The 57,229-nt window shown below is 61.7% G+C and carries 50 protein-coding genes and 3 pseudogenes; 18 read left to right on the top strand and 35 right to left on the bottom strand.

Going from position 1 to position 57,229, the window contains the following annotated elements; all coding sequences use genetic code 11:
* Window positions 1-122 precede the first annotated feature (122 nt).
* Both AC3WJM_RS13525 and AC3WJM_RS13530 read right to left on the bottom strand, forming a co-directional pair.
* Window positions 123-362, bottom strand: coding sequence for a helix-turn-helix domain-containing protein (locus AC3WJM_RS13525; RefSeq protein ID WP_492272115.1), 240 nt, complete (start codon window positions 360-362; stop codon window positions 123-125).
* Between the two features lie 193 nt (window positions 363-555).
* Window positions 556-1,323, bottom strand: coding sequence for a hypothetical protein (locus AC3WJM_RS13530; RefSeq protein ID WP_492272116.1), 768 nt, complete (start codon window positions 1,321-1,323; stop codon window positions 556-558).
* Window positions 1,324-1,434: 111 nt separating this feature from the next.
* Between AC3WJM_RS13530 and AC3WJM_RS13535 the strand changes: the two genes are divergently transcribed.
* Entirely contained in the window at window positions 1,435-4,467 is a 3,033-nt protein-coding gene (locus AC3WJM_RS13535) for a hypothetical protein (RefSeq protein WP_492272117.1), read from the top strand.
* A gap of 358 nt (window positions 4,468-4,825) precedes the next feature.
* Here AC3WJM_RS13535 and AC3WJM_RS13540 read toward each other — a convergent pair whose 3' ends face one another.
* Window positions 4,826-5,980 (bottom strand): ATP-binding protein, encoded by a 1,155-nt coding sequence (locus AC3WJM_RS13540; RefSeq protein ID WP_492272118.1) that lies wholly within the window; start codon window positions 5,978-5,980, stop codon window positions 4,826-4,828.
* Window positions 5,981-6,399: 419 nt separating this feature from the next.
* Window positions 6,400-6,717: a hypothetical protein gene (locus AC3WJM_RS13545; protein ID WP_492272119.1), complete on the bottom strand. Its 318-nt coding sequence runs from the start codon at window positions 6,715-6,717 to the stop codon at window positions 6,400-6,402.
* Between the two features lie 375 nt (window positions 6,718-7,092).
* Here AC3WJM_RS13545 and AC3WJM_RS13550 point away from each other — a divergent pair.
* Window positions 7,093-7,884 (top strand): annotated as a pseudogene (locus AC3WJM_RS13550) (recombinase family protein); the annotation flags it as partial.
* 725 nt (window positions 7,885-8,609) lie between these two features.
* Here the strand turns inward: AC3WJM_RS13550 and AC3WJM_RS13555 are convergent.
* Window positions 8,610-9,641, bottom strand: coding sequence for a hypothetical protein (locus AC3WJM_RS13555; RefSeq protein WP_492272120.1), 1,032 nt, complete (start codon window positions 9,639-9,641; stop codon window positions 8,610-8,612).
* Between the two features lie 155 nt (window positions 9,642-9,796).
* Here AC3WJM_RS13555 and AC3WJM_RS13560 point away from each other — a divergent pair, with 155 nt between their 5' ends.
* Together AC3WJM_RS13560 and AC3WJM_RS13565 are read left to right on the top strand one after the other, a co-directional pair.
* Window positions 9,797-10,948: a GmrSD restriction endonuclease domain-containing protein gene (locus AC3WJM_RS13560; RefSeq protein WP_492272121.1), complete on the top strand. Its 1,152-nt coding sequence runs from the start codon at window positions 9,797-9,799 to the stop codon at window positions 10,946-10,948.
* 53 nt (window positions 10,949-11,001) lie between these two features.
* The gene (locus AC3WJM_RS13565; RefSeq protein ID WP_492272122.1) at window positions 11,002-11,565 is read left to right on the top strand and encodes a hypothetical protein; all 564 of its coding nucleotides are present in this window, start codon (window positions 11,002-11,004) and stop codon (window positions 11,563-11,565) included.
* Between the two features lie 100 nt (window positions 11,566-11,665).
* Here the strand turns inward: AC3WJM_RS13565 and AC3WJM_RS13570 are convergent, their stop codons facing one another.
* The 6 genes from AC3WJM_RS13570 to AC3WJM_RS13595 all read right to left on the bottom strand — a co-directional run bounded on the left by AC3WJM_RS13570 (window position 11,666) and on the right by AC3WJM_RS13595 (window position 17,037).
* Window positions 11,666-11,941 carry a ParB family protein gene (locus AC3WJM_RS13570; RefSeq protein WP_492272123.1) on the bottom strand — a complete coding sequence of 92 codons (276 nt, stop codon included), beginning with the start codon at window positions 11,939-11,941 and terminating at the stop codon, window positions 11,666-11,668.
* Window positions 11,938-12,543 carry a DNA-binding protein gene (locus tag AC3WJM_RS13575; RefSeq protein ID WP_492272124.1) on the bottom strand — a complete coding sequence of 202 codons (606 nt, stop codon included), beginning with the start codon at window positions 12,541-12,543 and terminating at the stop codon, window positions 11,938-11,940. Before AC3WJM_RS13575 ends, AC3WJM_RS13570 begins: the two co-directional genes overlap by 4 nt.
* Window positions 12,544-12,624: 81 nt before the next feature.
* Window positions 12,625-13,158 (bottom strand): single-stranded DNA-binding protein, encoded by a 534-nt coding sequence (locus AC3WJM_RS13580; RefSeq protein WP_492272185.1) that lies wholly within the window; start codon window positions 13,156-13,158, stop codon window positions 12,625-12,627.
* Between the two features lie 221 nt (window positions 13,159-13,379).
* Window positions 13,380-13,649 (bottom strand): glutaredoxin family protein, encoded by a 270-nt coding sequence (locus AC3WJM_RS13585; protein WP_492272125.1) that lies wholly within the window; start codon window positions 13,647-13,649, stop codon window positions 13,380-13,382.
* A 784-nt stretch (window positions 13,650-14,433) separates the two neighbouring features.
* The gene (locus AC3WJM_RS13590; RefSeq protein WP_492272126.1) at window positions 14,434-15,600 is read right to left on the bottom strand and encodes a M24 family metallopeptidase; all 1,167 of its coding nucleotides are present in this window, start codon (window positions 15,598-15,600) and stop codon (window positions 14,434-14,436) included.
* Window positions 15,601-15,717: 117 nt separating this feature from the next.
* Window positions 15,718-17,037, bottom strand: coding sequence for an MFS transporter (locus AC3WJM_RS13595; protein ID WP_492272127.1), 1,320 nt, complete (start codon window positions 17,035-17,037; stop codon window positions 15,718-15,720).
* 371 nt (window positions 17,038-17,408) lie between these two features.
* Here AC3WJM_RS13595 and AC3WJM_RS13600 point away from each other — a divergent pair, with 371 nt between their 5' ends.
* Entirely contained in the window at window positions 17,409-18,128 is a 720-nt protein-coding gene (locus tag AC3WJM_RS13600) for a GntR family transcriptional regulator (RefSeq protein ID WP_492272128.1), read from the top strand.
* A gap of 323 nt (window positions 18,129-18,451) precedes the next feature.
* Here AC3WJM_RS13600 and AC3WJM_RS13605 read toward each other — a convergent pair whose 3' ends face one another.
* From AC3WJM_RS13605 to AC3WJM_RS13615, 3 genes are all read right to left on the bottom strand, one after another.
* The gene (locus tag AC3WJM_RS13605) at window positions 18,452-19,468 is read right to left on the bottom strand and encodes a C45 family autoproteolytic acyltransferase/hydrolase (RefSeq protein WP_492272129.1); all 1,017 of its coding nucleotides are present in this window, start codon (window positions 19,466-19,468) and stop codon (window positions 18,452-18,454) included.
* An 81-nt stretch (window positions 19,469-19,549) separates the two neighbouring features.
* Window positions 19,550-20,803, bottom strand: coding sequence for an NAD(P)/FAD-dependent oxidoreductase (locus AC3WJM_RS13610; RefSeq protein WP_492272130.1), 1,254 nt, complete (start codon window positions 20,801-20,803; stop codon window positions 19,550-19,552).
* 29 nt (window positions 20,804-20,832) lie between these two features.
* Entirely contained in the window at window positions 20,833-21,234 is a 402-nt protein-coding gene (locus AC3WJM_RS13615) for a RidA family protein (RefSeq protein WP_492272131.1), read from the bottom strand.
* A 160-nt stretch (window positions 21,235-21,394) separates the two neighbouring features.
* On the opposite strand from AC3WJM_RS13615, the gene AC3WJM_RS13620 reads away from it, so the two are divergent.
* The 5 genes from AC3WJM_RS13620 (at window position 21,395) to AC3WJM_RS13640 (ending at window position 26,982) form a co-directional block, all read left to right on the top strand.
* Window positions 21,395-22,750, top strand: coding sequence for a type III PLP-dependent enzyme domain-containing protein (locus AC3WJM_RS13620; RefSeq protein ID WP_492272132.1), 1,356 nt, complete (start codon window positions 21,395-21,397; stop codon window positions 22,748-22,750).
* Between the two features lie 34 nt (window positions 22,751-22,784).
* Window positions 22,785-23,663, top strand: a complete 879-nt coding sequence (locus AC3WJM_RS13625; RefSeq protein ID WP_492272133.1) for an aminotransferase class IV — start codon at window positions 22,785-22,787, stop codon at window positions 23,661-23,663.
* Window positions 23,664-24,307: 644 nt separating this feature from the next.
* Window positions 24,308-24,436 carry a hypothetical protein gene (locus tag AC3WJM_RS13630; protein ID WP_492272134.1) on the top strand — a complete coding sequence of 43 codons (129 nt, stop codon included), beginning with the start codon at window positions 24,308-24,310 and terminating at the stop codon, window positions 24,434-24,436.
* Window positions 24,437-24,445: 9 nt separating this feature from the next.
* A complete protein-coding gene (locus tag AC3WJM_RS13635; protein ID WP_492272135.1) occupies window positions 24,446-24,790 on the top strand; it encodes a hypothetical protein in 345 nt (114 codons plus the stop codon).
* A 44-nt stretch (window positions 24,791-24,834) separates the two neighbouring features.
* Window positions 24,835-26,982: a hypothetical protein gene (locus tag AC3WJM_RS13640; protein ID WP_492272136.1), complete on the top strand. Its 2,148-nt coding sequence runs from the start codon at window positions 24,835-24,837 to the stop codon at window positions 26,980-26,982.
* 203 nt (window positions 26,983-27,185) lie between these two features.
* On the opposite strand, the gene AC3WJM_RS13645 is transcribed toward AC3WJM_RS13640, so the two are convergent.
* Window positions 27,186-27,944 carry a DNA-binding protein gene (locus AC3WJM_RS13645; RefSeq protein WP_492272137.1) on the bottom strand — a complete coding sequence of 253 codons (759 nt, stop codon included), beginning with the start codon at window positions 27,942-27,944 and terminating at the stop codon, window positions 27,186-27,188.
* A gap of 859 nt (window positions 27,945-28,803) precedes the next feature.
* Window positions 28,804-29,565 (bottom strand): GntR family transcriptional regulator, encoded by a 762-nt coding sequence (locus tag AC3WJM_RS13650; protein ID WP_492272138.1) that lies wholly within the window; start codon window positions 29,563-29,565, stop codon window positions 28,804-28,806.
* Window positions 29,566-29,813: 248 nt separating this feature from the next.
* Between AC3WJM_RS13650 and AC3WJM_RS13655 the strand changes: the two genes are divergently transcribed.
* Genes AC3WJM_RS13655 through AC3WJM_RS13680 form a run of 6 tightly spaced genes read left to right on the top strand, consistent with a single transcriptional unit; the run spans window position 29,814 to window position 36,947 of the window.
* Complete coding sequence (locus tag AC3WJM_RS13655) at window positions 29,814-30,758, top strand: carbohydrate ABC transporter permease (RefSeq protein WP_492272139.1); 945 nt, start codon at window positions 29,814-29,816, stop codon at window positions 30,756-30,758.
* The gene (locus tag AC3WJM_RS13660; RefSeq protein ID WP_492272140.1) at window positions 30,755-31,582 is read left to right on the top strand and encodes a carbohydrate ABC transporter permease; all 828 of its coding nucleotides are present in this window, start codon (window positions 30,755-30,757) and stop codon (window positions 31,580-31,582) included. Before AC3WJM_RS13655 ends, AC3WJM_RS13660 begins: the two co-directional genes overlap by 4 nt.
* Before the next feature lie 47 nt (window positions 31,583-31,629).
* Window positions 31,630-32,934, top strand: a complete 1,305-nt coding sequence (locus AC3WJM_RS13665) for a type 2 periplasmic-binding domain-containing protein (RefSeq protein WP_492272141.1) — start codon at window positions 31,630-31,632, stop codon at window positions 32,932-32,934.
* Entirely contained in the window at window positions 32,934-34,049 is a 1,116-nt protein-coding gene (locus tag AC3WJM_RS13670; protein WP_492272186.1) for an ABC transporter ATP-binding protein, read from the top strand. The genes AC3WJM_RS13665 and AC3WJM_RS13670 overlap by 1 nt, the downstream gene beginning before the upstream one ends.
* Window positions 34,042-36,234: an outer membrane protein assembly factor BamB family protein gene (locus AC3WJM_RS13675; protein ID WP_492272142.1), complete on the top strand. Its 2,193-nt coding sequence runs from the start codon at window positions 34,042-34,044 to the stop codon at window positions 36,232-36,234. Before AC3WJM_RS13670 ends, AC3WJM_RS13675 begins: the two co-directional genes overlap by 8 nt.
* 35 nt (window positions 36,235-36,269) lie before the next feature.
* On the top strand, window positions 36,270-36,947 hold the full coding sequence (locus AC3WJM_RS13680; RefSeq protein ID WP_492272143.1) for an HAD family hydrolase: 678 nt from the start codon (window positions 36,270-36,272) through the stop codon (window positions 36,945-36,947).
* A gap of 214 nt (window positions 36,948-37,161) precedes the next feature.
* Here AC3WJM_RS13680 and AC3WJM_RS13685 read toward each other — a convergent pair.
* The 16 genes and pseudogenes from AC3WJM_RS13685 to AC3WJM_RS13760 all read right to left on the bottom strand — a co-directional run.
* Window positions 37,162-37,638: pseudogene (locus AC3WJM_RS13685) on the bottom strand (recombinase family protein); the annotation flags it as partial.
* Between the two features lie 30 nt (window positions 37,639-37,668).
* Window positions 37,669-38,286: a PIN domain-containing protein gene (locus tag AC3WJM_RS13690; RefSeq protein WP_492272144.1), complete on the bottom strand. Its 618-nt coding sequence runs from the start codon at window positions 38,284-38,286 to the stop codon at window positions 37,669-37,671.
* A 38-nt stretch (window positions 38,287-38,324) separates the two neighbouring features.
* Window positions 38,325-38,786, bottom strand: a complete 462-nt coding sequence (locus AC3WJM_RS13695) for a helix-turn-helix domain-containing protein (RefSeq protein ID WP_492272145.1) — start codon at window positions 38,784-38,786, stop codon at window positions 38,325-38,327.
* A 1,817-nt stretch (window positions 38,787-40,603) separates the two neighbouring features.
* A complete protein-coding gene (locus tag AC3WJM_RS13700) occupies window positions 40,604-41,398 on the bottom strand; it encodes an inositol monophosphatase family protein (protein WP_492272146.1) in 795 nt (264 codons plus the stop codon).
* Between the two features lie 174 nt (window positions 41,399-41,572).
* Window positions 41,573-42,715 carry an alpha-D-ribose 1-methylphosphonate 5-triphosphate diphosphatase gene (locus AC3WJM_RS13705; protein WP_492272147.1) on the bottom strand — a complete coding sequence of 381 codons (1,143 nt, stop codon included), beginning with the start codon at window positions 42,713-42,715 and terminating at the stop codon, window positions 41,573-41,575.
* Window positions 42,712-43,437: a phosphonate C-P lyase system protein PhnL gene (locus AC3WJM_RS13710; RefSeq protein ID WP_492272148.1), complete on the bottom strand. Its 726-nt coding sequence runs from the start codon at window positions 43,435-43,437 to the stop codon at window positions 42,712-42,714. The genes AC3WJM_RS13705 and AC3WJM_RS13710 overlap by 4 nt, the downstream gene beginning before the upstream one ends.
* A 1-nt stretch (window position 43,438) precedes the next feature.
* On the bottom strand, window positions 43,439-45,217 hold the full coding sequence (locus AC3WJM_RS13715; protein WP_492272149.1) for an alpha-D-ribose 1-methylphosphonate 5-phosphate C-P-lyase PhnJ: 1,779 nt from the start codon (window positions 45,215-45,217) through the stop codon (window positions 43,439-43,441).
* Window positions 45,214-46,347: a carbon-phosphorus lyase complex subunit PhnI gene (locus tag AC3WJM_RS13720; protein ID WP_492272150.1), complete on the bottom strand. Its 1,134-nt coding sequence runs from the start codon at window positions 46,345-46,347 to the stop codon at window positions 45,214-45,216. Before AC3WJM_RS13720 ends, AC3WJM_RS13715 begins: the two co-directional genes overlap by 4 nt.
* Window positions 46,347-46,985 carry a phosphonate C-P lyase system protein PhnH gene (locus tag AC3WJM_RS13725; RefSeq protein WP_492272151.1) on the bottom strand — a complete coding sequence of 213 codons (639 nt, stop codon included), beginning with the start codon at window positions 46,983-46,985 and terminating at the stop codon, window positions 46,347-46,349. The genes AC3WJM_RS13720 and AC3WJM_RS13725 overlap by 1 nt, the downstream gene beginning before the upstream one ends.
* Window positions 46,982-47,470: a phosphonate C-P lyase system protein PhnG gene (gene phnG / locus AC3WJM_RS13730; protein ID WP_492272152.1), complete on the bottom strand. Its 489-nt coding sequence runs from the start codon at window positions 47,468-47,470 to the stop codon at window positions 46,982-46,984. The genes AC3WJM_RS13725 and phnG overlap by 4 nt, the downstream gene beginning before the upstream one ends.
* Window positions 47,467-48,234, bottom strand: coding sequence for a GntR family transcriptional regulator (locus tag AC3WJM_RS13735; RefSeq protein ID WP_492272153.1), 768 nt, complete (start codon window positions 48,232-48,234; stop codon window positions 47,467-47,469). Before AC3WJM_RS13735 ends, phnG begins: the two co-directional genes overlap by 4 nt.
* Window positions 48,224-49,042, bottom strand: coding sequence for a glycerophosphodiester phosphodiesterase (locus AC3WJM_RS13740; RefSeq protein WP_492272154.1), 819 nt, complete (start codon window positions 49,040-49,042; stop codon window positions 48,224-48,226). The genes AC3WJM_RS13735 and AC3WJM_RS13740 overlap by 11 nt, the downstream gene beginning before the upstream one ends.
* Window positions 49,043-49,045: 3 nt before the next feature.
* Window positions 49,046-50,131: an ABC transporter ATP-binding protein gene (locus AC3WJM_RS13745; RefSeq protein ID WP_492272155.1), complete on the bottom strand. Its 1,086-nt coding sequence runs from the start codon at window positions 50,129-50,131 to the stop codon at window positions 49,046-49,048.
* Window positions 50,128-51,411, bottom strand: coding sequence for an ABC transporter substrate-binding protein (locus tag AC3WJM_RS13750; protein ID WP_492272156.1), 1,284 nt, complete (start codon window positions 51,409-51,411; stop codon window positions 50,128-50,130). The genes AC3WJM_RS13745 and AC3WJM_RS13750 overlap by 4 nt, the downstream gene beginning before the upstream one ends.
* Window positions 51,412-51,455: 44 nt before the next feature.
* Entirely contained in the window at window positions 51,456-52,181 is a 726-nt protein-coding gene (locus AC3WJM_RS13755; protein WP_492272157.1) for a carbohydrate ABC transporter permease, read from the bottom strand.
* Window positions 52,182-52,273: 92 nt separating this feature from the next.
* Window positions 52,274-53,083: a carbohydrate ABC transporter permease gene (locus AC3WJM_RS13760; protein WP_492272158.1), complete on the bottom strand. Its 810-nt coding sequence runs from the start codon at window positions 53,081-53,083 to the stop codon at window positions 52,274-52,276.
* Between the two features lie 763 nt (window positions 53,084-53,846).
* Here AC3WJM_RS13760 and AC3WJM_RS13765 point away from each other — a divergent pair.
* A pseudogene (locus AC3WJM_RS13765) lies at window positions 53,847-53,951 on the top strand (DUF4113 domain-containing protein); the annotation flags it as partial.
* A gap of 251 nt (window positions 53,952-54,202) precedes the next feature.
* Here AC3WJM_RS13765 and AC3WJM_RS13770 read toward each other — a convergent pair.
* On the bottom strand, window positions 54,203-54,712 hold the full coding sequence (locus AC3WJM_RS13770) for a hypothetical protein (protein ID WP_492272159.1): 510 nt from the start codon (window positions 54,710-54,712) through the stop codon (window positions 54,203-54,205).
* Window positions 54,713-54,927: 215 nt separating this feature from the next.
* Between AC3WJM_RS13770 and AC3WJM_RS13775 the strand changes: the two genes are divergently transcribed.
* Window positions 54,928-55,194: a three-helix bundle dimerization domain-containing protein gene (locus AC3WJM_RS13775; protein WP_492272160.1), complete on the top strand. Its 267-nt coding sequence runs from the start codon at window positions 54,928-54,930 to the stop codon at window positions 55,192-55,194.
* Between the two features lie 236 nt (window positions 55,195-55,430).
* Here the strand turns inward: AC3WJM_RS13775 and AC3WJM_RS13780 are convergent, their stop codons facing one another.
* Window positions 55,431-56,042: a ParB family protein gene (locus AC3WJM_RS13780; RefSeq protein WP_492272161.1), complete on the bottom strand. Its 612-nt coding sequence runs from the start codon at window positions 56,040-56,042 to the stop codon at window positions 55,431-55,433.
* A gap of 119 nt (window positions 56,043-56,161) precedes the next feature.
* Window positions 56,162-56,992: a ParA family protein gene (locus AC3WJM_RS13785; RefSeq protein WP_492272162.1), complete on the bottom strand. Its 831-nt coding sequence runs from the start codon at window positions 56,990-56,992 to the stop codon at window positions 56,162-56,164.
* Between the last annotated feature and the right edge of the window lie 237 nt (window positions 56,993-57,229).

Raw genomic sequence — 57,229 nt, forward strand, 5'->3', positions numbered from 1 at the left:
GCCGTCGGCATGGTCAACATCCTTCCACGAGCACCAGCTCGCTAGGTCAAGGAGTCAACAAAACCGGGGGCAGTCCCGATGGCGAACCGAAGCCAGCGGCCGTTCGAGTACAGAGCTTGGGGTCAAGCCGCTGTGTCCTCCGTTGCCTGATGCTTCTTCAACGCACGAGCGACACTTGATGCCCCGACGCCAAGCACCCGGGCAATACGAGTCGCGGGCACGCCTTCCTTGAACATCTTCACGGCCTGCTCGGCGCGCTCTGGAGTCATTACCGTGGGCCGGTTTACGACTCGAGCCGCACTATGTGGTTGTACTACACCGTCCAAGATTGCGAAACGCCCTGAGCCTAATGCACGACTCATCCCTTCGGCTGCACGCCAGTGTGGACAGCTTTGAGCTCAACCTGCGGGGCTCCACCTGACCCACAATGGGCACACCCTCCTAGTGGTGTACCGCCAGAGTCTTAGAGCGGGACGTCGAGACCCGCGGCTTTCATCCGGCCTCGGATCTTGTCCGCCTCGACAAGACTGACTTTCCCTTGGGAAGTCCTTCTGGTTATGGGAACCTCAACCGCTTGGTCCTTGATTGCCAGTAGGTTCGCTGTACCGGGTCAACTCCGGAATTCAATGTGATGGGTTGGCTAAGCCGCCATGTTCCTTGTGCATCGTGAACGCGCTCCAATACCGTGCCGCCAGTTCGTACGGTGATGTTCTCAACGGCTTCGGCATCGCGCGGGCCGGTATGCGTCACCGTGAAGATGTCCTCTAACCCGCTCCCGTGGTTCTCGAAGGCTTCAGCAATAGTGATCCACTCATGAACTGGTCGGTCAATCGCGTAGGTCCCTTGGACTCCCTCATCGGCCAACAAGGCAAAACCCGTATGAGTGGGGTTGTTGTCCAAAGTGGGAACACCTAGAGGTTGGTTGAATTGAACGAGGGCACTCCCCGGGCCCTCATTGAGGATATGAACCGTCCGGTGGACAAAGATTCTTCTGTTCGCGTCCCGCGGGAGGACGAAGGTGTCTGCTGACCGAATCGGTTCGTTTCCTCTGTCGGTCCGTTCCCGCGCGGTGATATCCGCATCGTGAAGGAGTTTGACGATTATCCGTGGAACTCCAGCATCAATTCGCGCCTTCTGGCTTTCCTGGAGGATCTGTTCAGATACGGCGACCGCATCACGCGCCGCCTTGGCACTAATTTCTGCTTGCTCAACACTCTTGCGAGCCTGATTTGCCGCCCTGCGCGTCTCAATCGCCTGCCACGCAATGACCACTGCCGATACCGTCGTGGCTAGCGCTGCGAGAATCGCCCATCCGTCAGTCATAGGCCAATATTTGCATACAGGGGCCGCTGTCCCACTTCCTTGAAGCTGGGAGGCCCGGCTGCTCTGAATGAAACTCCGGCCGCCGGCTGTCCGGTAGGGCACTATAGACAAATGGTCACCCCTGTAGAAACCGAGGCGTACATTCGCTTCCAGTTGGAACAACTTGGCGCGCGGAATCAACACCACGAGTTCGAGGACATTTGCTTCCGCATCGCCCAACGGAGAATTAGCAGCAATATCCTCCCGGCAACTGGACCCGTCAGTAGCGGTGGAGATCAAGGCCGGGACGGGGAAACCTTCTTTTCGGCACTGCCAGAAGAGCTTCCAAGAGCTGGTGGATTCGTCGGAAGGTCCACCACGACACCTCTCGTTCTTGCCTGCACCATTCAGCGGGCTGACCTAACTTCCAAAGTCAAGGGTGACCTTGAAAAAATCACCTCGCAAGGACAACATGTCGACCGGGTTGCCTATTTTTTGGCGCAAAATATGCCTGTGGGCACGCGTCATGACCTTCAAGACTATGCGCGCCGAAAGCATGAAGTTGATCTTGAAATCTTTGATGCTATGGCAATCTCATCTTTTCTGGCCGAGCCTGACCTAGTTTGGGTAGCCGAAAAGATGCTCGACCTACCGTCAAACCTTGTTCCGACAGACGACATGCCTCGACCCAGGTGGTACCAGGATCTACAGCGGCGCATCAGGGCCTCAGACGGTCCACTCACCAACTTCGGGGATCTTGCCGCTGTGAGAGCCGGGCTCCGCCATGCGACCCACGACCCCGATTCAAAGAACGATCTGGCTGAGTGGCTTCAGTGCGCGCGGGCTTTCATCGCCTCGAACGCTGTCCCTGAAGACGTGCAGATGAAGGCACGGTACGAAATCGTTGTTGCAACTTTGCGCGGCATGGATACCTTGGCGAACGTGGAAGGGTACATCGACGAGTTTGTTGCATATGCGGCCACTAGCTCCGTACCGGGTGACATCCTCGATGCCAGCGCTCTCATCTCCTATTGGCAGGGGGCCTGGGCAGCTGGAATCAGCACCGCCACCTCAGATCATTTGATGGCCCAGCTACAGCTCATCTTGAAACGTGTCGATGAACTGATTGCTGGAACCGACCGCGACCTATACCCGAATGCAACCGCACATCTTCTTTCAGCTCGGGCGCACATTCTGTTTCATCCTGACGTCACCGGAATGGTGCGTACGCCTGGAACCCCCGTTAGAAAAACAGACGAATCGGATATGAGCTTTGCCGAGCTTCTAAGCAGTGTCAGCTCCGCTGAAGATCTGAATCTTCGGCTGGAGCCGTTGATGACCACACTCTCGGCCCTCGCTGAACTCTTGCCCATCGCGCGCACTTTCCCAGTGCAGACACTCTGTGATTTGTTTGAGGCTTTCAGTCCCGTTCTTGCCGCACATACGCACTACGAGATGGTCAGGAACGCCCTTGATGATGCAATCGGTTCGGTCGAGGGTGACAATGCGGTCGCAGAACGCTGTAGAAGCCGCGCTCTAACTCTCATGAAGTCCGAGAAGCCGCTTCTGGCTCTCCGGGAATTCCATAAAGCCAAGATCAACTGGTTTCATGGCGACACGCTTCGCGGCTCAGTTCTCGCCATGCTTACTATCTCTAGCGTCTACTCCCAGCTACGGCTCCCTCACGCTGCCAAGAAATACGCGCTTACCGCTGCCTCCGTTGCCGTGTCCTCCCAGGATTCAGACGTCATCGATTTGGTCAGCAACGGCTTGATCCAAGCATTTTCCTCCTGCTATGCGGCCGGCGCCTGGGTGGATGCCACGGCCTTTGGCCAACTGGCAATCCGAGCACATGGAATATACGCAGAAAACGCCTTCGATCATGACGAACATCCGGAACTCGTGGGCTTGGACTTTCACCAGACCATGATCTGCATGGCGGCCAGAAAGTTCAGACCGGAATTGGTGAAGGCTCTCACTGACCTCTTGTCCGGAACGGACTACGACAAGCTGATCTGGCCGTGGGTTGACCAGACAGAAAGTGAATTCGCGTACGACGAGAAGGGCTTTGTGGAAACTTCCCTTCAGCAGCTTGGTGCTCTCCCGTTCAGCGACACCGGGCCAATCCGTTCCTTGACCTTCTCTGCTCTCGGCACGCATTGGACCATAACGTGTCCAAATGACAGAACTACGGTGCTTGCCGCAGAAAGATTTGCGGCCGCTGCCCAGATTCTTCTGTGTGAACTTGCAACCGAGGATCCGGTTCTCCTTGATGAAAGCGTCTTGGTGGAGATCTGTTTGGCCGGTTCTCAGGATAAGGAGAGAGTGGAGTTCAGGCACGACAACGACCGGCTAGGTGCGCGCGTAACCCTCCTGCCCTACGTAGAACATGCCGATGCGGAAGAACTGGAACAAGAAATCCTAGGCGCAGTAGGAGTGCTACTAATACAGCTGAGCGTCCTGTCTCAACAGCAGATCCTGGACATGCTCGGCGACACCTTCTCAAGGGGTTTTCTCAATCAGCTATCGTTCGGGCGACCATACGACGAGACAGCAGGACTCCTTGACGAGGCCCACTACCTACAGACATCCCTGGTCGGTCATCAGGTCCTCGGCACCGGAATTACCACCGCACAGCCCGCCAACGCCTTGGAACAGCCCTCGTCCTACGGCCCAGGCTTCTCTCAGGCCGAGTGGCATCACATGATTAAAGAGCGCTACGAAGTTTCGACGGTAATAAGCTTCACCCTGGCGCGGATTCTGCGAAACGTAACATGCCGTGGGATGCTCGCTGAACTTCGAGATGAAGGCTGGCCGGATTGGCACCTGCTGCTGGCGATCTTCAATGTAGCTACCAATTACCGCCTAATGCAGGAGCTCGGCGATAACAGTCCAACACCTCAGCGGCTCCGACAACTTTCGCAGCAACTCCCGAAGAGAGCTGAAACATCAGATACCCCAAACATTCCCCTCCACCACTTTTCGAAGGAAAACTTACGACAAGCATTTGACCTCGCCACCCTCTCCGTCGCCCAGCGCCTGGGACTTCACATAGATCGTGAGACTCCGAATATCGGCGGAGTGCGTCGCCTATTGGATCGCAGATACGGATTCATGGAAGACATCCCCCACCCCGATCTTTTAGCGGATCAACAGAAGCGCTGAGGCGCGGCCGAAACGGAATCCAGCGACGGCTGTACCAGAGTGTCCCACTTCCTTCTTGGAAGCGGACGCTCTACCGCCGGCACTCCCACAGCCCGGATGTGGGGGTTCCAAGTAATCTGGACGTCCCAAAAGCTATTCCAAAAGACTTGTCGCCTCCCCGCGTACGGAACCGATTTTCGAGCCGGTCCGGCGCCGCCAGAGTATCCGGCTTGCGGATCCCCAAGCGGACGCCAAGGAACAGCTGACCGCTTGGGCATGGGTGTCGAAAGTGTCATCCCAGGGAGACGGGGCAGGTTTCCGCTGGATCTTCGGGCAGGACTAACGGCTGCCGGGCCTTGGCCAAAGGGGCCGACAGCCGTTAGTCCTGCCCGAGGTCGCGGACAAACTGTGCGAATCCGGGAATGGTGAATTCTAGGGTGCCGCGTCGGCTGGCCTGGAGGAATCCCTTGTCGATCAGCCTCGCGCGGGGCACGGAGAGGCTTTCGCTGCTCACCCCAAGGATCCTGGCAACATCGGTGCGGCGGACCGCGTCGTCAGCGATCGAGGCCATCGCAGCCATGAAGTCGCGTTCCCCAGCGGAGGCGTTAGCCCACCTCGCCCGGAAGAGAGCCTCCAAATCTGCCTCCATGGCGTCGCGTCCGATGCGCACGTGGGCAGCGGTGATAGTCACGCCCGGGTCCGGGCGTCCGGCCGCGGCCCAAGCGGCGTCTCCGATGAGCTGGACCATGTAGGGATAGCCGCTCGCGACCGCAACGGCTTCCTCAAGCGCGTCCCGTTCCCACTGCACCCCGAGCTCTTGCGCCGGGACAGCGAGAGCAAGCTCTTCAGCAGCAGGCTCGAGCGGTGGGAGCGGTCGGTAGGCGAACCGTTCACTGAACGTGACCGCGGCAGCGACGGCGTCCGAAACATTCGGAAGCCCGGCGGTGAGGACCGCCGCGGGCACATCCGCCCCCTCGGCCTGCAGATGCTGCCATGTGTACGCGAGCGTGCGAAGCCCCTCGGGGTCTGCTGACTGGATCTCGTCGATGAGAATCACCAGTCCGCTGTGACCGTCACCGGCGGCCGCGGCTCGCACCAGCGCTTCCAAGGCTCGGCTGTCCGCCGGAGCCGACGCGTCCTCTGCGGCGCGAAGGGTCGCGTCCGCTCCGGCAATACCAGGCAGGCCGATGCGCACAGTGAGGCTCTCGAGTCGCGAATGGACGGCCTTGCGGGCCTCCTCGCGCCATCCTGCCGTTGCCCGCGAGATCTCGGCGGCGACCTGTGGAACGAGGCCGCCACTTTCCCCTGCCGTGACCCAGATTGTGAGTACGCCGCGCTCCTGCGCGCGGCGCTGGTATTGGCGCAGCAAGGACGTCTTCCCGAAGCCGCGGGGAGCATGATCGACGCGGATCCTGCCTACAAGGCGCCGCAGGTCCACCAGATAGGAAAGCCGTTCATCGAAGTCGGCCAGCTGCTGGACCCGGCCAGGTATCGTGCGCGCGATCTCACCGGGCGTGTATGGACTGGGCTGCATAAGCACCTCTCTTTATCGTTTGTTATAGAACACTATCTCTATAACAAACGATAAAGCCTCAAACCTCTTCTACGGAAACGAACACGCAGCCGTCCGTGCTACAACTTGGCCGAGGCTCGCAGATTGGGTGTCAGTTGCCGATTCAGCGGGAAGTATCCCGAAGAGCGGGACGGTCGGCCCACACCGCCTCAGAAAAGTACAGATTTCCGAGACACCGCACGGCCCTAGCCGGCGTGCACGACGAAACTCCTGTGAGTCGCAGACTTATCTGGCTCGATTTTCGCAGGGCTATTTGGCATGCCCGTCCATCCTCGCGTTGACGGACCCTGGACGAGCTACGGATTTCCTGAACGTCACTGCTTCAGCTTGAGAGCTTCTCGCCGTTGGGACGGAGCTCGTCCCTGATTGCGGGTTTGGCCTCAGCTTTCGGATTCTGGTCCGTTCGGGGGCCACCATAGGGCTTCTTTGCCCTCCGCATCTTCCGGATCAAAAACGAATACCGCGCGCGGCGTGCCGAATCTCTTCTGAGCACCGCCTCGTGTCATGCCGAGGATGTTTCCGATGACAGCCCAGGATGCCCCAATCTTCCGAAGTTGAGTCACGGCGTTGTAGATGCGCAGTTCGGCGGCGTAAAGGTCGGAGTTTGCTTCCTGGGCTTTGTCGATGAGCGCCCGCAGCTCGGTGTCGTCAAAGCCGGCAGCGGTCACCAGCACTCCCTGTTTTATCTCGATCGTCATGCGTGATCCCACCGTGCACCCCTTCGCGGACTGTCTCCTAATGGATACAGTCTAGCTTGGGCGAAAGGAGCTAATCACTCCACCTCAAATACCACCGATTGTGTGACTGTCGACGACTGTGTTTTCAATTGCGGCGTGTCTTGTCTCATGATCCGTGTCCGCGATCTATGTATTGGGAGCAAGGATTCCGAGAAAACATCGAATCGAGAATCCCGGGGTCGATCGCTCATCGAAGTGTCGCACCGTCCTGCCGCGGAAAATTGGCTCGACGAAGCAGAAGCGGCAGACCGCGCCCCTGTTCTCACAAATAGTTCTCGAATCGGTACAGTCGAACCAAGACCCCGAACCGAGTTTTGAGAAGAGAACACCCCCACGGTCTCTGGACGCTTCTTTTTCAACGTCATGGCTTCCCTGGCCCAGATGGAACGGGAACTCATGGTCGAACGTACGCAGGCCGGACTGCAGGCCGCACGCGAACAAGGACGGGTCGGCGGCCGCAAACGCATCATGACGGATGCCAAGATCCGCTCCGCCCGAAAGCTCCTCAACCAGGGAACACCGCCCCGGGAAGTAGCCGACACCCTAGGAGCGGGCTCGGTCGTCTGGTGGCTGTTCGAGCCGGGCCTTAGCGCGCGGCAGCGAACGTGCCGCACGCTCCTTCAGTCCCGAAACAGCGCGAAGGAACTTGAGCGGGCCACCCGGGCGGTCGATGGCGACCCCTCTGTAAACGCTCATGAATCAGTCTCAGCGGTCGAGACATATGCCCGGGAGCTCGGGCTCCAGGCTTTCGGGCAGAAAGGCGACGAGCTGGAGGCGGAAATTCGCCCGAAGTACACCAAAAGGGTGGAGAGCTTTATTGACGAGATCGGATACAAGGGCGCATACAACATCTATTCGGGCGTTGCCCATGCTGAACTCGTGGGCCTGTGGCGGCTGTTAAAACAGACCAGCACGGATCCCGTCACACAGGCACCCATATACGACACCGCACCTGACCCCGTTGCAACGCGTGTAGCGGTTCACGGAGCTTTGAAGGCGATGCAAGGGTCTATGTGGCGGATCAGCGGCCTCTTCGGTTGGACGGCGCCCGGCCGCGCGCAAGAGGTTGAGGCTTGGATAAGCCACGTCGATGCCGAGATGGCACGCATCTCGGGAAGGGACAGTTAGACCCCGGAAGGTGTCCCAAATTCGAGGGAATTGGGACACGATGTCAGCACGTAGGGTCGGATGAATGCAACGCCAGAGCACAGTCGCGCAGCCTTCTTCGGATGTTCAAGGGCCGGTTCTGAGAGCTTCCTCGTAAAAGGCGAGTCGCGTAGCGGCACGTGCCATGTCACGTTGTTCCTTGATGTAGGAGTACGCGATCCAGCAGCCGGCGACGAGGACTATCAGACCGATGGAAAGAGGCGGGGCGAACGGACTTGCCCATGGTGCGGTTGCTTGCCCTATTAGGGGGAAGGCCACCAAGATAACTCCGACATACAGGGCGGTAAAAGCGCCAAGGCTGCCTCCGCTAAGGTGACCTGCGCGGTTGCGGAGACTGCGCAAGTCTTCGAACTGTTTATCCTCGCTAAGAGCGAGGAAGACGGCGATTTCAGGACGTGTCACTTCCGGGAAGCTTCGCGACCGCAGTCCGCGACGGGTGAAAGAGTGCATGAGGAGAGCCTATGCGAGAGGGCCGGCTTTCTCTCCGGTGGATGAAACGTATTCAATCGGCCTACGCCACGTGCACGGTTGCGCTGGTTGTCTCCTGCACGGAAGAGCGTGGCGCGCTTCTTCCATGCAGCCATGCTAGAAACCGCAGGCGGGGACAACAAGGAGACGGGCCCAGGACTATCGCGTGCTTGCGGTGGTTTCCACCACCGTCTGCAAGGCGTTGGAAATCATGTTCCTCAAGCGGGGTTCGCTTGCGGTGGGCGGTGCGTGTCTTGGACGGCCATTCCGGGTTTCGCTCGGGGAGTGTGGTCTCTGGCTGCTGGAAGAGTTCGACGAGCTGCATTCGCGTTGAGTGCCAGGCCCGGCTGGCTGTTGAGGAGACGCAGGAGCGCTACTACGTGCATGAGAGCGATGATGGCGTTGATCCGGTTGTACTGGTTGCGTGACACGCCATGGGCGGTGCCATGCCTGGTAAAGCCGCGAGGAACAGGAGCTCCTAGCTGGCCGTCGTAGACACTATGTGCTCCTGAGATACCGGCCCACACGAAGTACTCACGTAAGGAGTACAGGTCCATGTCCAGCTGGATCTTCTTATAGCCGGTGATTTGGTTGCGAAAGGTGTTCCCGACGTAGCGCCGGATCAACGTGTCCAAAAGGTTGGCGCTTAGTGCTTGCGAGGATCCAGGGAAGCCGCAAAGGAGGGCACCGGCAGACTCCCGGGCAAAGTCGCGATAGGCAAGCAACTCATTGTCGTCGATCTCCTCCAGCTCAGTGAGACATGAGTTGACGATCCCCTTCCAAGAAGATCCGATCACCTGTCTCCGTGCCTGCTTACCGGGGGCCGCTATGAGTCGTTTGAGAACGGCAGTCGCAGGAACCCAAGCCAACGCAATCCCCTCATCCTCAAGAATCGTCCTAATCAATTCCGGATCCGGCAGCTCGACAAGCCTCCAGTTTGGCAATACCGATCGATGGAGGATTGGGCCAACATTCTCAGCAAATGCCGCGAAAACAGGTGCCAAACGGTTGGCAAGCCTGCGAGTGCTCTCCAAGATCGGTGCAACAGCATCGTAGATGCGGGAGACCTTGGTCTTCACGCTTTTCCCCATCGCCTCTATGGCTGCCTGGAACTCAGGTGTCTGTACCATGAGCGCGAACTGCTCCATCGCGCGTTTTTGTGCCTCGGTTTGCCCGGGAAACCCGTCATTGCGGATAAGTCCCTCCCTCGCGGGTTCGGAGGTGTCTCCAGCGAGAAGTTCGTCCATCATGCTCCTTACCTACAACGACTCTCAGTGCTCGGGAAACCGGGGGTGTTAGTCAGGCATCTGCCAGCCAGCAGGCAGCCCGTCCGAATGTAGGCGATAGCCCACGCAAAGTCACTCTTGGCCTGCGGGACCATCTGTGATGACGCGGATAGAGTTACTTGGAGATCGGGACGACGTATGCTCCGATCCAGTTCCTGTATGTACACAGGAACCCCGCAGAATGGCTCGACCTTTGGAGCGTTGTGAAGAGTTTCGATTCTCGCGTGTATAGCGTGAATGACTACAAGGAGTGGGAGGCCAACGGCCAACTTATCCTTTCGCCGAGATTTCAAAGACGCGAAGTCTGGTCTGACACCGCAAGGTCATACCTTATGGACACCATTGTCCGAGGAAAACCAGTTCCGAAAATCTTCTTACGTCAGCAGATCGACCCCAAGACGGGCAGAAGCACCAGAGAAGTAGTGGACGGCCAGCAACGGCTGCGTACCATCCTGTCGTATCTGAGGGACGGCTTAACCATACGGTCCAGCCATAATAAGGATTATGGAGGGTTGTATTTCAGTCAGCTTGAGGAGGACCAGAGAATCGCGCTTCTTAGCTACGAACTCTCGACGGATCTCCTCATCAACGTCTCTGACTCTGAGGTGTTGGATATCTTCGGTCGGCTAAATTCCCATGCAGTCGTTCTAAACGAGCAGGAAAAGATAAATGCCAACCACTTCGGTCCCTTCAAGAGACTCGCGGACGACCTCGCCCACGATTATTTCCAGTACTGGGTGGAGAACCGCATACTAACGGAAACGTCCGTAATGCGCATGGCTGATGTATCCCTGACTGCAGACCTTATAATTGCCATGTGCGAGGGAATCCGTTCTAAGAAACAGATACGGGCCTTCTATGCTGAGTATGAAAAGGATTTTAAACACGACGTCGACGACCTTAGAAAGCACTTCGACTCGACACTACAGACAATACAAGCTCTGTACCCGGAAGGAATCCGCAGAAGCGAGTTCCGGCGTGTGCACCTCTTCTATACGCTATTTACCTCTATTTACGCAGTGACATTTGGATTACCTGAATCCCGGCCGGGCCCCACCGGGGGGATTGACCCACACTTAGAGCGGGTCCGATACAGGCTCGACCGCGTCGATGAGATCTTTGCTGCTAAGGACCCCGCGGAACTGCAGAAGTCCGAAAGGCAGTTTCTTGCCGACAGTCGGCGCGCAACCACGGACGCGTCCGTTCGCGAGCGGCGGACAGCATACCTAGTGGACTTAATACTCGACAGACTACCTGCCACCGATAGCTAGCGATGCTAGCAATTCGGTCTACACTTGCCAGCTCGCTCTTGAGCATTCGAACTATGGTCAGAGACGTTCACGCAGTGGACTTGAAGGGCAGCTATATCCGTTCCCAGGATGAGCGGGAGCTTATGACCCAGGCATCATTCTTGAGGGCTTTCGTTGCCCACGAATGCTTCCTGGAAGAGGCTTTTGTTCACTACATGATGAGAGGGAAAAGCACGAGAGGATGGGCCCCTGCATGTTATTCAATGGCCCCCTCCGAGGAGCATGCAAGGAACATGCTTGCCGGTAACGCTCGATTCGTAGACTGGTCCACGCCTGACACAGTCAGGAAGTTTGCCAAGCTCTATTTCTATCAAGGCGAGCCGTTCGAGACGGCCCTTAGCTCTGCCCATTCAAACCTGCTTGATATGAAAACTTTGCGTAATGCGTGCGCCCATCTTTCCTCGAATACGAGCGATCAGCTGAACGCTCTCTACAGCAGACACGTGGGACTCGCAAAGCCTCGGGTTACCCCGTATGAGCTGGCGATGGCTCCGGGACCTGGATCGGTCGAAAGTTTCATGACTTCAAGTCTTCGCATCATCGAACAAATAGCGGATCAAATTGCGGATTTCAATTAGGGAAGGCTGCGCTGGCGCTCGTGCGGATTTGAACAGGCGCGGGCGCTGAGGTCACCCGCAGGGCAGGACCGCGTTGACGTGGCAGCCGGCCACGGCAAGTTCACGCACGACGCTCGTTCTGCCGGTGGCGGGCTTCTTCTTCTTCTTTGGAGCGGCGCCCGGTAGGGAGCTGCCCTGCGGGGATCCCGGGCCACGGCTTGCCCTTGTTGTATTTGCGCTGGAGCCGGCGGACTTCCTTCAGCGTGCCGGCCTCGATCAGCTCCGAGATGGACGCGTATCCCTCGAGGTGCCCAACGGCACCATATGCGGCCCTAACCTGCTCTGCGTCCACCTTTGTGAAGTACGGGGAAAAGCTCTCGGGTTTGGCCTTACTCACTCCCCCGAGCCCTTTGTCTCCGGGGAGACGCGCTGGAGCAGGGCGTTGTGGACCTGTTCCAAGGTGGTGGCGCGGACCTCGGCCGTTGCCAGTCGCCGTGCCGCGTCCGCGGCTTCCTTGGCGGCGGCCCGCTCGGCTTCCCGGGACTCCTCAAGCTGCTTGCCGATCACGGCAAGCTGGCGCTCCAAGGCGCTGCGTTGGGCCTCGAGCCGGGTGCTCTCCTCGGCGTGGGCGGCCGCGGCGGCGTCCTGCTCGGCGGCTGCCTGGTCCAGGTCGGCGACGAGTTCGGCGATTTCCTGGTCTTTGTCTTTGCGTTCCTGTGACCAGAGGGCTTCGACGGCGGCGTGGCGTTCAGCGGCCAGGGCGGATGCTTCGGCCCAGCAGGCTCCGGCGAGGCGGGCTGCCTGTTCCAGCAGGGTTGCGGGGGTGGAGGCGACCTGTCCGCCGGCGGCTTGTTTTTCCTCGGTCCATTCCTTCAGGTACCGGGTGGCGTCGGCGTTACTCACGCCGGCGGCCGCGCGGACCGTGGACACGGTGGGCCGGCGCTCGGCGCTGATCTGTTCGGCCGCGGCGTAGACGCGGTCCTTCACGCTCGACGTCATCAAAGCACCTCTTCGATTGTTGATCATGGATAGTAGTAGGAGTAGTAACGATGCTACTCCTACTACTACGGGTTTGAAAGGTTAGAACGGCGGTTCGGCGTCGGGGCCACTGCCCCATCCGCCGGCATTGCTGGTGGACTGGGTGGCCCATGGGTCATCCTGCGGGAGGGACTGTCCGGTGCTGCCAGGCTGTCCAGTGGCGCCCTGGCCGCCGAAACCGTTGCCTCCGGGGCCGCCGGGGCCGGCACCGCGTTGGGTGCGGTTGACTTTGGCGTTGGCGTAGCGGAGGCTGGGGCCGACCTCCTCGACCTCGAGCTCGATCACGGTGCGCTTCTCGCCCTCCTTGGTCTCGTACGAGCGGGACTTCAGCCGGCCTGAGACGATGACGCGCATGCCTTTGGTGAGGGATTCGGCGACGTTCTCGGCCGCTTCACGCCAGACGGATGCCCGGAGGAACAGGGTCTCCCCGTCCTTCCACTCATTGGACTGCCGGTCGAAGGTCCGTGGCGTTGACGCGACGGTGAAGTTGGCGACGGCGGATCCCGAGGGGGTGAACCGCAGTTCCGGGTCGGTGGTGAGGTTGCCTATGACGGTGATGGTGGTTTCGCCGGCCATGATGTGGACCTTTCGTAGGATGCGGTTGAGGGTGGTGTCTTCGGTATCGGGGCTGTCGTACTCGGTGTCGTACCAGGGGGCCGCGGGGTCCGGTTCCACAAGGTAGGGGTCGATGAGGGGGATGTTGATGGTGCTGGAAGGGTTGGCTTCGAGACCGAACCAATCCTCGTCCGGGTCGTACCGGCGCGGGGTGAGGGCGAACCGGTCCTGCGGGATATTCATCAGGCCGCCTTGTGGTGCATGGCTGCCTGGACCAGCTTGTCGCGGCGCAGGCCTGCCCAGTGGTCTTCGTCATCGGCGTTGTTCACAACGACGGGGGCCTGGGAGTAGCCGAGTTCCTGGGTGATGTATTCCAGCGCTGCGGGCACTTCGGTGATGTCCACCGCCTGGTAGGTGATGCCTTTGCGGTCGAAGTAGGCCTTCGTTTCATCGCATTGGCTGCAGGCCGGCTTGGTATAGATGGTGTACTCGGCTGTAGTTGAGGAAGTCATTTTCAGTACCTGGTTTCGTATCAAATGAGTTGCGTTCGTCTGGCTGACTTTCTACCTCAAGACTAACCGTTTTTCATATGAAAAACAATAGCTTTTGAGCTTATTTTACCGGCTTTTTGACTGTTCTTTTTGGATGAAAATTGGCAGGTCAACGTTGGTGGGCCCGTCTGTCATTTTCAGAAGTCGTCTGCACAGAATGTCAGAAGTCCTCTTCACTAAGCCGTTGGGCGGCGCCTGGTTGCAATAGTTCAGAGGAGTACCGAGCAACCAGTGTTCACAAATCATCTGCACTAACCCCGCGAACCCACGGGAAGGTCAGGGCAGTCAGCTTCTGAAAATGACACTGCGAACGGGCTTGCTGGACTCTTGGGTAAAAACGCGAAGTAGCCCGCTGGAAATCCCCCTGCGTTTGAAAAGCCGCCCGCCTGTCCCCGACGAGCGTCAGAGCCTGGCCACATCAACATTCCGTCAATTGCGTTGCCCCGGCCGAAAAGAACCGGCCACGATATAAGGCGCGCCGGCAGCGGTTGTCCCGACCCATGGGGAACTCTCCCGGCGGTGAAACATATGTCCTACCCGGAACCCTGTCAGGGCTGTCCGCCACTGACAGTATGTGTGCCCTGCACTCACTCAGTAATGGCTGGATGCTCTGCTGCCACGCGCCTGGATTGAACCTGCTGTTCGCCTATAAGATGCATCCTCCGTCGCGACCCCTACAACGGAAAGTGGTGCCGGCTCCTGAGTGAGGAACCGGCACCACCACCTTTGCAGGGTTTCCAAGGGGCTATCGCTGGAACAGTTCCCTTGGGAACTGAGTGAGCACTTCGTGACCGCTTTCGGTGACAAGGACAGTTTCGCTGAATCCGATACCGTGGGCCTGGGTAAGCATGTGGAAGACCATGCCGGCTTCGAGCTTCCAGGTGACACCGGGGATCATTTCGCGGTTGAAGTCTCCGGCCATGGGGCGAAAGTAAACGCCCAGACCGTATCCGATCCGGTTTTGGTAGTCCTGAAGAATACCCGCCTTGATCACGGGGAGCCTGCAGGCGTCGTCAATCTCGCTGGCGGCGACACCGGGGGCCATCCGTGCGATTCCATCATCCTGGGCGGTCATGAGGACCTCGGCGGTACGCTTCTGCTCATCGGTGGCTGCGCCTGCGACTGCAGTGCGCATCAGTCTTGCCCAGTAGTGGCGCTTTACGCCATGGATCTCGAATTTGATCGGGTCGCCGTGGCTCATGCGGTGGTCGGTCCAGGACGGGTGTAGCCACGCCGCGCGCTCCCCGGAAGCGATTACGCCGGCCAACTGGTCTTCGCTGCCGCCCTTCGCTTGTCCGGCTGCAACGGCTGCGGCGATGTCGAGCTCGTTCGCGCCGTCAGCAACCGCGTCGATCCCCGCGTGCATGCCCGCTTCGACAGAGCGGGCGGCAGCACGGATGTACTCGATTTCCAGCGGAGATTTGATCAGGCGAACGTGGTCGGTGATCAGTGGTTCCTTGACCAGGGTCGCGTTGGGAAGCAGCCGCTGCAGGATTTGGTAGCGGTCAACGGTGAGGGTCCAGGCATGCTGGTCGATTCCGATTCTTCCGCCAGCAAGTCCGAGGCCTTCGAGCACCTTCTTGGTTGCTGCGATGGGCTCGGGGTCGATATCCGAGTAGGAGACCCTGTTTGGGACCCAGCAGGTGCTCTCGACTGCCGGAGTTTCCATCCCGCGATGTACGAGCACAGGTTCACCGGATGCCGGCACAATAAGTGCGTGGTAGGCGAAGTAACCGCTGTGGCCGAGGTCCAGTCCCGACAAGTAGCAGAGATTGTCGGGCAGGTGAAGGACGAGCGCGTCTAGGTTCTCTCGTTGGATCCCTTCCTGAACGTTGTCGAGCCGTTGCCGGTACTCTTCCCGGGGGAATGCCAGAACAGGCAAGGAAGTTGCGGTGGTTGCGGCAGTGCTCATGGGAGATTCCTTTGTCAGTGCATTCACCGTGGCCCGACGGGCGTTACTCGGACCACGGTGACGATTTTGTTGGTAGGACAGCTGTCGAGTTCCTGGGTGATTTCCGGGCTACGGCTGTCAGGCTTTAGCGGATACTGCGGGTCCGGTGGCGCCCGCCAAGTCCTCTTCGGTGACCAGGGCGATGCCCTTCGTTTCGCGCATTTTGAGAACGAACACGGTGGATACCACGGCTACAGCGATGACGTAGAAGGCAGGGGCGAGGTTCTGTCCTGTGCTAGCGACGAGCCAGGTGGCGACGAAGGGCGCGGTGCCGCCGAAGACCATGTAGGCGAGGTTGTAGCTGATCGAAGCGCAGCTGTACCGCACCCGGGTCGGGAACATTTCCACCAGCAGAAGGCTGGTGACCGCGCCGGTTCCGCCCTGGGCCAGTGCAAGGAGAACCTGTGCGGTGAGGAGCGCAGCGACGCCGCCCTGCTGGGCAATCAAGAAAGCCGGCAACGTGAGGACTACGAAGCCGATGCAGGCACCCAGGGCAACAGGCTTCCTGCCGTACCGGTCCGCTACCAGGGCGAAGATCACGGTGAAGATGATCAGGGCTACGAGGGCGAGCATGTTGGTGACCAGGGCTTCGGTCTTGCCGAGCCCCACGGTCGTTTGGAAATACGTAGGAAGATAGGTGGCCAGCAGGTAGTACCCGACGCTGTTGGTCATCAGGAACCCGAACAGGATGAAAATCGGCTTGCGCTGTGTCCGCAGGGTTTCTTTCAGCGGAGCTTTGGCAACAGTTCCAGCGCTCTTTACGGCGTGGAACGCCGGGGTGTCTTCCAGCCGCAGCCGCAAGTACAGGCCGAGCAAGCCAAGGGGCGCTGCCAGGAGGAACGGGATGCGCCACCCCCAAACTGCAAATTCTGCCGCGGGAATGGCTGCAGAGAGGAGAGCCGAAAGACCGGCTGCGAGGACAAATGCGAAGGTTGTGCTGGCTGGGAGTGCACTGGCGAAGAACGCTCGCCTGTTGGCTGGCGCATATTCGATAACGAATGACGACGCGCCCGCATATTCGCCTCCAGCTGAGAAGCCCTGAATGCATCGCACCAGCACCAGCAGTACCGGTGCCAGGACGCCGACCTGTTGGTGGGTAGGCAGAACACCGATCGCGAAAGTCGAGGCGGACATGAGGACGATCACCATAGAAAGGGTGTTCCGCCTCCCAAATTTATCCCCGATAGCCCCGAAGAACACGCCTCCCAAGGGACGCAACAGGAACGACACACCGAACGTTGCGAAGGTGGCAAGCAGTGAGACTGTGGGGTCTTTGGAGGGGAAGAACAAGGTAGCGATCGTGCTGGCGAGGTAGCCGTACACCGCGAAGTCGAACCACTCCACCAGGTTGCCTATGCCACCGCCCAGGATGACTTTCCTCAAGGTAGATCGGGTCACCTTATCCTGAATTTTCGACGGGGGTATGGGCGGTACGTTGTTCGATACTGATGCTTTGCCGTTCATGGTGGATGGATCTCCTTACGAGGTTGAATGCAACCTTAAAAACGATTGTTCCTGGGCGACAGGGGTCGCACCACGGGGATGGTCAGTGCGTACCTATGGGGGTGAAGATTCGATTGCGGGTTGCGGCTCCTTGTGTGTGCCGCGTCCTGTTGGTGGCCACAAAGCCCTGATCTTCACTACCGGTCACTTCTCAGCCAACTGCGAGTTTTGTGGTGTAAACCACATTAGATGTTATAACAAATAACGTCAACACATCAGGCTAGTTTTTTATAGCAAGACTTTCTCTTGTGCGGTATTCTCTACTCATGACGATCCACGAAGAGGTAGCCTCCATTGCGCCGGCGGAAGTGCGCACGCCCTCCGCAGTTATGGCGGGGCCTCTGGCCGATCAGGTCTTCGCGACCCTGCGCGGCTGGATTATCGAAGGGCGCTTACCCCCCGGTTACCGCCTGCGGGTCCGTGAACTTGCTGCATCCGTTGGTACCAGTGTTCAGCCCGTGCGCGACGCCATCATGAGGCTCGTGGAGACCGGGCTGGTCGTCCAGGAGCCCTACAAGGGTGCGCGGGTGCGGGGCCTTGAGGTCTCGGAACTTCAGCAGGCCTATGACGTGCGGATCCTCGTTGAGGGCGAATGTGCGCGCCTTGGCGCGTTGGCCGCCTCCCCGGCAGTAGCCGAGCGGATGCAGGGACACTGGGAAGAGCTTCAGAAGGCGGTGGCCGCGCGAGATATCATCGCTGCGCTGCAGCAGGATGAGTTGCTTCTTGGCGCGCTTTACGCCGCCGCCGACAACGAAGTAATGGTGGACGTCATCAACAGCTTGTGGGACAAATGCCGTCCGTACAAGCTCATCTGGGCAGGCGGAACCACCGGCGAAGGCGACCTCAGCATGTGGCATTACAAGCCGGAACTGATCGCCGCTGTTCGGCGCAACGACGGCGTTGAAGCGGAACGCATCATGCGGACTTCCTACAATGTGGCCAAGGCTGCAATCCGTGCGACGCTGGCTCGAAACCAGGCCAAGTAAGTTCTTCGCTGGAAGCCGTTCGGCGCAATGGACCAGGAGCGGCTGGGCGGGACAAGGGTTCAGCAGATCTTAGGTGTCGTGCATCTGGAGAATCTACTGACGACATGAAGGGTGACCCCGCCCTGGGGCCTTACGATGTCAGTCGCCGTTGTCCGGCTTCCCCTACTTCTGTGAGTTGTGTATCAGCCTGCGCCTGGGTCGGTGGGTTGCGTGCCGAGAGCCAGGGGGTCACCCTAAATTCGACTGTTTGAAAAAGCGGCAGCACTCGAACATATGTGTTCGGGTGCTGCCGCTTTTGGGTGTCTGCTCCGACGCAGCTGCGGTTACAGCTGGTAGTCGCGGAACGGTGCGGTGCAGGGATTGCCGAGAGCTATTGATGCGCTTCGTTCCTCGGTATCGAAGATCGCAGCAGCAGCGGTGATCGTTGGTTGGTGTTCTGTTTCGTGGGCACAGATCGAGTACGGGGCATCCCCGTGATCGACCAGGATTTCCTTGATTTCTTCCGCGGTGGCAGGCTTCCGGTCGTTCATGAGGCTGCACGCGCGTGGGTAGCGGTGATGGGACGAAGGAGACGGCGCTTTGCTTTCGTCTTCGAACCTTGCAATCGTGCTGATCGCATGGTTGGCGTGGGACCAGCCATACCCAGTCTGGGGCAGGAAGACTGGGCCATCTTCCCCTGGATGCACCTCGACAAGGTCGGCGCCGTCGAGATCGCCAACCAGATAGGTCCGGCCACCGACCGCCCCGTACTGCTTCAAGGGGCTCAACGCCTCCGCCCGGTTGTGGCCTGCGAGCATGAGCCGGCGCATTACGGTGCTGGGAACACCAACCTTCAAGCCGTTTGTGTAAAGGTCGGCATTCACAAGAGCAACACCTGCTTCATTGATGCCGATCCATCCGACACCTCCCGGGGATGCCAGTACCAGCGTCTTCAGGGTGTCGGGTCCTTGATGCATGTGGGGGCGCAGGAGCGCAAATCCGGCCGAGGGCTTGGCATCCCAGTTCTGGGCAAGGATGGGGCCGCGGCCCGAACGGGGAATTCCGAACACGGTACATCCACCAGCACCCAATTCCGCCTGTTTCGCGAGGCTGAATACTTCAAAAACATTCAGGAGCACGACGTCTTCGATGCGGCAGTTCGCACCTTCTGCAATGCCGGTCATTTCTTCGGCGATCGCCGGCGCAGCCGACTCAATGAAGCTCCACCAGGGAGCAGAATCGGGGCCAGGGGACCCTTGGCGGGTGGCGGTTATGCGATCTTGAATTTCCTGTCGGAGAGCTTCGCCGTGCGCTTGGCCGCGCTGGCGGGCCGTCCCGGTAAGTTCCAGTAAGTCGTTCACGGGGTCCTCCATGTATTGCCGTGCTTGTTTTTAGGTTATCGACGCTCAGAGTCTTTTGGGCCGCACTGCCGAAGCATTTGCTCAGGCAGCGGAACCGAATCGTTCGAGGCGGAATGGCTTGAGGAGCGGTTGTTCTTGTCCCTGACTGATTTCTTGGGCCACGAGGGCCCCGGTCAACGGCCCGAGGGTCACGCCCAATGTCCCATGACCAGTTGCCAGGTAGAGGCCGGGGCGGCCAGATACGGGTCCGATGATGGGCAGGTCGTCCACCGTGGTGGAGCGGTGTCCAACCCATTCGGTCTCGACTTCCGTGGGACGCCAGTCCTCCAGGTAGCTGAGGCCGTGCCGTATGACCATGTCCAGCCGTTTACGGTTCAAAGTGAAGTCCCGCCGGCCCAGATCGTAGGTTCCGGAAAGGCGCACGGCTTGACCGAAGGGGGAACATGCAACCATGTTTTCGTACAGTTTCAGCGGTTTTGACGGGGCGGTGCCTTCCCCGTAGGCTGTCAGGCTTGTGCCCTTGGCAGCTTCCAGAGGAACTTTCACGCCTACCTGCTGCAGCAGCGCCCGTGATGGGTAGCCTGCTGCCACGACCACGTGGTCTGCGTTGAGCGACTGGCCGTCATTCGCGATGACTGTCCACTTGTCCAGCCCCCTCGGCACGATGCGGTCCACTTTCTGATTCTCAATGATTTCGCCGCCGGCGTCGATAACCGCTTTTGCCAGTCCGTCGGTCAGCGTCTCCGGACGGACATGCCGCTCATCCTCAAGGTGCAGCACACCGGCGACGCCACGCCGGATAGCAGGGTCGAAGTCGACAACGTCTCCACCCCGATGAACGGTGATCTTGCCCGCGTAGCCCAGTGAACGCATGTTCCCTGCCAGCTGCTCGTAGTGCACAAGATTCTCTTCTTCCTTGAACACCACCCCCAGCCCGTCCTTGTGCTGTTCAAAGCGCACTCCCCTGTCGGCGAGCGAATCAAAGTATCCAAAGGCGTGCTTGGACAGGCTCTGCAGGGAAGCCATCCCTCGGGCATGGTGGGCTTTGGTGCTGGCCAGCAGGAACTGGGTAACCCATGATGCGAATCCGAATTCAAAACGCGGCTGCATCCTGGCGGGACCGTCCGGACTGGTGAAACTCCTCAGCGCATCACCGACGACTCCGGGAGCGGCCCTGGGGCTTGAAAGAAAGGGAGTGACCCATCCAGCGTTTCCCGCTGAAGCTCCGGCGCCGACGGCACCAGAGTCGACAACCGTCACCTGGTGGCCAAGCTCGGACAGCTCGTAGGCGCAAGACAGCCCAATAACGCCGGCGCCAATAATCGTTACCTTCATCGCGTTACTCCCGCCTGGTGCTTTCGCGTTCACCGCTGCCGCTTAAAAGCGACCGCGTCGAACTCGACCTGAGTTGCTCCGCGGAATCGGGAGACTTCAACAGTTGTCCGGGCCGGAGCTCCATCCACGCAGACCACCGCGGTGTATACCTCGTTCATGGCCGGTAGTTGCTCAATGTCGGATACGTACCCGTTGACCTTCAGCACGGTTGACCAGTCAGCCCCGGCCGCATGCAGTGACGATTCCAGGTTCCTCAGAGCAGTGCGCACCTGCGTCGCAAAATCAGCTGAAACGCTTCCATCGGATTCAACCGGGAGGGCTCCACTCGTCCAGACCAGACCACCGAAGGCAACCGCCGAAGAGTAGGGAGAGCCTTCCGGGACGTGCTCCAGCCGGACTATTTCCCGTTCAATTACGCCCTCTGACGCCATCACGCACTTCCTAACTAGCTCTATTGTGTCCTAATCCACAGTAGATGTTATAACAAATAACGTCAATACAACTTTTGCCGTTTTAATAACATCTGCTCCTGAGTGGTCCTTGCCACCTGCTTCCGGCAGGAACTGATCAGCGACGAAAGGCCGTGATTACATGAACGAATCCCCCACCCTTGTCCTCCCGACAGCCGAGACGCTACGGCTTCGCCGTCAAGAAGTCGTCGGTGAAATAGCCCTCCGGGGTCTCATGACAGATGAAGAGCCGCTTTGCGGCGTCATCGACCTCGACACTGCGGACGAACTGATCGAGGCACTCAAATCCGTCTATCCGGAATCCCTCCCGGCCCTGCACACCGTGGCAGCGAAGGCCATCACCCTGCGTCCGGTCTTGGCCCACTACGCCCAGGCCGGGCTGGGATGCGAAGTAGCCAGCCCTGGCGAACTACAGCTCGCTCTCACCTCGGGGTTCTCCCCCGACCGGATCATTTTTGACTCCCCGGCCAAGACCCGTTCCGAAATCGCGACCGCCCTTCGCCTCGGCGTGTCCTTCAACGTGGACAGCTTCGAGGAGCTCGCGCGAGTGGACGATCTCATTGCCGAAATCGACGGCCCTCTTCCGCACATAGGCGTGCGGATCAACCCCCAAACGGGAGCAGGGACCATCGACGCCATGAGCACGGCCACCGACACCTCCAAATTCGGGATCGGACTCAATGACCACCGGGAAGCACTTATCGAAGCCTTCGCTACCAGGCCATGGCTCAACCAGCTGCATGTCCACAGCGGATCCCAAGGCCTCAATCTGGAACACAACGCCCAAGGCATCCGCCTCATTGTGGACCTTGCCGACGCTATCGCCCACAGGGTCGGCCATGACCAGGTCCGACGCATTGACGTCGGCGGCGGGCTCTCCGTGAACTTTGAATCAGATGAGATCACTCCCACCTTTCAGGATCACCGCTCAGTCCTTGAAACCCATGTCCCCGAGCTGTTCAACGGACGGTTCACCCTGATAACAGAATTCGGGCGCGCATTGACCGCCAAAGCCGGCACCCTGGTCAGCCGGGTCGAATACGCCAAGTCAACGGGTGGGCGACCCATCGCGATCACCCATGCAGGAGTTCAAGTAGCAACCCGCACCGTGTTCATGCCACAACACTGGCCATTGCGGATTGAAGTTTTCGACTCAGCAGGGGTGCAGCGCACCGGCCACCCCATAGTCCAGGACATCGCCGGCCCGGCCTGCTTCTCCGGTGACATGCTCGCAGTGGGCAGGGAGCTGCCGGCAGTCGCATCATCGGACCTGATTGCTCTGCCCGAGACCGGTGGCTACTACTTCTCCAGCCACTTCTCCTATAACGCTTTGGCGCGCCCGGCCATCTATGCCGTCTTCACCGATGATGCCGGTCAGCGCCAATGGTGGCTGGCCCGCCGTGCGCAAACCCTGGAACAGATCGTTGCCGAAGCCGGAGAACCGGTCCTCACTCCGCTCTCGCACATCCCCGCCTGAGCAGACCCCCACCAACCAACCGACAGGACACACCGTGCAAGCCCAAACCTTATTTTTCGCCTACCCCATACAGGGCGAGGTCACCAGATCCTCAGCAATCTCACGACGGCCAGTTGCCGCTCCAACCATTTCCGTACTTGACTCCGCCGCGGAGCGAGGCGACGGCGTCTTCGAAACCTTCGGCGTCATCGGACAAACCGCCCAAGCGCTCGACCCTCACCTGAACCGACTCAAAACGAGCGCCCGCCTGTTGGATCTGCCCGATCCCGACAAAGACGAGCTCCGGCGAATAGTCATGAACACCGCCGGTCTGACCGATCCAAACGGCGAGCATTCCCTGAAGCTCGTACTGACTCGCGGAGGGCCGGGAACAAACGGTCGTCCGGCAGCCTGGATCATCCTTTCTGACATGCCCGACTACAAGACAGTCCGCAAAGAGGGGCTGCGCGTTATCACCCTGAACAAGGGCTATCACAGCTCACTCGTCGCGGAGGAACCCTGGCTTCTTTTCGGGGCAAAGCACCTGTCATACGCGCAGCACATGGCGGCACTGCGCGAAGCACGGCGCCGCGACGCTGAAGAGGTCATCTTCACAACGGCCGACCGCCTGCTGCTTGAAGGCCCGACTTCGACCCTCATTGTGCGGCAGGGCGACCAGCTCCTAACCCCCGATCCCGAACTGGGAATCCTTCACGGCACCACCCAACGCGACATCTTCGCGCACGTCAAACAGCTCGGGCTGCAAGGAAAGTACGAGCGGCTCACGAAGGACGCGCTGCTCGATGCCGACGCCGCCTGGCTTGTTTCAAGCGTACGCATGAGCGTTCCGGTGACCCATGTAGATGGAGTGGAAATCAAACGCGACCGTGGGCTCACCGACCAACTCAACGAGTTCCTGCTGAACCGACGCTGAGGCAACAACCGAACTCCATCCGCGAACCAAATACTGGTAAAAGAAGGGTCAAGATATGGACGTTCACGCTCAGACAGACTGGCAGCGCACCTTGGGACAGTGTGTCGAAATCCGACGGAATGCCGAAGTCCTCCGAAGTGGAGTAGTCGAAGCTGTCATGCCGGATAGCTCAATACTGTGGATCGCAGCTTCGGGTGCGCTCCCCCGCAGCATGTTTGAACGCCGCGAAGGCCACGAGGTCTTGTTCGCTCCTCCTGGCATGAGAACCCGGGGCAAGCAAGCTAAGCAACCACACCGGCATATAGCAGACCAAAAAAGCACCGCCGACGAGAAGTCCCGTCCCCAACGGGCCCTTCGGCTTCCTGCCCTAAGCCCGCCGTCATCGGCAAGGTGCCGAAACCTATCGAAAGGCTTGCGCAGTCCGACGTGACACATTTGGATATGCCCAATCTCAGCCATGGATCTCGAAACCCTAGGGAGGCGAGACGTCTCACCGACCCGGTGACCCTGCAAGGTTAGTGCCTCCAATTTTCGCGGGATCGTGCGGGTTCGTCCGCGACCGGCGATTCTTGCAACTATGTCTCATAACCTTCTGGTTGAATCGGCGTATTCACCGTTAGCTACGAGACACACCGGAGCAGCCCATGACGAAAGTGATCGGCTATGGGCGCGTTTCCACGCGCCAGGAGTCCACCGACCGGCAGCAGGCAGACCTCCTGGCCGCCGGCGACTCGAAACGCGGCCTGCAGAGCAATACGGTGCTCGCCCATTAGGCTCGATGCATGACAGACGCCCTTGGTGAACTAGTCCTGCTTGACGACGACGAACTCTTCGGAATGCTCGGCAAAGCCACCGGGCCGAAGGACTTCGGCCTCAACGACATTCAGGCTTACGCGCGGTTGGGCCGTGCCTGGTTTCAGCAGAACGCCCGGCAGCTGCAGGAGAGGATTTGCTTGAACGAGGGGGTGCAGGTCTTCCTCGATGGCGGCACCGAGTACAACGCCGTCATGGAGGCTGCTACGGTGGTCGACGCGGTAGCCGGGGTGCTCGACCAGAAGACGCTCTTTCTGTTCGCGGTGCTGGTGGCGAAGCTAGGCCTAACGTCCTACTGCAATCGCAAGTCGTGACCGGGCCGCCCAAGCCTTCGCCTGCACAACTCCTGGCTGAGGAGATGACGCTGCTGGGGCGCCGCGACGTGCCTGACGATCAACGGGAGCGCCTGCTGGCGCATGTGAAGGAGGCGATCGACCAGGGGTTCACCGCGCGTAGCGAGGAGGTAGTCGAGGCCTTGATGAGCATGGAATTCGACGACTGGCCCGCGCAGCTCTCGAGGTCGCTGTTCGGCGAAGTGTTGGCCGACGTCGACCTCCTGCCGGCGAGTCTCTTCACGGAGAACCTGAACCGACTCCGCCGTACGCATCTAGCGTTCCTGCCGTCGCAGTCGTGGAGCGCGATGACCGTTCCGGCTGGGGACTCCTACCTCATCGCCATCGACCAAGAGGTGCCCTCCGCGCTCTACTTCCTCGCCAAGCTCATGATCATTCGCTGGACGGTCCAATTCGGCGAGGACGTTGTCGATGCGGAACTCGACCGCGTCGGCGCCGAGATCCCCACTGAGGTTCTTGCCCGCCTCGTAAGGTGCTACTTCGGTGCGGCCCAGCTTGACGGCTCGTTCCTGCTGCCCACAGTGATTCGGAACACCGAGTCGCAACTCACGGTGGCGCTGAGTGCGACGCTCCACGCGGAGAGGTTCCTGATCCACCACGAGGCCCAGCACATCACCCTGGGTCACTTGGATCCTGACGCGGAACCCATGGCACCGACCACGATGGATGCCGGCGTCCGGCAGGAGTTGGAGGCCGACGCCGGGGCCGTAGCTGCGACGTTCGCTCGGTTCGTCAACCACGAGCTCGACGACGACGAGCAGTTTGAGCTGCTTATGGCGCTCTGCGGGATGCGGTTACTGTTCGAGGCTCAGGACATGGTGGAGCGATCGTACTTCCTGCTCCGCCCGCCGTCCCATCCTTCGCCGCAGGTTCGCTACGAGGCGTTAAAGGAGGCGGCTCTGAAAGCGTGGATACCAGCCGAGGTGCTGAAGACGGCCGACGAACTAACAAGCACGCTAGCCGAGATCTGCGACCAGAGCCGCAGCTTGGAGCCTCGGCCACGGCATCAGGAGTCGTTGCGCGATGTGCTTCAAAGGTATCCCCACTTCCCACCCAGAGCCGATGCGGCGCACTGGCAGGTCGTGGATAACACCGAGGAGACACTACGGGTACTTGCGCTCTCGATCCCCCAGCATCTGGCGGAGCTGACCCGCGGGGTGGGCGCCCCAACCTTCGCAGATCAGCTCCGGATCATCCAGTTGTCGGTTGAGTTACATACGCGTGAAATGTACGAAGAGGTCTTCGACGATCCCGAGACCATGGCGACCATGTACCGTTTCGGGGACCTGGACCTCAACAATCCGGAGGAACGGTGGCGGCGGACCGCAGCGCTTTTCTTCGACTCGACATGGGGCGCCCGGATACTCCCACGCGTGCTTGGCCCTGCCATCAAGAAGATGCGGGAGGCAGTGGACAACGGCAGCGGTCTCTCCTCTGATCAGCTCACAAGTTGGGTTGGATCCTGCGTGCCGGGGGAGGCAGTTCTGCCAGGTGTGGCGTTGCTTCAGCGGATGCTACGCGATCCCAGCGCCGAGAGGATCATCCACTTAATCGCAGCGGAGGATCTCACCGGAATGGAACACCGGCTCATGATGGCCACTGACGGGGAGAGCCCTGCGTCGTTCGTTCCCGAATGGGCCTATCACCCCGGCCCGTTAGGGCGCCGGACGCACCTTCTCGTGGAAGATCTCGTGCCCTCCGCTGCCGATCTGCTTGGGACCTGGCTACTCGAGGCTGACGAAGCGATCTGGCGCTTCTCGATGGACGGCGGGTCGGCCTTCTCCGAGCTCTACAGACGAGCGCGAGCGGGCGCTGCCAACGGGATCGAGCAGGGTGACGAGGCGGGTTCCGACACCGTCACGGCGTACCTGCGAATGATCGCGCTAGCAAAGCCCAGGCACGCGCGCCTCTGCGAGGCAAGAAGCCAGGACCAGGAGGCTTTTCGCCAAATGCATGATTTGCTTCCGGCACTAGGCATCCTGGCTGGTCCGGATCGCACCTTGGAGCTGGCCCTACACCTCGGGACGAAGGCCGCGGAACGCGGTTGGTTTCCCGAGGTTAGCCAGGTGGTCGAATTCCTTGAGGCGTCGTCAGCCCCGTTCCACGGGGCAGCTGCTAAGTTGAGGGCGCTGTCGGTTCCCGAACATCTATAGGGTAGGAACGGAGGACCCGTCGATTGGCACTACGACGTCACCTTTGAAATGCTCCCGGGCGGGCCCATGTAGCTACGGAGCCGAAGGACAGTCATACTCGGATCCGAGTGTTGTCTCTTGATATCAGGTCCCCTGTTCTCGGCATGAGCGGATGAACATGCCACACTGCCGACCACGCCATGTGGTGCAGCTGAAGGAATGGCTCACGGGACACGGAAACCGCCAAAGTGAGACGTGATGACCTCGGTGGAAACATGCCCGACGAGCCTCATGACCCACGGACGGCGGGTGATACTCCACCAGGTCTGCGGCAGGGCAGGAACTTTACCTGGCCGGCGTCCGCGGTCGTGAAGTACGGGGGAAAGCTCTCGGGTTTGGCCTTGCTCACTCCCCCGCGCCCTTTGTCTCCGGTGCGACCCGCTGCAGTAAGGCGTTGTGGACTGTTCAAGGGTGGTGGCGCGGACCTCGGCCGTTGCCAGTCTGCGTGCCGCGTCCGCGGCTTCCTTGGCGGCGGCCCGCTCGGCCTCGCGGGAATCCTCCAGCTGTTTGCCGATCACGGCGAGCTGGCGCTCCAGTGCGCTGCGTTGGGCTTCGAGCCGGGTGATTTCCCCGGCGTGGGCGGCCGCGGCGGCGTCCTGCTCAGTGGCTGCCTGGTCCAGGTCGGCGACGAGTTCGGCGATTTCCTGGTCTTTGTCTTTGCGTTCCTGTGACCAGAGGGCTTCGACGGCGGCGTGGCGTTCAGCGGCCAGGGCGGATGCTTCGGCCCAGCAGGCTCCGGCGAGGCGGGCTGCCTGTTCCAGCAGGGTTGCGGGGGTGGAGGCGACCTGTCCGCCGGCGGCCTGTTTTTCCTCGGTCCATTCCTTCAGGTACCGGGTGGCGTCGGCGTTACTCACGCCGGCGGCCGCGCGGACCGTGGACACGGTGGGCCGGCGCTCGGCACTGATCTGCTCGGGCCGCGGCATAGACGCGGTCCTTCACGCTCGACGTCATCAAAGCACCTCTTCGATTCCGAGTAGTAGGAGTAGTATCAGTACTACTCCTACTACTGTTTGGTATGAAACCCTTGGCTGAGCGCGACACCGGGGCCCTGGCAGATCGCCAGGCGGGGACTGGATCGCAGTTGCGGCAGCTGCTGACCGCTGGCGCGGACGGGGACTGGATCTGTGGCGGCTAGCCGGACATTGACCGGGCTGGCGGCGGAGCGTTCGCCGGGGGGGCGGCCGGGATACGCTTACGGATGCCCAGCCCGGCGAGCACGCTCCTGATCCCTGGAACGCCAGGTCCTGATAGAGGGGGCACCGCGTGAAGCAACTGGATGACTGCCTCCACAACATCTCCCACTAACCGCGATGAGCCAGATAGCCAGGCGTGGTGACGTGCCGCTGTGGTCAGCCGGTTGGGTGATGGTTCCTGCCGTCCAGGTAAGTGCGGGGAAATCCGCTTACGGAGCTTTTGCCGTGCCCGGGTGGGCAAAGGCCGGATACGGGCCCCAGTCGTCCGCGGTCGTCGACGCCGGCATCCGCGAGATGAAGGGCGGCGTTTCGGATACGCTGGCTCCTCCTGGGGCTGTGGGTGACTGCCCCTGTGCACACCCTGGATCGGGCCTGGCTGTGCTCTTGGTTTCAGGCTGGGTGGTGTCGTCGGCGTCAGGCCGACTGGCGCGTTTCTGCGCGGTGGGATTCCGGCCATTCAGTGAGCGCCCGGCGCACAAGCTGCCTCTCGGGTGGAGGTCGCGTCTATTTGGGGCCGTGCTTCAATGACGATCGACCGTGCCATCCCCCACGGCAGCCTGCGACCGTGAGCGCGCAGGCCGCAGGAGGTTCATTTGCTGAGTTCGAGCGTCATCTGGACCACGTCGGGTCGCATCCACGAATCACCCGTGACCAGCGGGAGCCCTGTGAGCGCATCTTCTACGGTCGAGGTGGTGTGCATGACCACTGGCTGCCCCTCGAACTCCAGATTGCGCCCGACGTCTTCGGGCACAATCGTCAGGTCCGCGCGGATCCATCGGCGTTGTGGATGGTATCCCAGTGACTCGAGAAGGAGGACCTGAGAGCCGCCTCGTCCCAGCAGGTGGTCGATGTGCGGCGCCAGACCAGGCCGGAACCACACGCGCGACTCTTCTGCGATCAGACCGTCCACATAACAGAGCCGGTCGACCATGAGGGCGGGTTCGCCGACCTCGAGCTTGAGTTCCGTGCGCACGGACTCCGTCGGCGCCTCCTCGACGACCCGGAGGACGCGGTTCTCCGGCACGCCCCCGGCCTCACGAACGGCTTGGGACCAGCTCGGGGACGACCCGACGCGGGTCACGATCTCGAGCCGGCGGGCAACGAACGAACCGCGTGCGCGCATCCGGGTGATGAGAAAACGCCGCTCCAACTCCTGAAACGCCGCGCGCGCGGTGAGCCGGCTCACGCCGTGCATCCGGGCGAGCTCGTTCTCCGACGGCAGCTGATGTCCCGGGGGCAGGGTGGCGATCTGCGAGGCGAGCTCGTTTGCTACGCGCAAGTAGGTGGAGACGCGCGTGACCGCACCTGACTGTACCGACGTGTCGATGGGATTCTCCCGTCTCAGGTCCAAGGTCGCGGGCCCGCCGGGTGCGGGTCGATGACTCAGAACACCCGAAAGTCTAGTGCAGATTCCCGACTTGCGACCCATCCGAACGACCGGGCGAGACCAGATAGAAACCTATATATACAAGATGTCTACTGGTCTTTACCGAATCGGGAGGATTTGTTCATTTTCCGTTCGCGCGGTCCCCGGATGCTGTTCACGTCATCATCAGGTCAGCCCCGCGATCCAATGCGGAGCCGAGAGTTCGGAGAAGCATGATCGAAGAGTTCCCAGGTACGGTCCAGCAGGCCCCCGCGCGGGCCGCTCGGCCTGAGCATCGATATGGACGCGGCATGGGCCGGCTCGCGCCCGGTGCTCTGGTCATGCCGGTGATGGCGTTCCTCCTTGCCTTCGTGCTCCTCCCCGCGTTGCTTGCGCTGGTGAGCTCGCTGTTCCGGATCCGCCTCGGTTCCCAGAACCAGGCAGTCTGGACTGGTATCGGAAATTATCAGCGGATCTTCACCGATCCGACGGTGCTGCAGGCGATGGCGAATACCGTGTTCTACTGCGCAATGACCATCCTGCCGAGCATCGCCCTCGGTCTCGGTCTGGCGCTAATGACCAATTCCCTGCGACGGGGGCGTGCGGTCGTCGAGGCCCTGTTGTTCCTTCCGTTCACCGCGAACCTCGTCGCGATGGCCGTGGTGTTTCAGTACGTTTTCACCCTCCGCGGCGGGTTCCTCAATCAGCTCACTGCAATGGTCGGTCTCGCGCCGCTGAATTATCTCGGTGACGTGCATCTCGCGCTGCCGACGATCGCGGCGATCGGGGTGTGGCGGGCAACATCGCTGGCGATGCTCATGTACCTCGCCGGGCTGACCACGATCTCCACCGCTGTGCGTGAAGCAGCGGTAGTCGATGGCGTCGTTGGCTGGCGACGGCTGCGCTGGATCACGCTGCCGCTGTTGCGACCGGTGACGCTCTTTGTGCTGGTCCTCACCACGCTGCAGTCCGTGCAGGTTTTCGACACGATCAATGTGCTCACGCGGGGTGGACCGCTCAACGCGACCCAGACCGTGCTCACCGAGACCTGGCAGCTCGGATTCATCAACTACGACCTCGGGCAGGCCGCGGCGCTCTCAGCGGTGCTGCTGTTCATCCTCATCACCTTGGGGACGCTGCTGCGCCGTCGCGCATTCGAGGAAGGTGCATCCGCATGAGCTGGGCACTCGTCGGCCGTTTCCTTCGCATCGCGGCGATCGTGATTGCCTGCGCGTTCGCGATCTTCCCATTCGTCTGGATGCTCCGTACCTCCGTCGCATCGGCGGACGCGATCGTCGTTGACGGGATCTCACCGCTCCCGGGTTCGTTTGACTTGTCGAACTTCGTACGCGCCTGGACCCAAGCCGACCTCGGACACGCCATGCTCGTCGGCGCGATCGTCACGGTCTCGATCCTTGCCCTGCAACTCGTAACCTGCGTGCCGGCTGCCTACGCGTTCGCGAAGCTCCGGTTCCGTGGCAAGCGCGCCGCTTATGTGATCGTTCTCGCCTCGTTCCTGGTCCCGGCGCAGGCAACCGCGTTGCCCCTCTACATTGGGATCAGTCATCTCGGGCTTTCGAACACTCTGACGGCTCTCATTGTGCCGTTCGGGACGAGTGCGTTCGGTGTGTTCCTTCTCCGCCAGCACATGACGACGATCCCCGACGCCCTGATTGACGCGGCGCGTTCCGACGGGCTCGGGACGATTCAAACGATCTGGCGAGTGGTCGTCCCGTCCAGTCGCCCTGCAATCGCATCCTTCGCCCTCTTCTCGGTCTTCTTCCACTGGAACGACTACCTGTGGCCCTTGCTCGTGTCGCGCAGCGCCGAACTGCGCACTCCGCCACTGGCGGTGGCCGTGTTCAACCAAGCGGAAGTCGGCCAGGACTTCGGCGCGCTCAGCGCAAGCGCGGTGATCATCACCATCCCGATCCTGAACCTTTTCCTCATCCTCCGACGGCGATTCGTCGCTGGGATCGCCGGCGGCGAGCTCCCCGGATGAGGCGTCATCTAGTCCCCAGAACCCACAACATCGAAGGAAGAACCCCTATGTCCGAGTTTCGCAAGTGCCTCGCTGTCGCCCTGTCCCTCGGCGTCGGCCTGCCTGTCGCACTCGTCGGGTGCGCGTCAAACGACAGCACCACCGGTTCCGCCGCGGCGGCGGCCACCGCCAAGCCGATCACACAATGCACCCCCTCCGGACGCACCATCACTGCCGAGTACGCCTCGCAGGGCGAGGCCGCGGTCAACATCGCCAAGCCCATCCTGGAGAAGAATTTCCCGGGCCTGACCGTGAAGCTCAAGGAGGTGACGATCCAGAGCTACGACCAGCTGACCCAGGCCTTGACGGCCGACATCGCCGCGGGCTCGAGGCCCGACGTGGCAATGGTCGGCCTTTCGCAGGTCAGCTACTACGTCGACCGGTTCAAGCCCCAGCCCCTGGACGAATCGGCACTCAACTCCACCTACATCAAGCGATACCTGGCCGCAGGCACCGTCAACGGCACCGCGTACGTTGCTCCTGCCCAGGTGTCGGTGCCGGCGCTCTTCATGAACAAGACCCTCGCCGCCAAGGCGGGGATCACGCAGGCCCCGACAACCATGGCGGAGATGCTCGAGGACGCCCGGAAGATCAAGAAGGCCACGGGCATCGCGTCCGTCCAGCTCTCGACAGACGCGTCCGCGGAATTTACTGCGCAGGGGATCGTGCAAACAGCGGGGGCAAAGTGGATCAACGACGATGGTACCGCCGGATTCGACACCGACGCGGGTCGTCAGGCCCTGTCCGTGTACGAAACCCTCGGGAAAGAAGGGCTGCAGGACCCGATGACGAGCGCTGAGGCGACGACCGCGTTCAACGCCGGGCGCATGGCGTTCTGGGTCTCGGGAAACACAACGGCCTCCTCAACCCGCGCCGCGGTCGGGGACAAGTTCGACTGGAGCGTCTCCGCCCTGCCCGTGGTCGATGCGTCGCAGAAGGACGCCGCCCTGCCCGCAGGTGGCAACGGTTGGACCGTCCTGTCCGAGGACTCCTGCCAGGCCGCCTATGCCGGGCAGATGATCAAGCTGATGCTCGACCCGGAGGCTCTCAAAGCAAGCCAGAAACAGTACAGCTACATCCCCGTCGACGCCAAGGAGAAGGACGAGCTCCTCGCCACGTCCGACGCGAACACGCAGCTCGGCTGGGGCTGGCGATACGACGGCACCCCGACCACGTGGGCCGCATGGCCCAACGGCGCGACCGGACAGGCCAACCAAGTCGTAGCCCAGATGCTTCAGAGCCTGATCCGGGGCAGCGACACGAAGCAGACTGTCGGGAACGCCGCCAAGCAGATCAACGCGGTCGTCAAGTGATGGCCTCCGTTCAGCTCCGGGAGGTATCAAAGCGGTTCGGGAACGTTGTCGCCGTTGCCGAAACATCGTTCGACCTCACCGACGGCGAAAGCCTCGTCATCCTGGGGCCCTCCGGATCCGGGAAGAGCACGCTCCTGCGGCTCATCGCCGGGCTCGAGGAAGCCGATGGCGGCGACATCTTCATCCGCGGCGTCCAGCAAGCCACCCTGCCCGCACACAAGCGCGACATCGCGATCGTGTTCCAGAACTTCGCGCTATACCCCCATCTGTCGGCGAGGGACAACATCACGCTCGGCCTCCGCCACGGGATCGGACTCTCGAAGCGGGAGGCCGCCGCACGAGCCACCGAGATCGCCGCGCGGCTCGGCATCTCCGACCTCCTGCCGAGGCTTCCCAAGCAGATGTCCGGCGGCCAGCGACAGCGCGTCGCACTCGCCCGCGCGCTCGCGCGGCAAGCAGGGGTTGTCCTGCTTGACGAGCCGCTGTCCGGTCTCGACGCGCAGCTGCGCATGGTCCTTCGCGCCGAGATCGCAGAGATCATGCGGTCCACGGGCGCGACGACGATTCACGTCACCCACGACCAGACCGATGCCATGGCTATGGCCGATCGTGTCGCGGTGATCCGCGACGGGCACATCGAACAGCTGGGCACGCCACACGAGGTGTACGACACGCCAGCGACGCTGTTCGTCGCTCAGTTCATCGGAGTTCCGCCGATGAACATCATGGACGGCACCCTCATAGCGGCGTCCCGGTGGGAGACGCCGTTTGGTCACATCGATCTGCCGGGCCTGGACACGGGCGGATCCCGTATCGCGCTCGGGATCCGCCCGGAGGCGATCAAGACAGATGCATTCGGATCTGACTTCGAGCTCACGGCGGAGGTCATCCTGGTCGAACACGAAGGGGCCTCAAGCATCCTGCACCTCCACTCAAGGGGCACCGGCCTGCCGAGCGCAACCCTGCGGGCGCGAATCCCGGCGAAGACCACGCTCCGGCCAGGCGACACGACGACCATCGGTCTTAGCGAGAGCGACATCCATCTGTTCGATGCGGACGGTCACCGGATCGGCACGTTGGAATCCTTCAAACGAAAGGAGCCGCAGCGTGTATGAAAACGAAGATGTCATCACGGGCCGCGTCGTCACGAAAAAGGGAATCCCGATCCCGGACGTGATGGTGAACAACCTCACGAACGTCACCACTACCGACGCCGACGGTGAGTTCCGGATCGCCCGCAGCGAATTTGTCAGCATTTCGATACCCCGCGGTTACACCACCAAGACCTGGTGGGCGCGCCCCGAGGATACGCATGTCCCGGACTTCGTCCTCGAGCCGCAGGAACAGTCGCTGCCCATCCGTCTGCTGCACGCCACCGACCTCCACGTCACCGGATCGAATGGCCGCGCCGCCGAAGTAGGGGCGGCCGAACCTCCACAGGCTCATCAAGCCGCGGCACTGCTTGCCGATAGCGTTCGAGCTCACGGTCCGTTTCATGCTGCACTCTTGACCGGGGATCTCGTCGACGTCGGCACGCCGGAGGAATACCGGGCCTTCCTAACGATCCTCGAAGGGTCAGATCTGCCGGTTCTCCCTCTCCCGGGGAACGCCGACCACAAGACAGGCGACCGGCACGCGTTAAGCCTGACAGACACCGACTATCTGATCAACGGCGTCAGCAGCGCCCTGTGGGAGGACCACGTCGGCCCGCGATGGTATTCGCGCGATATTGCCGATCTGCACATCGTCGCGATGGATTGGAACACATGGGAGCGTCGCGTAGACCGAGATCGCCAGAATCGTTGGATCCGGAACGACCTGACGGCGACGGGGAACCGTCCGTGGATCCTGCTCGCGCACGATGTGCCAAACCAAATCTTCTTCGAGCAGCTCCCTTCGCAACCTCTGGCGGTCCTCACCGGTCACTGGCACACGGACCGTGTGACGACGCACCGAGGCGTGAAATTCATCAACACACCGAGCGCGCTCTACGCCGGTCTCGACCACTCGGCGCCGAGCGTGCGCATCATCACCTGGGACGCTGCCGGCATTCACGCCTCGGACATCGTCGCTGCCGAAAGACGAGCCACTTCTGCCTCGCCCGGCCAATGGCGCACGCGCCTGGCTGGGAGCGGCCGGATCGCCGGCGGACCGGTTGTCGCGGACGACCGGGTTGTTCTGGCCGGCGTGGGCAGAACCGCCGGAACCGGTCGTGTATCAGCGTTCGACATCAGCAGTGGTGCCGAACTGTGGACGACCGATCTCGCGAATCCGGTCGCAGCCGCCCCGGTTATGACTGGCGAGGCACTCGTCGTACACGACGTCACGGGAGCTGCGGTCGGAATCGATCCGGTGGACGGATCCGTGCTGTGGGCCGACGAATCAGAGGACCCGCTCCGAGACTGGGTTATGGCCCGTCCCGTCGCGGCGTCCAGCCGAGTGATCGTCGGCTACCCCGGAACGTTGCGGTGCCTAGACCCGCGCACCGGTGAACGGCTATGGACCTATCCGCGTCAATGGCCGCACTTCAACATCGTTCCGCACGCCGGGATCACGTCGACGGGCAGCCAGCTGCTCATCGGTGCGGCGCCGCTCCGACCGGCGCTTACCGCACTGACGGCCACAGGTCATGCGATCTGGCAGCTGGACTCCCCCTTCGTGGCCGGTGACAGCCGCAAAACTCCGCACCCCCCGATCGACACATCCAGCCAGCGAAGCCAAGCCGCAGATCATCTCGACGCATTGGGCTGGTCCCCTACCGGCCCCGGGGCACATCATCCGAGCGGCATCACCGTTTTCCCCGCGTCGCGGCACGTATATGCGGTCGATGCCAGTGGAAATGTGCGATGGGACGTCGCGGTGGAATCGGTACACGGAGCCGGCGCTCCGGCGATCTTCCACGACACAGCCATCATCGTTGCATCCGACCGGCTGCTCCGCTCGATCCGGGTCAGCGATGGCACGACGGTCTGGGAACGACGATTCGACACCGACGCGCTCGAACCCCACATCCCCATGAGAGGTCGTCCGCACGGACCATTGCTAGGTGGTCCTTCCGTCACGAGCGAACAGGTCATCGTCCCGGGCATGGACGGTAACATCCACATCCTCGATGCCGCCACGGGAACGCAAGTGCAGACCCACCACGTCGGCAGCGCCGTTCTGGCGCGGCCCCTCGCCACCGATTCGCTCATTCTGGCCAGTTCCACCAATGGCGATCTGGTTGCGATCCCGCGGGACCAAGGACGGATCATGACGCCGTCGCAATCGCCCAGCGAACGACCAAACAACGAAAGGTAAAGATCATTTCACATCACCCCATAATCGAGGCCGTCGTGTTCGACTGCGACGGCACCCTCATCGACAGCGCCTCCGCATACCAGGCCGCGTTCATACGCGGCGCAGCGGCGTTCGGCTACGACCTCACCCCGGCCAGGTACGCCAAACTCGAGGGAACGCACCCGACACACGGTGCCGGTGTGATCAGCGAAGCAACCGGTGTGCCAGCAGGCCGGATCCTCACGCGAATCACCGCCGAGTTGGAGCAGGAAGTCGAAGCCAGACCGGCGAGCCCCATGCCGGGAGCCATCGCACTCATCGAATCGCTACACGGACGGCTGCCCCTTGCCATTGCGACAAACGGTGTCGGCCCCGTAGCGATTCGCATGCTGGGGCGGGCAGGTCTTCTCGACGCATTCGAAACAGTATGCACAGCCGACGAGGCGGGCGAGCCGAAGCCCTCACCCGCCGTATACGAACTGGCTGCCAGCCGCCTCGGGGCGTCGCCTGCGACGACCATTGGAGTGGAGGATTCTCCAGTCGGAGCACGCGCGGTAAAAAACGCGAACATGCGACTGATCTGGGTGACCTCGATTCCCGCCGACTCCGAGGCCGGCCCGGTACTTCTGGACGATGACGACTTGAGGACGCATTCGCTTGAAGACGACGCAGTGGCGGCGTTCATCCTCGGCGCCCGCGTGAATTCGACATCAATCTCCCGGTTCTTCCCCTGAGACACGATTCGACCGACGACGTCCACGCGAAACCGTCCACACCTCGGTGTGGACGATCATTTTCATTGCTACCCCGATCGGCTCGGCATCGACTCGCGTCCGGTAAGGTCCGGCCGGGGACGGCAAGTAAAATAGCATAGTCGGGACTCAGATTGCACAATCGCTCATGGATGCCGACCAGTGGTGTTCCAAACGCGATCTCGCATCCAGGCGTCTATCGGGAAAGGAGCTTTTGGCCGGCGGGGCGCAGTTCCCCGGTGGGTGAGACGTACCGGTAGATGGTCTGGCGGGTGATGCCCAGTTCCGCACAGAGGTCACTGACTTTGGTTTTGGGTTTGCCCAAGGAAGCCATAGCGAGACGGAGTTTCGCCGGGGTCATCTTGTAAGGGCGCCCGCCGCTGCGGCCCCGCGCACGGGCGGAAGCGAGCCCGGCGAGGGTGCGTTCGGAGATCAGTTCGCGCTCGAATTCGGCGAGGGCCGCGAAAATCCCGAAGACGAGTTTGCCGGAGGCGGTCGTGGTGTCGATGGAGGCGCCCTGCCCGGCGAGGACTTTCAGGCCGATGCCGCGTTCGGTCAGGTCATGGACGAGGTTAATCAGGTGCCGCAGGTCCCGGCCCAGCCTATTCAGTTTCCAGATGACCATGATGTCTTCACTGTCACGCAACGCCTTCAGACAGGCGGCCAGTTCCGGGCGGTCTTCCCTGGTTCTAAGACGACGTCTTCACGCCTCCGAGGTGTCTGCTGTCATCAGGATGCGCGTGTCTACGTGTTGCAGGTGTTCCCTGACCCGTGCGGCAAACATCGGTGCGCCGGCTTTTTTCAGGCGTAGCGGGAGGTCAACGCCATCGTCCACAGAAGATTTCCGGTGGTAGTGGAGAAGCTGCTGTTCGGTTACGGTTCGGACAGCCTGAGGGGCTCCGTCATCAACCAGGATCAGGAATTCGTCCGGATGATAGATCTCATAGGGCAGGTCAATGCCGTAAGGGAAGTCCTTCCCATTCGCCGTAACAACTATGTCCACGGCGCCGTGGACCGCGGCGGCATGGATGTGGGCGTCACCTATGTCGGGATACTCCAGCCCAGAATCGATCTGATACCCAGTGATCTGACCACCGGCGAAAGCCTTTTCGAGGTTACGGCGGATTCCGCCGACCTGCTGTTCAGACCACAAAGGATACTTTTTTCGGAGTTGATACAGGGTCTCAGCCATGATGTCCTCGGTCCAAGTCACATTGAAGAGACCGGGCGCCTCATTCTGCAGAAGCGCAATCCAGTCGCGGAGCGTTTTGGAATAGAGGATGTTCGCGTCCGGAAGGACGATGGTGACCGCCGAGCTCATAGCTTGCACTTTACAGCTTCGGCTGTCACCGCCCTGGACTAATCGTCAACGCCCAATTCATCCTCGAGAGCTCGAAGTTCTTCGAGACCCTGACGACGGGCAGCGGTCCTGGCATCTCTGTACTTCTGAACGTCCTCGGTGAAAACCCGAGTGTGGGATCCAACCCTATGCGCCGGCAGTTCGTTCTTGTTGACGAGCTGCATCAAAGTAGGGCGCGAAATACCAAGCATCTTCGCCGCAGTAGTTGTCGTCAGTTCCTGGGGAAGGGTCCCGATCGTAACCGTGCCACCACGACCGATCGCCTCGACAATTTTGCGCAGGAGAACCGTGAGCTCCGCTGGTGCTTCAACGGAGTTCCCCGCGGCGTCCTTTAGGGCTAGCCTGACCGAATCATTAGCCGTCTTTGTGCGCAGCCGTGCAGCAAGCTCTCGCGCTTGGGTGTTTTCTTGTTCCGTCGTGGTGACAACTGTTTTTTCAGTCCGGTCCAATAAAGCGGACATCCTTCGCCTCCCTCGGCGTACCTTCCTTAATGTTCCCTTACAGTATGTTACTTTCACTTATAAGTGCAAGTATGTGTGGCGAACAGCACTGGGCCGGGCAACGATACAGCCTCGTCAGATCACATGCCCACGGACACAGTTCCTTGGAAACGGAATACCGTCCCCCCGCTACTTTCCGCCGTCGTAACAAACCCCGGAAGTCCGCGAAATCATGGTGTCCCGTTATCTATGCCAAAAGTCCCGCCGAATTCGGGCGTAGGAAGACCATTTTCGGTACGGTTCGGGAATGGAGTTGGATACGCGTGTCTCGACCGGTCAGCTGGATGCATGGCGCGCCGCAACTGCCCCGCCGCGCTCGTACCGGGCACCGGCACGACGAACTGAACCCGGTGCGCGAAGTCTTCCGATAGCTCTGCGAAAGCCGCCGCTTATCGCCGTGATTTACAGACTATTGCGGGAGCCGGGGAGCATACTCCTATCCCGCACCAGGCGGGCCGCAAACCGACCCCGGGACTGACTGGAGGTAAAGCGCCACCAGGTACTTCGCCGAAGTGGCGAAGCTACTGAGGCCCCCATTGGCAGTTCAACACCGTGGTCAAATCGGTGGACGAGGCGCTTTGACCAACTGTCTCAACGCGTGAGGCCGGCGTCCTGTGGTGCTACTGCCGCCCGCGGGAGCCAAAGACAGCTGCGATGTCCTGGACGCCTTTCGTCTTTCCCGTTTTGGCAAGCACGGCCAAGCAAAGAATGAACGGTATCAATCGTTTTGAGCACGCAACGACTGACAGGCATAGGGATACGGACAGAAAATCGTAGGTCATGGGAACTCCTGCTGGCAGTTTCGAATAGGTGGTTGCCTAATGCCGCCGCGAAGCAAGTTATTTGCTGAAGGTGGCCACGGCCTCCGATCTCGCTTCGGAAGGGCCCCTTCAGTAGTTACCTTGAGCAATTCAGGTCGCGGGCCTACCACGATGCTCAGCCCCCTAGGAAGGCCACCAATAGAAATCTGCTACGGGCCCTAGGTCGGTATGCCCTAACACAGCGAAGTCGGGCCGCGCCCAACCAGACCTTTAGCGTCGGCTGCTTCCTGGTTCAACTGGCACACCGGTCCTGAATCAAACTGTCATATTCAAAACGACGCAACACATCTCGGTTACGACGTAAGCCTTCTGTCCTGGACGATCCTGACCATCCCCTCTCCCCCGCTGGACTCCGGGCGGGCCGCCCTCGCCAGGCTGGGAGCGTTGCATGACCGGCTGCCGACCTCGTTGGCCCCCGGCACGATCGACGCCTGGCTGGATCCCCGGGACAAGAACGTCTCGGCCTGCTCGACCTAGTGCGCGGTGACGCCGCAAACTGGAACCTGTGACCCAAACAAGAACTCACCGACCGTGCGGGGCCGGTTGCGGATCCGGCGTTCGTCATCCGCGGCATCCCAGACCCCTCCCGTCGAGTCGAGCTCCGCGATGCTGGCGACCTCGGAGATAGGGACGAAATGGTTCGGCGGAACCAACCGATCTGACCCTCGACTCTCCGCCCTTCCCATGGGCGCAGGTCAGGCCGGGCTGGCAATAGTCCTTGGGCTGGCCGAGCGGCCACACAAATACGGGCGACCGGCAGGCTTCGCCAGTTTCACCCAGCGCTTGCGCTGGATCGCCCGCAGAGACTGTCCCGCACGCGCATCGGCGCGGATCGCCGCATAGAGCTCAACTCGTTACCTCTTCGGCATCAAGCCTCCTGCGCCCTAAGCCGACGCAAGCCACATTTCCGTTCGAGGGCGCGGGAATGGGACAGCGAGGGCGCATCCTGCGTGCAGTTCAGCTCGGGCCGGAGGGCAGTGAGTTCTGCAGTGCTTCGAGCAGCTGCTCGCCGAGTTCCGGAGTCGCGGCGACGACACCGCTCCATCGACGGGTAAGGTCCGTGTCCAGGGTGATCGGCCGGCGGTGCGCGTCGAGAACGACACCGCCGGCTGCTGGCACCATTACCAATGCTGCAGCCAGGTCAACGAGTCGATGCGTGTCTGTTCCGGCATCGAGGAACGCATCGGTCGATCCCTGGGCGACGAGCGCGGACTCAAGACACGATGACGAGAGTACCCGGATGCGGGCCGCACGCCGGGTCACCGCCCACCACGCCTTCGCACTCGGCTCGTGCGGATGCGGGCGCAGGAGGGAGATCGCGGCTCCGTCCAGGTCCTGACGTCCCGAGGTGCGGTACTGGGTCTGCTGTCCTTTCCGTGCAGCCCAGGTCCGTCCGGTGTCGAGCCACATCGTCAGGGACTCGGTGAACTCGCCGTCGATTGCCAGTGCCCCGGCGAATGCCGTGAGCGGGACGCCGGCTGCGCCGTTGGCCGAGCCATCGAGCGGATCGATCACGAGAGTGATGGCACTGCCTCGGTCAAGCCAGCCGGTCTCTTCGGAGAGCAGATTGATCGGCAGCCGTTCCACCACCGCGAGGATCGCGTCCTCGACGATCCGGTCGATCCGCATTGTCGGTGTTCCGTCTGCACCCATGGCCACCTGCTCCGCGAGAGCGGCGCGGTCATGACTGGCCTGAGCATCGAGGTAGGCGACGCGCGCCGCTTCTGCGGTCTTCGCGAGCACACCGTTCACTGCTCAGTTCCCTCGGACATCAGGAGGCAGCGAGGTGATAGCAGGGACGATGGCACGTCATCGCGGCGCGATCCGTCGACAGTGTTCACGAGATCTCCAAGTGGTGGATTTCCGCTATTCGGACACGCCCTTTTCGAGGAGGACGAAGCTGCGGGCTCAGCGCCTTGGGCCCGGTCATTGCCAGGCCCCGAATGCCGGCCGGCCGCCGATCCAGGTCTGGGCCACGACCGGCTGTCCGTTGCGGTGCTCAACCGCAACGATGTCGGCTCGCTTCCCCGGCTCGAGGGTGCCTCGGTCGGCGAGGTTGGCAGCCCGGGCAGGGTTTGCGGTGCCCAAGGGAAGTACGTCGGCGAAGGAAGTGACGCCGTCCTCGACCACCTTGTAGAGTGCGCGCAGGAGTGCAGGCGGGTGATAGTCGGAGGCGACGATGCCCAGCAGATTAGCCTCGAGCGCTTCACGGGCGGACAGGTTTCCGTTGTGGCTACTGCCCCGGAGCAGGTTCGGTGCGCCCATCACCGTCGGGAGCCGGTAGTAGCGCGCCGCCTCGGCGGCTTCGCGGGTGACAGGGAATTCAATGATTCCCACGCCAAGCTCACGTGAGCGTTCGACGGCGTCACGATCGTTGTCGTCGTGCGAGACGAGGGTGATGCCGTGGACTTTGGCCAGCTCGGCAAGCTCGTTTCGGACGGCCTCGACATGGGCCCGCCGTTCACGACGCACGCTCAGGGGTTCCTCCTCACGGGCGCCGTCCCGCTCGGCGAAGGAACCTTGTCCGCTGGTGTCACCCAGATAGGACATCAGCGCGACGTCGCCGTCTGATGCCAGACGCCGGACGGTGTCGCCGTACTCAGTGGAGGGGTCCACGCGCAGGTGGACCCGGTGGTCGGAGCGCAGGTGCGGCCTGAGTCGGTGGAGGCTGCCGAAGGAAGCGAGTGCTTGTTCCAGCGACCTGTGCTTCGTGGTGTTGCCTTGAATGACGATGCAGGTGAAGTGGGTCGTGATGCCCCAGGCCACGGCTTCGGTGTCCAGCACCATCAACGCGTCGTCGAGGGGAAAGTCGGCGGAGGGGCGCGGCCGGGCCCGCTGGTCCCAGCAGTCCGAGTGAAGATCAACCAGCCCGGGGATCAAGTCGACGTCCCCGCACTCGATGACATCGGCGCCGGCTTCGGGGCGCGGCCCGACGGCCGCGATGGTGCCGTCTGAAATGGTGATGTAGCCCGGGGCCCCATCGCCAGGGTTACCGGCGGCTGTATATATCCGCGCTGCGTGCAGCGCAATCGGGTGACCGGCCGGTGGTTTGATGGCGGACTGGTTCATGAGATCTCCTGCAGTCGGATTTGGCGTTCGCTTGCGACTCGGCCGTCGGCCAGGGTGACGACTGAGTCGGCGACGCGAGCGATGACATCAGGGTCGTGAAAGACAGAGACAACCGCGGTCCCTCTCTCGGCCAGCCCTTCGATGCGCCCGAGAACCAGGTCCCGGTTCGCCGGATCGAGTGCTGAGATCGGCTCGTCCAGAAGGAGCAGCGGAGGCGGCGCAATCGTGCCGGCAGCGATATTGACCCGCTGTTTTTCGCCGCCCGACAACAAGGTCGGGTACACGTTCCAGAGGCGTTCGCCGACGTTGAGCTCGCGAAGGGTTGCCACGGCGGCCTCGCGCGCCTCGGCAGGCTCAAGTCCCAGTCGGCCGGCGGCCTTAGCCACCAGGTCGAGAACGCTCCTTCGAGGTTCGGAACGGAGGAACTGGGAGACATATCCGATGTGACGCTCACGCAGGTACGCAACGTCGTTGGCTTCCAACATCGCGAGGTCGGCATCCCCTTCTGCCGAATGCAGCACGACAGAGCCGCTGGTCGGCAGGTATGTCCTATAGATGCATTTCAACAGCGTGGATTTGCCGGAACCGTTGGTCCCTGCGAGGGCGACATGTTCGGCGCGCCTTACGGTCAGATCGACGCCACGCAACCCTTCGATACGTCTGCCCGTGTGATGAAGGACGAAGGTCTTGGTCAGATTTCGAACAGTGAGAACGGTGGTCATATCAACCTCGTGCCGCCGCGACGAGTCGCTGGCTATAGGGGTGTTGGGGGTCTTCGAGGAGTTGGTCGGTCAGGGTGGATTCGACGATGCGACCGCGATGCATGACAAGCGTGCGTCGGCACAACATTTCGACGACGGCGAAGTCGTGCGAAACGACAACAGCGGCAAGGCCGAGTTCGTCGATGAGTCCGCGGATCAGGTCGAGGACCCCGGCGGCTACGGAAGCATCGAGTCCTGTCGTCGGTTCGTCCAGTAGCAGGATCGATGGCGAGCTCGCGACCGCCCTGGCGATCTGCACTCGCTGCCGCATGCCGCCCGAGAAGGTGTAGACGGGATCGTCGATTCGATCTTCTGGTATCTCGACCCTCTGAAGGATGCTGCGAACCGTGGCCCTCATTGCGTGGAAACTACGCATGCCAGCTGCTGCCAAAGGCACCGCGACATTGCCGCCGGCGCTCAGGCTGAGGTCGAGTCCACGAGCCGCGTCTTGATGCACGAGTGCCAGTCTGCCGACACGGAGCGCCCGCCTCTGGGCAGGCGAAAGGCCGTACAGATCGACGAGGTCCTCGCCCGAGCGAAGGAACACTGATCCGGTGTCAGGTGGCAGTTCGCCGGTGAGGCACTTCAGTACGGTCGACTTCCCGGATCCGGATTCACCCACGATTCCGAGTGCTTCGCCTCCGTTGACGGTGAAGGAGATTTCTCGCGCAGCAGTCAACGTTCCGTAGCGGAGCATCAGATCCCGGGCTTCCAGGGCGGCCCCATCGAGGTCGGGACGATGCGGCTGACCGAAGGGATGGTGTTCGGTCACCGCGGCCGCCGCAATGGCGTCCACCGGTGTCCGGGCCGGCTGGGACCAGACTCGCGATGCCGGGGTCGCCGTGCTACCCTCTCGTCGTTTGGCGCACCAGTCGGTGTCGCTACAAATCCAGCGACTACCATCCCGGAGCGGATCCGAGACCTCGACCAGGTAGGTCGAGTCGCTGTCGCACAGAGCACAGCGCCCCGGCATCGGCTCGACAGTGAACTCCAGGTCGTCGAACGCCAGGGGCTCGACGTGGGTGTGGGGAGGAACCGCATACAGCACGCGGTCGCGGCCAGCACCATAAAGAGTGAGGTGGGATGCGTTATCGAGTTTTGCCAGATCCCATTTTGGGATGGGAGAGCTCGCCATCACGTAGCGGCCGTTGACGACCACAGGATAGCCGCTACTCAGCATTGTGGTGCCCGCCCGGACGTACTCCTCGTAAATGCTGACCAACATGAGGGCATAATCCTGCTCGGCGTGCATGCGCAGCCGCTCATCGACCCGTCGCTCGACGATGGACAGCGGTTCGGGAACGCCGACCTGCATTACGAGCACTTGGTCAGCCCGGAGAGCGCGCTCAGGGATTCGGTGTCGGCTCTGGATTAGCGTTGCCTCATCGGCGTTGCTCGTTTCCTCGACTCCAGTGGTCTGCCTGATCAGACGACGCAGGTTCGACGCGCTGACGGCGCCGTCGTCGCCCTGGTCGATGACTTTGACCACGTCTGTGGGTTCTGCGATGCTGAGGCTGATTTGAAGCCCGCCGCTTCCCCATCCTCGCGGGATCGGCATCTCCCGAGAGACGAAGGGCACTTGGTGGCCCGGCGTTGCCACCGCTTTCAGGATGGCGCGCCGAACGTAGCGCTTGGTGTCCTCGTCAATGAGAGCGAAGGTGGCCGTTTTCGGCGAGCTCGCGAGTTCGGCAATGGTGGTGGGTGTGAACGGCGGCGAGAGGGTCGCGTCGGTGACTGTCATTCGGCATTTCCTGTATCGGGTTGGTGGCGTCGCCGTTCCCGCTTCGCCTTCGAATCCACGGCGGCACGGAATGAGACGTAGTGCGGGAGCTTGACGTGCTCAAGCAAGCCGTTGGCATCCATGCCGTCAGCGCTGCGAAGCACCAGTTGCTCGAAGTCGCTGCGGCCGCGGTCGCGGTCGAAGATGATGTCGAGGGACGACATGGCCAAGGCTTTGCGTTCGTTTTGCCCGAAGCAGAGGCCGTAGCCGACGTCGAAGCGCGTTATGTCTTCGTGGTCACGGTCTAGGTCCTCAATGGATTCGGACTCGGTGACCCTGACCTCACCAATCTCGACGCTGCCCCCGGTGAGTGGATTAGGAACCCGCACGGGCAGGTATCCGGTGCGCAACTCTCCCTGGCCGCCGACGCCGGGGCCCCATTGGCCTTCGTTGAGCAAGTGCGTGTACCAGTGCAGGACCAGTGCCGCAGTCTCCGCCCGCGCAAGGAGGGAAAGACGGGCTGACCGGTCCAGATCCAGGAGCCGCGGCTCATGGGCGATGTCGACGGGGTCCGGGTCCCCGGGTGCGGAACGCGGAACGAGCAGGTCACGTGCCTTGAGCAGGTCATGGATGCGGCCCGGCCGATGTCCAGCCGTTGTGGCATCCGATTCATGCACGGGAGACGCAATCGGTTGGTCAGGGCGGCCTTGACGCGGGTCCGGTTGTGGCTGGTGATCCTCGCACGCCGTAGAATCCTGCGCATCTGCTTCGAGCAGCCTGGGCATGTAGTCGCGGGTGCGTCCGAGGATCTGCCGCCCGGGAGGGGTCCGGTAGACAGGCACGACGCGGCGCAGGGGCACGAGTTCGTCGGCACTTGTGACCGCGGTCGTCCCAAACCGGCGAAGACTCAAGCGGAATGTTCGGACCAGATGCGCGGCTTCGACGCTGTCTCCTTCGGCCTGGCGGAACGCCCGCGCGGCGGTGTCTTCGTCCCAGAGCCCGCCCTCGGACATGATCTGATCGACCATCAGCCGCATCCGGCCATTGATCTGGTTGAGCTCCAGAGGCCGGCTGGGGTCGTTATCCTGGCGTTCGGCTACCAGCCGGGTGGCGGCCTCGATGGCCGCAAGTCCTGGAGATTCGTATCCCATTAGCAGTTCTCCTTCCATGTCAGTGTGCTGCTGCGTGGGAGGCCGACAACTCGCCCCTCGGTGTCGATAAGCCAAAGATCGATGCCGGTGGGAGGCAGCGAGCAGGCGGCTTCCCGCTCGCGGAGGACGAGGTCGAGGTCGGTGGAGCCCGGTGCCACGAGCACGGATGCTGTGCCGTCGACCCCCGGGCCGCTGATCGTCAAGGTGATGCTGCCGACGTCCTGCTGCGCCGAGTCGCTGGCTCGAAGTGAAGCAACTTGAACGACGGCTGTGGCGCCAATCTCGGGGAACGCCGGTGTACCGCGTTCAAGTTTCAACAGGTCTCCCGCGACGGGGAACCTGGCGAAGGCCACGAGTTCGGCTTTCTCGGCGGTGGTGAGGGCGGCTCCGGTGTGGTCCGTGATCTCGTTCGCCGAAAGTTCGGATACTCCGACCAGAGCGCATCTGGTGCCGCGGGACGCAAGAGCCACCGGAGGCCAGAACGCAACGGGCAACTCCGCGGTCAAGAAGTCGGGGGGCGGGATCTTCTCCAGGTGGCCTGGCATGCTCAGGACTGTCAACAGGATGCGAAAGACGCGACCACTCCAGGCTTGTTCAGCCGACTGCTGTGGGGCCGCTGGTGTAGCGAAGAGGCTCATCCTCCCAACTCCTCGAATTTGATGGCGGTTTGTTCGATCTCGTCGAGCTCGACCTGCCGGCGTGCCCGGATCTCGCGCTCTGTAGACTCGCACAGCGCGATCAGCTCGGAGTGGTGCGGGTTCGGGAACTGGAAGGCGGCATCGCAGACTGCCGCGGCGACGGTCGCAGCTGGATCGTCGCCCATTCGCATCGCCCAGCCGGGGTGGTTGGCGACGCGGACGCGCGCCTCGGTCACGAGGAGGTCCCCAAGGTAGAAGCGGCGACCCTCGATGGGCTCGCGGACCTGCATCACCACAGTGCCGAGCTCAGGATTGCCCGTCGTCTCGGTCTCGTAGTCGCGAAGAACCGCATCGGCGGTGGCGATCAGGGCGTCTCGGTCGGCTCTAGCGAGCAGGCCCACAAGCACATTCCGGTCCATGGGTGCGTTCGTCTCGGCCGCTTCCCGTGGCGCCCACTCTCGGACAGGATCATATGTCCCAGTCATGATCCCTGCTCCTCGGACGATGGGCGAAGACCGCGGTAGTGCTCTTCCATACGCACGTGAATGATGTCGGGCCTGTTCCAGCCGAGGGCGTAAACCAGAGGGCGCCCGCTTTTGGTGTCGGACAGGCGAGTCTCGCCGTGCGCGGTTGGCGGTCGACCGACCAGATCGAGAAGTTGGGCAATACGGTGATCTACGACCTCGAATTGCGTGACGCTCCAGTCTCTGCGTGGTTTGTAGCCGAGGGAGAGGCAGAGGCTGTAGAACGAGCCGCCCATGGAAAGCTGTTCGTCGAGCCGGGGCGCGAGATTCGCGGGGATGTAGTTCTCTATCACCGATGCCACCATCTCGTTCACGTAGCCCCGGGTGGTGCGTCGGAGGACGGAGGCTCCTGCCGGCAGCTCGAGGATCTCGCGCAGCTTCGCGTCCGGTTCGTCCAGACAGACGAGTTCGATGACCTCTGTGCGTGGTGTGAATCCCGCCTCGCGGACCATCGCTGTCCAGCTCGGTGGGGTGTCGGGGCCGACTCGGAAGACGATGCGGGGTGAGACGAACGTGCCCATGCCGTGGGAACGTCTGACGAGGTGGCGCCGTTCGAGTTCCTGCAGCGCTGCCCGCGCGGTGTCACGGCTGACCTCTTCTCGGGCTGCCAGCTCGTGCTCGGACGGTAGCCGGGTTCCTGGTTCGAAGTCGTTCAGGGCGTCGGCGAGCCTGTCAGCCAAGGCAACGTAGATGGGAATGCCGGACGGGGACTTCTCAGGCCTCATGTGACAGCTCCTCCTCACTGGCGCGGCTGGAGTCGTGCCAAAGTCCCATCGCGATCATCCGGCTGCGGTAACCCATCGGATCGTCAATGTTGAATGCCTCCACGCCAAGATCCAGGAGCTCCCGGAATCGCTTGTCATCGTGGGGGACTTCCGTGGAGACGACCAGGCCCTGCGCGTGCGCCGCTTGGATATATGCGGGCCAGAGGGGCTTCAAGGACTCGTACGCGCCGGTCCCGTAGACGAAGACGCCGGTCTCACCGGGCGCGAGCTCTCCGGTCCGCGCAAGTTCGAGCAGCGACGTTGCGCTGATCACTGTGCACAGTTGGGGGCCGAGGAGCTCGCGCATCCGCTTGGACCGATCGTCGGAGACGACCCACTCCTCGCGGGGCCCGTCGGTGTCGGTGCCGTGGATGCAGACACGCTCGACCGCCCCGAGCTCTTTGAGCATGCGGGCGAGGGGTTCGACGCACTCCTCGCGTTTGACGTCGAGGATGAAGGTGAGGTTCGGCCACCGCGTGAGGAATTCGGTCAGCTGCGCCACGCCCGATCGGCCGGGCAGCTCGGTCGAAACAACCTCGGCAAGAGTCATGCTCGCGATCTCCGGCCTTGACCCGTCTGCCGCGGGCAGCGTCGGGTCGTGCCATACGACCAGGTGGCCGTCAGCGGTGAGGCGAATGTCGATCTCCACGCAGGTGAAGCCAAGGTCCACGGCCTTTTGCACAGCCGATGGGCTATTGTCCTCTGCGCCAGCACCGAACCCCCTATGGACGATCCCGAAGGGGCGAGGTTGAGTTAGAAACGTTGTCATGTTCTATACCTTTCGGATGGAATACTCGCCGGGGCATCGCTGCCCGTCGGCGTTGAACGGGTGCAAGTCGTCGCGGGATGCGTGGATCGTAAGGCGCTCACCGAAGGGGTGGTCCGCATGCAGGCGCGCGCGGACCGCCCCTTCGCCGAGGTCGAGGTGGACCAGGCGGTCGCGGCCCACCAGTTCGGTGAGTCGGACGTCGCCGGTGAGTGTCAGATCTCCGGGGCGGCCCTCGCCGGGGCGGAAGTCCTCACTGCGGACCCCGATGCTGGACACCTCGGGATGAGCCACGAGGCCGAGTCGGGCGGCGGGCACGAAACTCATCCCGCCGAGGAGGGAGCCGACGAACTGCGAGGCCGGCGCGTTGAACACGTCGGCGGGAGGCCCCACTTGCTCGACCTTGCCGTCCCGCAGAACGGCCAGCTCGTCGGCCATGCTCAAGGCTTCCCCTTGGTCGTGCGTCACGTAGACCGTGGTCAACTGGAGTTCGCGCTGCAAGGCGCGAAGCTCTGCGCGCATCTCGGAGCGCAGCTGGGCGTCGAGGTTGGAGAGTGGCTCGTCCATGAGCAGGAGGGAAGGCCTTCGGACGAGGGCTCGCCCGATGCCAACGCGCTGCTGCTGTCCGCCGGATAACTGGGCGGGCTTGCGATGAAGCAGGGAATCGAGCCTCAGGAGCCGCGAAACTTCCCGCACGCGCTCCTTCCGTTCCGCCGAAGGAACGCGCTGCATGCGCAGCGGGAACTCCATGTTGCCGAATGCTGTTTTCTCCGGGTAGAGCGCGTAGTGCTGGAACACCATTGCGATACCGCGCTGCTCGGTGCTGACTGAAGTGATGTCCCGGCCGTCGAGCATCACGCGTCCGGATGTCGGAGTCGCGAGGCCGGCGATGCATCGGAGCAGCGTCGTCTTGCCGCAGCCGGAGGGACCGAGCAGCACGAGTACTTTACCGGCCGGACAGGTCAGGCTGATGTCCTCAAGGGCCGTGGTGGCGCCGTAGCGCACGCTTACGGCACCACACTCGAGGCCAGCCTCCTCTCGGTCGGTGGCGTCGAACGTGTTGAGCGGGGCCACCGCGGTTGCAGCGATCACTGGAGCAGACCCTGGGCCTGGCTGGCGGCCTTTGCCAACCCGTCGCCTGGCGAGATGTCGCCTCGGAGGATAGCAACGATCTGGTCCCCGAGGTCTTTGCCGATCTCGACGGCATTCCTCCCTGGGAATTGGAACCAGGGAACAGTCTTCCCGGTTTCCCGGGGCCCGACCTGGGACAGCGGGTCTGATGCCAGGATGGGGGCCAAATAGTCATTGCTGGCGGCTGCTGTTTTGCTCACCGGGGTGTAGCCCACATTCTTGAACAGTGAAGTCGAACCTTGCGGCCCTGTGAGCGCTTTGATCACCTTCCAGGCGGCGGCTTGGCGTGCCGGGTCCTTCGTCACAACGATCAAGGACCCTCCGAAAACCGGCATCGTAAGGCTGCCGCCGTCAGGCACGGGCATCGGGGCCTTGCCCACCGAGAATTTGGCGGCCTTCTTGATGTTCGCCACCGCCCCATTTCCAACGATTTCCATCGCTTGGTCACCGCGGGTAAAAGCGTCGATCTGGTCCTTGTACATGCCGGCATTGGCAAGACCCGATGCGACCATGTCACGCCAATACGTCAACACGTCGCGTCCCTGGCTGCCGTTGAAGGTCACGGTCTTCTTGTCGGAATCCATCATGGATCCACCAGCGGAGAAAAGCAGGCACTGGAAGAAGCCGTTGCCGTTACTGTCCGTCTGGAAATTAACGCCGGTCTTGACTGCCTTGGACTGCACCAAGGCCTGCGCAGCCGCCTTGAGCTCGCTGTACGTCTGCGGCGGCTTGTTCGGATCCAGGCCTGCCTTCGCAAAGGCGTCCTTGTTGTAGAACAGCTGGGTGGTTGACATCACGTACGGTATGGCGACCTGTTTGCCGTTGACCTTGTTTGCGCCAAGGACGTCCTTGTCGAAGTTCGAGTCGACGAACTGGCTGTCGGCCGCCATCAACGAGTCCAGTGGCTGCGTGACACTCGCTGCGGCCAAGCGATCGAGGTCATTGGTGCCGACGACTGCGATGTCCGGAGGATTCCCCGCGCTGATGGAGTTGACCAGCCGCAGGCTTACGTCGTCGAAGTTCGCGATGCCGGCGCCCTGGATGTCGACCTTGACACCGCTCTGTGCGGTGATCCCCGTTTGGTCGTACGCGTTCGCGTACTGCGGATTGTTGATGGCGACCATGGTCAGCGAGGTCACCTTCGACTCTGTAGTAGTAGCCGAACTGCATCCCGAAACGATCAATGCAAGACCGATCAGGGCGGGCGCGGTCCGGGACAAACCGGAACTTGAACGGAACATAATGTCGCCTTTTCTTTTGAAGGAGTTTCTTTCCGGGCGGTTTTTTATCGAGCGACAGGGAGACCCTGGGTTATTCGGCGCTGAACGAACAGAAATGCGATCAAGAGGGGGATGATTCCGAGAACTGCGGCTGCCATCTGAGGCCCGTATTGATTGGCCGTATCCTCAGCGAGGTACGTTGAAAGTCCAATCGGCACCGTTGCCTTGCCTTGCCCGAGGAGGACCGTCGAGGGCCAGAAGAGGTCGTTGAAGTGCCCGGTGACGCTGAACATCGCAAAAGCGAAGACCGCAGGGTTGACGCTGGGCAAGACAACCCGCCACACCATGGCAACTGGACCGACGCCGTCGATCCGCGCCGCGTCGAAGCGGCTCTGCGGAATGGTGAGGATGAACTGCCTGAACAGAAAGACACCGAACGCCGACCCCAGGAATGGCAGCACCAGCGCCGACATCGTGTCGAGCAAAGACAGCTTGGCGAAGGCGACATAGATGGGGATCGCGGTGACCTGAGCCGGAATGCCCAAACAGGCGAGCACCACCATCAAGGAGATGCGGCTGCCCCGGAACTTCTGCCGGGCCAACAGGTAGCCAGCCGGGATAGATGTGACGAGCTGCCCCAGCAGAATCAGGCCCGACGAGATCACGCTGTTGGCATAAAGGGAGAGCCAGGGTTGGGCCGACCATGCCTGGCGAAAGTTGTCGAGGGTCAGGTGTTCGAAGCTGAAGCCGTCAAGCACCCAATGCTCGGGCGTGAACGCGGTCATGACCATCACAGCGAACGGAGCGAGCACCACGACCGCCCCAATTGTTAGCCAAAGGTGGCTGAACAGTTGGCCGACTATGTACCGGGTCCGCCGCGTCATCACGCCGGAACCCTTTCCGCAGCATTGCGCCAATAGCCCGGAAGCTGGATGGCCGCCAGCGCCAGAACGAGCGCAACGAGTACGAGGTTGATGACGCTACCACCGCCGATGTCAAGGTAGCGCACACCCCGGAGCCATTCGTAGTAGGCCAACGTCGTCGTTCCGCCTGCCGGCCCGCCATTAGTCAAAACCCTGATTTGGTCGAACGCTCGAAGTGAGTCGCGGGTGGCGATCACCAGGGCAAACACCAGCGTGGGACGCAGGGCGGGCATGGTCACGTGCCAAAAACGGCTCAATCCCCCGGCGCCGTCCACTCGTGCGGCTTCCACAACTCGCTCCGGTACCGCTGTCAGCCCGGCGAGGAACAGAATCACCATCGTGCCCAGCATTTGCCAATTGCCGATGATGGCCATTGCGGGGAGAACCAAGGCCGCTGAGTTGAGCCAGTCGTGGACGCCAACCAGAGGACCCAAGATGGAGTCGACCAGGCCGCTGTCCGGATAGAACATCCACCGCCACACCGCCGACATCGCTGCCATCGTGGTTGCCGCGGGCAGGAAGTAGGCCGTCCTCCAGAAAGATCCGCCTCGGCCGACACGATGAATGCCACTCGCAATCAGCAGGCCCAGACCAACGCTGACCGGGACGGTGAGTGCCATATAGACGAAGGTGTTGAGGAACGCCTGGCGAAATTCGCCGCTAGTCAGAATCCGCTGAAAGTTGGTCAGGCCCGCAAAGTCGAGACTGCGTTCGAGTGGGTCGTACGTAAAGAGCGACAGAATCGAAACAGTCAACAGCGGCAGCAGCACAAAAGCGCCGATGAGGACCGCCGCCGGCCCCCCAAGCACAAGCGAGGTCAGTGCGCCGTGCGGGACCAAGAAGCGACTTGCCCACGCCCTCTTCGCCAGAGCGGCGGCCGGTACGGCTCGCGTCGTCTGCGTCAGCATCCATCCACCCCGTCACGATTTGTCGTTTGTTCGATCATGATGCCTAGCTTTCCGGGCCCGAATGACGACGCTGGGAATGGTGGGCGAACAACCGGTTAACTTGTTGCCACAAGTTGACCGGGTTGAGACACAGGTCGCGCTGCCGACCCAAGAACGGCTCATCGAGCCGATGTGGACCGCCCTGGTCATACCGACGAGCGCGGATCCATCATGATGCTTCTGACCACGACGACGACGCGCAGGACAGTCATCACGCGCCCTTGAAGGCCGGAGCGAACCGGGCCGCGTGCTGAAGAACCAAACGACGGACTGATGAAATCGCTCAGGGAAGCAGGCCGCGCCGTCTGCGCAAAGAGTGCGAGCAAACGGGCTCGGGCGCGGAGGAGACTGCCGGCTGATGCAGCCGTGCCCGAACCGAAACCGGTCAACGGCCCCCACACGCCAGGGCACAGCCCAAACCTGACGTTGACTCTCTCCGGACCTGCTCGTTCCTCCCACCGGCAAACCGTCCGAAGCTTAGTGACACTGCGTGCTGACGAACCTCACCGACGTGGACGAAGACATTGCCGAAGTGATCTTCAAACGCTCTTAGAGGTCACCGACAAAGCCACTCGTCGGGCTCGGCTACGGCGGGCTGCGCCCCGGACCGTCCTGGCGGATGAAACGGGACCTCCTCTCCCCCAGGGCCACCACGCACTGGGAGGAGCTCGCCGTCGTGAAAGGCTCATGACCACCTCGTCAGGCAAACGTGGTGCCGGAGATGTTGAACTGACCGTCGAGAGCCCGGACGGCGAGCAAGCCATGTCAGCGCGCCCGGCGCCACCTACGAAGAGGCCCTGGCAAACGCCACGGAGCTAGTCCCGGAAGGGTACCGGCGGATCGTCATCCGCAAACACTCCGGCTGATCGTCGCTGACGACGTTTATCCGGTTCCGTTGTCCCTTACGGCCCGCCGGGCCTCGACGGGGTCCCGGGCGGGACGTCAGCTCCGCTGGGCAGGGACGGCCCGGCGCCAGTAGGCTGCTTCCGCGGTCGTGAGGATCTCGTAGATCCGTTCCGCGGTGGACTTCCCCAGGTAGGGGCGTTCTTCGGGGGCCAGGTCCCCCAGGGACTCGACCGCTGCTGCGAGGAGGACGTCATCCTCGACGGAAGGCTCCACCCAATCCCGCACGCCGTCGGCGGCCAGCTCTTCCCACGTGTAGGGGAAAGTGGCGATGGCTTCCCGGACGGCACTGAGACGTTCCCGGGGATCCGTGCTGCGGGACCTGGTGTAGAGGAGGGTCTGGTACTCATCGGAAGCGACCGACAGCAGACCAGCCGGGCGGTTTGGTGGATGCGGGCCGGTGTGGGCGACCAGGTAGCGGCCCAGGGCATGATGCCGATGGTTTAGCTGTTGCCGAATTTCCCTGACGCGGTGCCCGAAGCGCGTTCCGGTAGCAGCAGGAGTATTGCCGCTCTTGCTGTTGTCTCCGATGTCGACGCGTGTTGGCATGATGTCGGTCCCGGTCAGGGGCCAGCGCTGGTCCTTCCCACATGGTATTCTTGGTGATCGTCGCGTTGAAGAGAAAGACTTCTGCTGTGGATCCCGACCAGGGAAATCCCGTCACCGTCGTGCGATACAGCACCGCTGACGTGCACGACGTTCCGAGCTTCGAATGCCGCCATTTTTTGTTGACCTGCCCACAGCCGGACGGGGACACTTGACCTATGACGAGGGAAGACGAGGCCCGGGCCCTTGTAGCTGTCATCGGAAGCCTTGCCGAGCGGTTCCCCGAGGTGCAACGCTCGGACATCGAAGCAGTCGTCGCTGAAGAACACGGGAACTTGAACGGCGGTCCGATCCGGGACTACGTTCCGCTCCTGGTTGAACACGCAGCCAAGAAACGCCTCACCAAAATGAGCGACGCGAGCCAGATCTCCAGCGGTTTCTCATCCGTCCTGGGCGGGAAGCAGCCAGGCATCGATCACTCGTAGGGTCACCGAGTGCCAATGTAATGCCTGCCGTCACGGTATGTCTGGTGCAGCTGCTTCGCTTCTCCCCCAATGGCCGCCGAATGATTCGGCACTTACTGCTGACCGACCTTTCTTTGTGGGAAAAAACGCACTTGAGATCTTGAGAGAGTGAATGCAGACCGTTCCTGCCGATGCCGCATGAAAGGCTTCGGGAAGACCGCGAACGAAGCCCTGTGCCTGCGCGCAGTGCCACGCCCCTAGCTTTCTAAGGGCCTTCCGCGGGGCACTCCGCTAGGGTCGACTGCGAATTCGTTCCCACTGTTGTGGGCCCGTTCCAGGGCTTCAACTTCCCGCTCAACGGCCGAGAGGATGAACTCCGACAGCGTTCGGGAACCGGTCAGATGCCTGGTCGCCATGTAAGCGGCACGCATCCGTGCACCGGACTCCTTCGACTGGAAGAAGCTGGTCTTTCGATACGCCTTCTTCTCCGGCGCGGGCTCGGGTTCGGGCTGCGCAGGCGGTGGCGTCTGCATGGTTTGCGGGGCGTTCTGCACGGGCTGGGCGTAGACGACGTGCTGCTGCTGAGGCGTAGCCTGCGACTGCTGCACAGGAGCTTGGGCGGGCTGAATGTAAGCAGCAGGCTGTTGCTGCTGAGGAGCCGACGGCGGCTGTTGCATGACCGTTTGGACAGGCTGTGCCTGAAGGACACTAGGCTGCTGCTCAACCGACTGCGCCGCCGCCGGAGGCGCAGTCTGGATGGCTGCGTGATACTGTGCGGCGGGGTCCGGAACGCGCGGCGCCGCGGCCTCCGGTTCGGGCGCTGGAACTGAGTACAGACGCTCCTGCGGTTGCCCTTCTGTCCTGTTCATTTCCGAAGACGTCATTTCGGCAATGACGCTGGTGGCGCGCGCCTTTTTCAGTCCACCCCTGCGAATGTTCGCAAGTGCGTCGGGCGTGCCTCCCCTTTCGGGAGCCGGTCCTGGGCGGTTCATGCTGCGTTCGCGCCCTTCCAGACCACCGTGGCCAGCTGGATCAGGTCTCCCCGGTGCTCGGAGCCTTCGGATCCATATGCACGCATGGGCAGCGCAGCGGCTTGCGCCTTCGCAAAGACCTCCGCGTCACGGATCATAGGTTCAAGCACGAGGTCACCGAAGTTCGCGTTTACCTTCTCAATCCAATGCAGCTGGTCCGGGCGGTTCTTCTTGGTCTTGTTGATAACGACACCCAGAAGTTCGATGTCTTCGTTCAGGTTCTCTTGGACTTCTGAAATGGTGGTGACGATCTCGGAAAGCCCTTCAACCGAGGCGACCCGAGGTTCGGTCACCAAAAGCGCATGTGTTGCGGCGGTCAGCGCGTTGACCGTCAGGAGTCCTAAAGACGGAGGGCAGTCGATAAGGATGATGTCGTAGTCGTCCGTTACGCCCTTCAGCGAGATACGAAGACGATGTTCCCTTGCCATCATGGAATCGCGTTCACGTGAGGCCAGGTTGCGCTCGGCGGCAATCAAATCGAGCCGCGGGAAGTTTTCCTTCTTCTCGGTCTTGGCTTGCCAGGCCTCCCCTGCCGCAATGATGGCGTCCGCGGCAACACCAGGCAGTATCTTCTGGTTGTTCGATTCGTCGCCGTACAAGACGTCGTTGAGAGTGAATTCAGGGCTGTTGATTCCAAAGGCCGACGTCACGTTGTACTGAGGGTCCGCATCAATGACGAGGACCCTCAAGCCGATGACCCGAGAAAACACCTCTGCCAGACCGGTGACCAGGGTCGTCTTGCCGACGCCACCCTTCTGGTTACAAACGGCGATGATCTTTGCCGACATGACTGGGGTACCTTCCGTTGCACTACTCAAAGACAGAGAACGGTGCGGTAGGCCCACGTGTGGCGGGAAGCATCGGGCCGGCACCGATGGGTTAACCATAACGGGCGCCCTGCCTGATGGTCGCACGCCACGCCCGGAATGTCACGATTCGCAAATGGTTCCATTGGAGGCAATGCCTCCTTGTACGCATATGCCACCATTTGCGACGTTTGCGCGAACAGTACCCATGCCACCATT

Source organism: Arthrobacter sp. FW306-1B-G06A (genome assembly GCF_058781765.1).

Excerpts from the sequence above, each read along its gene's own strand:
- AC3WJM_RS13780 (WP_492272161.1), bottom strand. The coding sequence starts at position 56,042 with ATGAACAGGACAGAAGGGCAACCGCAGGAGCGTCTGTACTCAGTTCCA.
- AC3WJM_RS13545 (WP_492272119.1), bottom strand. The coding sequence starts at position 6,717 with ATGACGATCGAGATAAAACAGGGAGTGCTGGTGACCGCTGCCGGCTTT.
- AC3WJM_RS13615 (WP_492272131.1), bottom strand. The coding sequence starts at position 21,234 with ATGGCGTCAGAGGGCGTAATTGAACGGGAAATAGTCCGGCTGGAGCAC.
- AC3WJM_RS13525 (WP_492272115.1), bottom strand. The coding sequence starts at position 362 with ATGAGTCGTGCATTAGGCTCAGGGCGTTTCGCAATCTTGGACGGTGTA.
- AC3WJM_RS13695 (WP_492272145.1), bottom strand. The coding sequence starts at position 38,786 with ATGTCCGCTTTATTGGACCGGACTGAAAAAACAGTTGTCACCACGACG.
- phnG (WP_492272152.1), bottom strand. The coding sequence starts at position 47,470 with ATGACTGGGACATATGATCCTGTCCGAGAGTGGGCGCCACGGGAAGCG.
- AC3WJM_RS13565 (WP_492272122.1), top strand. The coding sequence starts at position 11,002 with ATGGTCAGAGACGTTCACGCAGTGGACTTGAAGGGCAGCTATATCCGT.
- AC3WJM_RS13555 (WP_492272120.1), bottom strand. The coding sequence starts at position 9,641 with ATGATGGACGAACTTCTCGCTGGAGACACCTCCGAACCCGCGAGGGAG.
- AC3WJM_RS13705 (WP_492272147.1), bottom strand. The coding sequence starts at position 42,715 with ATGAACCAGTCCGCCATCAAACCACCGGCCGGTCACCCGATTGCGCTG.
- AC3WJM_RS13580 (WP_492272185.1), bottom strand. The coding sequence starts at position 13,158 with ATGGCCGGCGAAACCACCATCACCGTCATAGGCAACCTCACCACCGAC.
- AC3WJM_RS13610 (WP_492272130.1), bottom strand. The coding sequence starts at position 20,803 with ATGAAGGTAACGATTATTGGCGCCGGCGTTATTGGGCTGTCTTGCGCC.
- AC3WJM_RS13575 (WP_492272124.1), bottom strand. The coding sequence starts at position 12,543 with ATGACGTCGAGCGTGAAGGACCGCGTCTACGCCGCGGCCGAACAGATC.
- AC3WJM_RS13530 (WP_492272116.1), bottom strand. The coding sequence starts at position 1,323 with ATGACTGACGGATGGGCGATTCTCGCAGCGCTAGCCACGACGGTATCG.
- AC3WJM_RS13645 (WP_492272137.1), bottom strand. The coding sequence starts at position 27,944 with ATGCCGCGGCCCGAGCAGATCAGTGCCGAGCGCCGGCCCACCGTGTCC.
- AC3WJM_RS13720 (WP_492272150.1), bottom strand. The coding sequence starts at position 46,347 with ATGGGATACGAATCTCCAGGACTTGCGGCCATCGAGGCCGCCACCCGG.
- AC3WJM_RS13735 (WP_492272153.1), bottom strand. The coding sequence starts at position 48,234 with ATGAGGCCTGAGAAGTCCCCGTCCGGCATTCCCATCTACGTTGCCTTG.
- AC3WJM_RS13740 (WP_492272154.1), bottom strand. The coding sequence starts at position 49,042 with ATGACAACGTTTCTAACTCAACCTCGCCCCTTCGGGATCGTCCATAGG.
- AC3WJM_RS13635 (WP_492272135.1), top strand. The coding sequence starts at position 24,446 with ATGACAGACGCCCTTGGTGAACTAGTCCTGCTTGACGACGACGAACTC.
- AC3WJM_RS13660 (WP_492272140.1), top strand. The coding sequence starts at position 30,755 with ATGAGCTGGGCACTCGTCGGCCGTTTCCTTCGCATCGCGGCGATCGTG.
- AC3WJM_RS13655 (WP_492272139.1), top strand. The coding sequence starts at position 29,814 with ATGATCGAAGAGTTCCCAGGTACGGTCCAGCAGGCCCCCGCGCGGGCC.
- AC3WJM_RS13600 (WP_492272128.1), top strand. The coding sequence starts at position 17,409 with ATGACGATCCACGAAGAGGTAGCCTCCATTGCGCCGGCGGAAGTGCGC.
- AC3WJM_RS13630 (WP_492272134.1), top strand. The coding sequence starts at position 24,308 with ATGACGAAAGTGATCGGCTATGGGCGCGTTTCCACGCGCCAGGAGTCC.
- AC3WJM_RS13535 (WP_492272117.1), top strand. The coding sequence starts at position 1,435 with ATGGTCACCCCTGTAGAAACCGAGGCGTACATTCGCTTCCAGTTGGAA.
- AC3WJM_RS13770 (WP_492272159.1), bottom strand. The coding sequence starts at position 54,712 with ATGCCAACACGCGTCGACATCGGAGACAACAGCAAGAGCGGCAATACT.
- AC3WJM_RS13725 (WP_492272151.1), bottom strand. The coding sequence starts at position 46,985 with ATGAGCCTCTTCGCTACACCAGCGGCCCCACAGCAGTCGGCTGAACAA.
- AC3WJM_RS13620 (WP_492272132.1), top strand. The coding sequence starts at position 21,395 with ATGAACGAATCCCCCACCCTTGTCCTCCCGACAGCCGAGACGCTACGG.
- AC3WJM_RS13665 (WP_492272141.1), top strand. The coding sequence starts at position 31,630 with ATGTCCGAGTTTCGCAAGTGCCTCGCTGTCGCCCTGTCCCTCGGCGTC.
- AC3WJM_RS13750 (WP_492272156.1), bottom strand. The coding sequence starts at position 51,411 with ATGTTCCGTTCAAGTTCCGGTTTGTCCCGGACCGCGCCCGCCCTGATC.
- AC3WJM_RS13755 (WP_492272157.1), bottom strand. The coding sequence starts at position 52,181 with ATGGTCATGACCGCGTTCACGCCCGAGCATTGGGTGCTTGACGGCTTC.
- AC3WJM_RS13775 (WP_492272160.1), top strand. The coding sequence starts at position 54,928 with ATGACGAGGGAAGACGAGGCCCGGGCCCTTGTAGCTGTCATCGGAAGC.
- AC3WJM_RS13540 (WP_492272118.1), bottom strand. The coding sequence starts at position 5,980 with ATGCAGCCCAGTCCATACACGCCCGGTGAGATCGCGCGCACGATACCT.
- AC3WJM_RS13710 (WP_492272148.1), bottom strand. The coding sequence starts at position 43,437 with ATGACCACCGTTCTCACTGTTCGAAATCTGACCAAGACCTTCGTCCTT.
- AC3WJM_RS13785 (WP_492272162.1), bottom strand. The coding sequence starts at position 56,992 with ATGTCGGCAAAGATCATCGCCGTTTGTAACCAGAAGGGTGGCGTCGGC.
- AC3WJM_RS13585 (WP_492272125.1), bottom strand. The coding sequence starts at position 13,649 with ATGACTTCCTCAACTACAGCCGAGTACACCATCTATACCAAGCCGGCC.
- AC3WJM_RS13670 (WP_492272186.1), top strand. The coding sequence starts at position 32,934 with ATGGCCTCCGTTCAGCTCCGGGAGGTATCAAAGCGGTTCGGGAACGTT.
- AC3WJM_RS13640 (WP_492272136.1), top strand. The coding sequence starts at position 24,835 with ATGACGCTGCTGGGGCGCCGCGACGTGCCTGACGATCAACGGGAGCGC.
- AC3WJM_RS13590 (WP_492272126.1), bottom strand. The coding sequence starts at position 15,600 with ATGAGCACTGCCGCAACCACCGCAACTTCCTTGCCTGTTCTGGCATTC.
- AC3WJM_RS13715 (WP_492272149.1), bottom strand. The coding sequence starts at position 45,217 with ATGACAGTCACCGACGCGACCCTCTCGCCGCCGTTCACACCCACCACC.
- AC3WJM_RS13690 (WP_492272144.1), bottom strand. The coding sequence starts at position 38,286 with ATGAGCTCGGCGGTCACCATCGTCCTTCCGGACGCGAACATCCTCTAT.